The sequence below is a fragment of the Rhizobium sp. 05N49 genome (assembly GCF_056396805.1).
In genome coordinates this window covers 115,344-172,199 of the sequence record NZ_JBFTME010000012.1, presented here as the reverse complement: position 1 = coordinate 172,199, position 56,856 = coordinate 115,344, and the positions used below count along the sequence as shown (strand labels likewise).

The following is a 56,856-nucleotide window of genomic DNA, read 5'->3' as shown; positions in this document are numbered from 1 at the left end:
CTAAGCATAGGAATTCATTGCGAGAAAAATGACGACGAGGCCATGCTCACTGCAAAGTGCAGCTACTGATCTGGAAGATAGGCAACCAGATCGCGTCTACATAATGATCATAATATTGTATACGTGATTGAAAAATTGGCAGCTCAGCCGGCTGCGCGGTTGGAAAATCGCGAGAGAATCGAACCGATGTCAGCTTCCACGGCAAGATCGTCTTCGATCAAGGCGCGGCTTTCGACGGACGACAGATGTTCGTCCATCAGCTGTTCCGCTGCGGGCAGGTCGCCCTTCTTCAATGCGCCGATGAGACCGGAATGTTCACTGATAGCGCATTCGCTGGAATGCGGCCGGCTATACATGGCAAGGATCAGCGAGCAGCGGGAGACGAGCTCGGAGAGGTAGCGCTCGAGCAAGGCATTCCCTGACAACTCGGCAAGCTTCAGATGGAATTCGCCCGCAAGACGGGTCGAAAGCCGCACATCCCCTCTGGCGTGAGCGGCTTCCTCTTCCTGCACATGCTCTCGCAGCAGCTTTTCGATTGCAGGGTTCCAGCGCTTTATAACCGCCTTCATCACCTCCCGCTCGAGCGCGCGTCGGACGGCGAAGGCGTCGCGGGCCTCATCGAGGCTCGGCTGGGCCACAGTGGCAGTGCGCTTGTGGTAGGTGTCGACCAGTCCCTGGGCTTGCAGCTTGGCCAGCACGGCGCGCACCAGCGTGCGGCTCATCGAAAAATGCCGGCCGATCTCGTCTTCAGGAAGCTTGGTGCCTGCTTTCAGCGCCTGCTCGATGATGGCCTGACGAAGGGTGCGATGGGCTGTATCTACCCGATCGGAATTGGAGGACATGTGATTTCAGAGGCTCGTTTGATTTTGTATACGTTAGCGCGCTGCCAAGGATACAACAAGCCGATACTTGTCGTGTAAACGCGGTGATGCCGCATTGAAATAGTCCGGATCGGACGGACGCTTATTCTCTTCTGAAGGTCAAATTTCCCAGCTTATGGAGATCAAATGCGGGTCTTCGGCGCAATCGTCAGCTCCGAACCATAGGCGCCGCGCATTTCCGTCGCCGCGGATGGATCGCGGTCGTCGGCCTTGTGCAGAAGCGTGGAGCGATAGCCTTCCGCATGACTGCCTTCGATCAGTGTCACATCGGCATTGCCCGGATTATCGGAGCGCTCGAACCATTCGACGCTGTGATGCAGAAAATTCATCTCGAAGGCACGATTGGTGACACCGTGGCCGACGATGATCACGGTGTCGTTGCCGCTTCCGATGTCATGCATAACAGTTTGCAGAAACAGCCGCACCCGCTGGGCAACGTCCGCCCGGCTCTCGCCATCCGGCGGACGGGCGTAGAATTTGCCGCTGTTGTTGCGCAGCCGCGCCCATTTCTCAAATTCTTCCGGAAACTTGCGCCGCTGCTCGGCCCGGTCATAAATCTCGGTGAACAAGCCGAAATCCTGTTCCCGCAGCAGGTAGTCCTCATGCACACCGCCGATGGCGCTAGCAGGCGAGGCCTCGATGATTGCGTCCTTCGTCTGGCGCGTCCGCAGATATGGCGAATGCCAGATGGTTGCCTTCCGCGCAGCAACGGGCAGCGCAGCCAGAGAGTCAGCGATCCTGCGCCCCGCTGCCAGCGCCTGCCGATAACCCCATTCCGTCAGCGGAACATTATGATCGCCGAACTGCCGGTAGGCGCTCTCGCTGATGTTGCCAAGAGATTCGCCGTGTCGAACGAGAAAGATGTGCATGGCCGTCCGTTCATGCCGAAGATCATGCATCATGACGGGCGCGCCGGCGCTGCGCAATGGCTACGAATTGGTGGACGAACTCCCCCAACAAAGCCTGCGTTCGTAGCTGCCGTCCGATTGACGGACGGCAGCATCTTCGAGGCAGGTCAGGGCAAAGTGTGTCCTGCGGCCGTAAACAGCCGATACCATTCCTGGCGGGTGAGCGAGACAGAAGAGCCGGCTGCGGCTTCGACGACACGTTCCGGTTTCGTGGTGCCAAGGACGACCTGGATTTTTGCCGGATGGCGGGTGATCCAGGCAACGGCAATACCTGTCGGGGTGACGCCGTAAGCCTTGGCGAGTTCGTCGATGACATCGTTCAGATCGGCAAAGTTTTCGCGGTCGCCGAGGAATACGCCGTCGAAAAAGCCCTTCTGGAATGGCGACCACGCCTGCAGCATCATGCCATTGATGCGGGAATAGTCGAGGAGACCGTTGTCGCGATCGACTGACTGGTCAAGGCCGGCCATGTTGGCTGCGACGCCTGATGCGATCAATGGCGCGTGCGTGATGCTGAGCTGTACCTGGTTGACGATGAGTGGCTGCGTCACCGCAGTTTTAAGAAGTTCGACCTGGCCAGGCGTGTGGTTGGAAACGCCGAAATGGCGTACCTTGCCCGAAGATTTGAGCGTGTCGAAGGCTGCGGCAACTTCCTCGGGCTCGACGAGCGTATCGGGACGATGCAGCAGAAGCACGTCCAGATAGTCGGTCTTCAGCGCCGCGAGCGATTGATCCACGGAGGCCAGAATATGCTCGGCGGAGAAATCGAAAAATCCCTTGCGGATGCCGACCTTGCTCTGGATGACAAGCTTTTCCCGTTCGGCCGCATCAAGTGAAATTGCCTCGCCAAAGCGAGCCTCGCAGCGATGCGGCGTGCCTCCATAGATGTCAGCATGATCGAAAAACGTCACGCCGGCGTCCCGGGCCGCCCCAACGAGCTGCTGAATTTCGCCGTTGCTCATGTTTGGGATCCGCATCATTCCAAGGATGATGCTCGACACGTCGAGGTCGGTTTGCGGAAGCCTGTAGAATTTCATGATGAATACCTCGGAGGTTGGGAAATAACTAAATAGTTATCTGCTTATTATGCGAACGACGGCCGCATGGCCAGCCGAAGCTATTGTTGTCAGCGATCAATGGCATCGAAGATTCGCTGATGCCGGCCTCGGATTCGGTCGCTCCCTTTGGACGAACCTCCCATGATAGGCTAGAGATTGCCATGCTTCCGCAAGGACATCGGCTGTAAACTGGAGGAAATGCGTGGCGGATCAGGCAAAATTGGCGGCGTCCCGTCGGGCTGCGCAGCGGGTGACCCTGCGTACCGTGGCGAAATCGGTGGGCCTCTCCGTCACGACTGTCAGCCGTGCTTTGAAGGACGGGCCCGAGGTCAACCGGGAGACGATCGACCTCGTCAAGAAAGCCGCATCCGATCTCGGTTATCGACCGAACCTCGGCGGCATAAACCTGAAAACGGGCAAGACACATGCCGTCGGTGTCATCATGCCGTTCCAGCGGGAGGGCGAGATGAATATCGTCGTCGCTTCGCTGATCGAGGGTTTTTGCGGCGCGATGAAACGCCTGGGCTACCGCACGACCGTTGTCCCACAGTTTCAGGCAGACGATCCGCTGACAACGGTGCGGGATCTCGTCGAGGAAGGGACGGTCGATGGCGTCATTCTCACCCATACGAGACCCCAGGACGATCGGGTGAAATATCTGCTGGAGGTCGGCATGCCCTTCGTCACCTTCGGGCGCACTGAGTTGCTGAGCAAACATCCAAGTATCGACATAGACCACGAGGAGATCGGCGCGGCGGCTGCGGCGCGTTTGCTCGATGCAGGACACAAGGCACCGCTACTTGTCGCGCCTTCCAGCCAGTTCACCTACAGCCTGCAATTCATCAAGGGCTGGACGGCTGAGTTCAATCGCCGGAACCAAACCGTTCCCGACGAGCGGATGTTCTTCACCGCAACCACCCCTGACAGCGGCAAGAAGATTGCCGTGGATGCGCTTGCCAAATACCCTGATGTCACCAGCGCCTTCGTGGCAAGCGACGAGGCGGCCCTTGGCTTCGTTTCCGGTCTCGCCGATCTCGGGCGAAAGGTCGGCGAGGATTTTTCCATACTGACCTATTCGGGCAGTCGGCTTCACGACTTCTACAACCCGTCGCTCAGTACCTATTATTTCCCGAATTTCCTCATCGGACAGCGCCTGAGCGATCTTCTCTACAGGTCGATGCAGGGCGAGGCTGCATCCGGCCTGATTGAGATCGTCCGTGCCAGTTTTGTCGAACGCCGCAGCGAATTCAACCTTCGCTAAAAATCCCCCGGAAATTCCTCGCAGGTCAAGTCGTTCGTAACGTTACGAATTCGGCTGGCGTTGTCGCAAGGGAAATAGAAATCCAAAGGGAATGCCGTTGACACAATAAGCCACGCCATGCATTCGTAACGTTACGAATTGCCTTTTGAAGCGGAGGAGCGCTCCAGAGGGCGAGAAAATACGCTGCGAAATGATGGGAGGACGGCGTGGGTGCTCAAGCGCTTTTTTTCGGCTCGCCAATTTGGACGTTTAACTGGAACCCGCCTTATGCGGCACCTCTGCGCCGGCTGGCTGCCACCGGCTGCAAAGGTTTCGAGCTGACGGCGTGGTCCGTCGACATGCTCGGTTATTACACCGACGAGACGATCCGCGAGCTCAGGTCGATCGCCGACGGCGAAGGTCTGACGCTGACCAACTTCTTCTACAATCTGCCATTTTCACGCGACGATGGCGCGCCGGCCTCGCGCGCGGACCTGGATGCCTATAAACGCGGCGTCGAGCTGGCGGCAAAGATCGGCACACCGATCATGACAAGCATGACGCCTTATCCTTTCCAATCGGATATCCGGCCGATCCTGCAGCGGCCCACCTCCCAAGAATGGTCCGCCGCCGTCAGGCCCGAATGGGATTGGGCTGAGGAATATGAGGTCGTCGTGGAAGGCTTCGCCGCCGCTTGCGGCCTTGCCGCGGATGCCGGGCTGCGTGTCGCCATCGAACCGCACCCCTATCGCTGGGTAAGCTCGGGTCAGGGAATGCTGCGATTGATCGAGCGCACGGGCGCACCCAATCTCGGACTCAATTTCGATCCAAGCCACCTCTTTCCAGCGGGCGACATGCCGCATTACGTGGTGCTGCAGCTTGGAGACCGGATCTACAACACACATTTCTCCGACAATGAGGGGCACACCAATGCCCATTGGCGCCCCGGTCGCGGCAAGATCGACTGGAAGGCGATTTTCGCGGCCCTGCGCACAATAGGCTATTCGGGACCGATAACCCTGGAGCTCGAGGATGCGCCCGGCGCGTCGCACTGGACCCATTTCCGCGAAGCCACGCCGGAATTCGATTCCGAAATGAAGCGCGGCATCCGCTACCTGCGCGACTGCGCTGCCGAACTCGACATCATCATCGCCTGAGGAACCAAAATGAGCGGGAACAACCCTATGAAAGTCGGCATTGTCGGTGCCGGGAATATTAGCGCCACTTATGTCGCGACGCTGCATATGTTCGATTTCATTCGCGTGAAATCGATCTACGACCTCTACCAGGAACCGGCGCGCAAGCTTGCCGAACAGTTCGGGGTGCAGTCGGTGTCGCTCGATTCAATGCTTGCCGACCCCGAAATCGGCCTCATTATCAACCTCACCACCCCGACCGCGCATTATTCCATCAGCAAGAAGGCGCTGCTTGCCGGCAAACACCTATACTCCGAAAAGCCGCTCGGGGTTTCGATGGAAGAAGCCGAGGAATTGATGGCGCTTGCCCGGGCCGGCGATCTGCGGCTCGGCTGCGCACCCGATACGTTTCTGGGCGGCGGCCATCAGTTGACGCGGCGTCTCTACGACGAAGGCCGCATCGGCACGGCGATTTCCGCAACCGCCATGCTGCTTCTGCCGGGTCACGAGCATTGGCATCCCAATCCGGCATTCTTCTACGGTCGCGGCGGTGGGCCGATGCTCGATGTCGGCCCCTATTATGTCACCAATCTGATCGCCCTTCTCGGACCGGTTCGCGAAGTCTTCGGCGCTGCCAAGGTCACCCGCATTGAGCGGACCGTAAAGACGCAGCCACGTTTCGGCGAGACGATCAAGGTGCTGACGCCGACGCATCTGACCGGTGTCATGGAGTTCCATAGCGGTGCGACGGTGACGATCGCCACGAGCTTTGACGTCATCAAGCACAAGCACAACCAGATCGAGATCTATGGTTCCAAGGGCTCGATGGTAACGCCGGACCCAAACAACTTCACGGGCAAGGTCGAGATCTTCACCGAAGGCGATGAGGCCTGGGAGGAGGTGGCAGTCGATCATCCCTACGTCGAAGGCGTTCCCGGTCATCTCGGCCTGAGAGGACTTGGTGCAGCCGAAATGGTGGATTCACTGCGCTCCGGCAGGCCGCACCGCGTCTCGTCGGAACTCGCTTTTCATGCCCTCGAGGTGATGACCGCCTTTGAACGATCTGCACAGTCCAAACGGCCGGTCGCCATCCGCAGCAGCTGCGGTCGTCCGGATCCAATTCCGAAGCATCTGAAGGAAGGCAGTTTCAGTTAGAACTCTCTCCCGCCGGCCGGGCGATGCGAGAATGCATCGTCCGTCGAGGAGAGGAGAGTTCAGACGGCTGGATGTCTATCGCTGCTTCGGCCTTGTTGCCGTCTTCTGATTTGCGCGCTTTGGTGCTGGCTTCTCGTCGGCCAGTTCTTCCGACGCCATGTGAGGCGTTGCCGAGCGGATGTCGTTGGTGATTGATTGTGCTGCCGCGATCACCGCCTGTCTGATGTCCGCTATGCGCTTTTCGTCGACGCCTGTGACGAAGGGAACGCTGACGGCTGCAATGACCGTATCCTGATGATCCCGGACGGGGGCTGCGATCGCGTGAACGCCGGACATCTGCTCCCCCATGTCCCGCGCCCAGTTCTGCTTCCGGATCAGCGCAAGCTCGTCAAGCATCTGCCTGGGGTCAGTAATCGTCTGGCTGGTGAAGCGCTCGAGCTTGGTCAGGCGACGCTCAATATCCTCCTGCAGTGAAAAGGCGAGCAGGATCTTGCCGGCCGCGCCCGCATGAAACGGCAGACGCTGGCCGGCCGTCGCCGACAGAGCATATTGGCCATGCCCCTGCGCCGAGGCGACGACCAGAATATTGTCGCCGGATGGTACCGTCAGCTTGCTGCCTTCACCCAGGAGTTCCGAGATCTTGTTCAGATGCGGCTGCGCGATCGCCAAGAGATCGTAGCTCGCAACGGTCGGGGCGACATGGGCAGCAAGGGTGAGCAGGCGCCGCCCGAGCGTATAGCTTCCCGCCGGTGAACGGTGCACGAAATCGTAGGCGCTCAGCGTGTTCAGCATGCGGTAGACCGTGGTGCGCGACAGCTTCACGGCCTTCACAACGTCGCGGATCGTAGCACCTTCCGGCGTGCGCTCCAGGAGCGCAAACACCTCCACCATCTGCTCGATGACGGGGATGCGATATTTCTGCGCGGCGTCTTCGCTAATGTCGGTCATGAAAATCCTGCCAGGCCCATCGGGGCAATGCTTAGCCTTCCATAAGCAATGCGTGGAGTTCACGCAATCGCGGCTCCTTTCGATTGACTCCGACACCTGAATGCCGATAAATTCTTAAATGAACTTATATCAGTTCAAATAAGAAACGTCACGTCGATTTATCCTCGGCACGACGTTCCGAGAAATGCCGGATCAGGAGGTTCGGCAGGTGGCTGCGCCAGCGTGCGCTGTGCAACGGAAATACGGAGGAGGATGCAATGAAAAGTGTGAAATCGATCGGACATGTGGCCGTCAGTGTGAAGAACATCGACAGCTCGCTCGACTTCTATGTCAACAAGCTGGGCTTCGACGAAATGTTCCGGCTCGAGCGTGACGGCCGCCTGTGGATCGTCTACCTCAAGATCACCGACACGCAGTTCATCGAACTGTTTCCCGAGGGTGTTGGCGACGGCGCACCGCCATTTGCCAATGTCGGCTATAACCATCTGTGCCTCGAGGTCGAAAATATCGACGAGGCGATCGCCGACATCACCAGCCGTGGCGTTGTGTTGACGGCCGAAAAGAAGCTCGGCGTCGACAACAACTACCAGGCCTGGATCGCCGATCCCGAGGGCAACCGCATCGAACTGATGCAGCTTGGCGCAGACGCCATGCAGACGGCCGCTGTTCGCCGCATCAACGGACGGGCCTGAGCCATGGACCTTTTCAAGCATCTCGGCCATATCGCCTTGCGCGTCAACGACCTGGATAAGTCGCTCGCATTTTACCAGAAACTCGGCTTTCGCGAGATGACGCGTCTGCTGAACGATCAGGGCGAAGCGTGGATCGTGTATCTGCGCATCAACGACGATCAGTATTTGGAGCTTTTCCCAAAGGGCGTAAGGCGGCCGGAAACCGCCCCTGACACTATCGGCATCTTCCATATCTGCCTCACCGTCGAAAATATCGACAAGACGTTCGAAGAGCTTGCAAAAGTCGGTATTCAGCCCAGCCAGCCAAGGCCGACCAAAATCGGTATCGATGGCAATCGCGGTGCCTGGATCGAGGATCCTGATGGCACGCAGATCGAGGTCATGGAAATGGCGCCTGATTGCATTCAGCTGCAGGCCATCAAGAGGCTGCATGCTGAATCAGTCTAAATGGACTGTATTGCCTTAACGGCAAGGATTTAAGAGAACCCGGCAGTCACCTGCCGGGTTCTTTCGTCTGTCGATCTCAGAAAATCTGGTCGTAGGCGTCCTGCATCGCCTGAACGAACTCGTCATCCGTCCGCTTCGGATCGCTCCAGTATTTATCGGCTTCCTGCCAGATGGTGCGATACCAGTCGGCGTCGGCCATATTGAAGGGGTTGGAAACCTGCTTCGTCGGATCTTTCAGCGTTTCCAGAACGAGCTTGTTGCAGGCATCGAGGTTCGTCGTATCGGCGTCGGTACGAACGGGGCTTGCACCCTTCTTCAGCACGAAATCGGCATTGAGCTTCGGATCGACATCGAGCTTGGCAAAGTCTTCCYGGGCTTTTGCGGTGTCGGCATTGTTGGTGTTGAGGAAGCCCCAGGAATCGACGGTGACGACGACAGCCTTGGTTCCCGGAATGTTGATGCAGTCGAAATCCTCGCCGAGCTTCTTTTGCGCGGCCATGAACTCGCCCTTCATCCAGTCGCCATGGATCTGCAGCAGGGCCTTTCCGGTGATGACCAGATTGGTCGTGTCGTTCCATTGGCGATTGGGTGAGCCCGGATCCGTGTGGTCGGCAATCTGGCGGAAACGCTTAAGAGCCGCCCGCATCTCCGGCGTATCGATCACGGTGCGGTCGGGCTTCTCGCCGTAGAAGCGATTGTAGATATCGGGGCCCTCTTCCGAGGCGATCAATGCCTGCAGCAGATAGGCCTTCTGGAACTGGTCGCCGCCCTGGGCGATCGGGATGTAGCCGGCGGCCTTGACCTTGTCGAAGGCTGCAAAGAGATCGTCGAGCGACTTCCAGGATTTCGGGTCGACGCCGGCCGCTTCCGCGACATGTTTGTTGTAGTAAACCATGCCGTCGATATGCACCGTTGCGGGAGCCTTCATGATCTCGCCGTCGACAGTGATGTTCTTGAGAACCGAGGGCGGGAAGTTCTTCGTTGCGCCGATGCTGTCGAACAGCTTGGTGAGCGGCACGCCGAGACCCTGCTTGTTCAGATCCCGATAGATGCCGGGATCGGAGTTCATGAAGATCGCAGGCGGATTGCCGCCCGTGATCATGTTCATCAGGCTTACGTTGGCCCCGGAGTCATGGGCAATGGACAGGTCTTTCCACTGGTGGCCGTCCTTGGCCCACGCCTCCCTGAGAACGGTGAGCGCCGCAATCTCTGAGGGTTTGGACCAGGTGTGATAGACGACGACTTCGTCTGCCCAGGCGCTTGCAGCAAGAGTGGTCGCGGCAAGCAACAGTGATAGTCGTTTCAGCGATTTCCATTTTGTCATGCATCATTCCTCCCTTTTAGATCTGATCAGAGCCGCTGGCCGGTCGGAGCGTCGAAGACGTTCAATTTGGTCAGCGGCAGATAAACGGGCAGAGCCTGCTGGCTGCGATAGCGATTTGCGTCTCGCCCATCGATGCGCACGGCGATGCTCTTTCCCGACATCGTCAGGAAGGCGAAAGCATCTGGTCCGGATTTCTCGAAATATTCGACCGGGCAATCGAAACGGACGGTATTTCCCGCATCCTGGCGCTCCTCGATCAGAAGCTCCTCCGCCCGGAAGCCGATCTTCACAGGCTTGCCTTCGGCCGCCTTCGACTTCCACTTATATTCGCCGAGATCGATGCGGATGCTGTCCTTCTCATCCACGGCAACGAGATCGCCGCCATCACGCCTGAGGGTGCAGTCGAGCAGGTTCATGGCCGGCGACCCGACGAAATCCGCAACGAAAAGGTTGGCCGGCTCATTGTAGATCTCATCCGGCGTGCCGAATTGCTGGATGACGCCCTTGTTCATCACGGCGATCTTGGTGGCCATGGTCATGGCCTCTACCTGATCGTGGGTCACGTAGACGACGGTATTCTTGAGCTGGTTGTGGAGCTTCTTGATCTCCATGCGCATCTCGTTGCGCAGCTTGGCATCGAGGTTGGAGAGCGGCTCGTCGAACAGGCAGACGCCGTACTGTTTGACCAGCGCCCGGCCGATCGCCACACGCTGGCGCTGGCCGCCGGAAAGCTGCGAGGGTTTGCGGTCGAGCAGATGCTCGATCTGCAGGAGCCTGGCTGCCCAGGCGATCCGCTTATCCGCTTCCTCCCGCGAAATGCCGCGGGAAGAAAGCCCGAAATTCATGTTCCCACGCACTGTCTTGGTGGGATAAAGCGCATAGGACTGGAAGACCATGGCGAGGCCGCGATCCTTGGGGTCGAGGTAACTGACATCCCGCTCGTCGATGAGGATTTCTCCGTCGTCAATCTCCAGCAGGCCAGCCAGGAGATTGAGAAGCGTTGTCTTGCCGCAGCCGGAGGGCCCGAGCAGCACAAGAAACTCGCCGTCACCAATGCTGAGGTTCAGGTTCTCGATGACCGTCAGCGCGCCGAACTTCTTGACTATATTGTTGAATGCAATGGAAGGCATGCCTCTATCCCTTGATGGCGCCGGCAGTGATGCCCTGCACGAAGAACCTGCCGAGAACGAAGTAGATGACGAGCGGCGGCAACGCGGTGAGCAGTGCGGAAGCCATATCGACCGCATAGTTCTTGGCGCCTGTCGTCGTGACGGTGATGTTGTTGAGTACGACCGTCATCGGTTGCGTGTCCTGCGCGCCGAATGTTAGGCCGACCAGGAAGTCGTTCCAGATGCCTGTTATCATCAGGATCAGCACGACGATCATGATATTGCCCGACATCGGCAGGACGATCTCGAAGAATATCCGCCAGAAAGAGCCGGAATCGATCATAGCGGCGGCAATGATCTGCGGTGGCATTCCCTTGAAATAATTGCGGAAAATCAATGTGAGGAAAGGCATTGATAACACGCTGTGAATGACGGCTATGCCGAATGTCGTGCCGTAGATATGCAGCGCGCCGGTGATCTTGATCAGCGGATACATGATGATCTGGAACGGCACGAAGGCGCAGATGAAAAGCACGAACAGGAAGCCGTTCGCCCATTTGACGTTCCAGAGTGCCAGACCGTAGCCGGTAATGATCGACAACGAGATCGTCAGAACCAGGCTGGGAGTCAGAATATAGAGTGAATTGACAAAGCCGATGCGCACGCCGTTGCAGTTCATGCCCGAACAGGCCTGCATCCAGGCATAGGACCAGGCATCGGTCGTCCAGGGCGAGGGCAGGGAGAATATCTGTCCCTCGCGAATCTGATCCATCGTCTTGAAGGACGTGACGACGATGACATAGAGCGGCACCGCAAAGAAGGCAGCCGCCATCAAAAGGAACAGGAAGATCACCACCCGGCTCGGCCGGATCAGCGGACGCCGACGCACCCTGGTCTCGCGGCCGGATTGCGATGCGGCTGATATCGCCGTCATGCCTCCCTCCTTTGCCTGATGGCGGTGATGATGACGAGCGGCAGGAACAGAATGAGCGTCGTCAAGAGCATGACGGTGGCACCCGCGGACGCGAAACCGAGGTTCTGCTTCTGCCAATAGGCATCGATGACGAAATAAGCAGGCATGACCGAGGCGCCGCCCGGTCCACCATTGGTCATGGCGACGATGATGTCATAGGCCTTCACCACGCCGATGCAGAGCAGGATGATGCAGGTCAGGAAGGTGAGTTTCATCATGGGAATGATGACCTCGATATAGAGCCGCCAGAAGGGCACGCCATCGAGGCGCGCGGCCTGCCAGATCTCGGTATTGATAGACTTCAGGCCTGCGAGCATGAGCGCCATGAAGAAGCCGGTCGATTGCCAGACCGCCGCCAGAATAACGCCGAACATGACGGTGTCCTGACTTGCAAGCCAGTTGAAGGAGGCGCTCTCCCAGCCCATCGAGTGCAGCACATTCTCTACGCCGAGGCCCGGATTGAAGAGCCAGCGCCAGACGAGGCCGGTGACGATCAGCGAGACGGCGAGGGGATAGAGAAAGACGGTGCGGAAGACGCCCTCGCCATGCACTTCCTTGTCGATCAGCGCTGCCAAGATGAAACCTGTAACGATCGACAGCAGGCTACCCACAGCAAAGATGACGAGGTTCTGCAGCGACAGAATCCAGGACGGATCGTGAAACAGCCGCCAGTACTGCTTCCAGCCGACCAATTCATAGTCGGGAAAGCGTCTGGACGCCGTGAAGGAGAGATAGACGGTCCAGCCTATCGCCCCAACGAAAAAGACAAGCGTCAACAGTGCCGCAGGCGCAACGGCCAGATGCGGGGTGACGCGGCTCCATCGGATTCCCATGAGCCTCCTCCTCAGGTCTTCAGCGCTCTGCTCCTCCAGATCGCTGCGCTCCTGTTTCTTATATGAACAACATCTAGTTCATAATAGATCAACTATAGGAATCAAATAATCGCGATGTCAAATGACAATTGGCTGCGGCCGCAGCTGTTGCTCGCGCTGAAGTTGGATCGAGTGGCGATCTTCGGATCGTCGATCATTCGAAGAATGCACAATAGTCCTCCCCGAGACCCCGTCTCGCCTGTTCGGGCAGAAGATCGATACGTATGCTTGGCCGGTCGATCACATCGACAAAACCATCCTTGACGATCGTCTGCGGCAGCCCTCCGGATCTCCGATCTTGTATTCGAAGGCGATGAAGTCACGGGGCAGGGTGGCGCGGACCTGAATAGTGCCTTGAGGCCGAGCGAACCATTCGCCGTCCCATGGGGCGCCATCATGATCGAATGCAGATCGACATATTCAGCAATCCATTTGAGTTCGGCGATGCCGCCCAAATCGACCGAGTCAACACCGTTCGGCGAGCGGTCATGGCGGCCTCGATGGTGATGGCGCTACCAATCGCTCTCCTGTTTTTCTTCTTCGAGAACCTTTTTCGTCGACGGGCTGACCTCAGGTGCGACCAAAGGCTGGATTGGTCTTCCGGTCAGTGTAGGGACTACGCGCGCTCGACAGGTTCTGCTTCGACCGAAAGCGCTTCGCCAATGGCGTAGAAATGACCACCCGCAACGTGATGCAGACTGCGCCATTCAGGCCCGGCTGTTTCAAAGTGCCAGTGTCCGTCGCGAAACACACGGTCATCCGCCCATGCCGCCGTTACGTCGCCGATAAACAGGTCGTAAGCATCCTGGATATGAGGCTCGTCGATCAACCTGCATGAGAGCCAGGCCGAGCAGCCTTTCACGAAGGGCAGGTCCTGGCCCGGCACATCGAAAATCGATACCCCTGACTTCTGCAGCTTGTCAGGCTCCTCAAACAGGCTGCGGTTTCCAACCTCATGCGTCAGCTGGAGCTGCGCAACCGTCGGCACCTGTATGACGAAACGTCCGCTCGCCTCGATCAGTGTTCGCGTCTGGGCAATCTTGTCGACCACCACGGTCAGCTTCGGTGGATCGATATCGAGCGCGCAGCACCATGCGGCAGCCATGACGTTGTCAATACCGCCGTGGCGGGCCGATACCAGGATCGTTGGTCCGTAGTTGATCAGGCGAAAAGCCTTTTTGAGTTCAACAGCCTTCATATGTTCGTTCATTAGAAGTCCACGGTGAATTGCGGTTCCTGACATTGCTCCAAGTCTTACGATGGAGCGAGACGCTGCGAAAGGACGCAATTCTGCAAGCGCCCCATCCACGGATATCGGCAACGTGAAGGTCTAGTGCGAGAGTTTGGATACCCTGTGCCGCGACCAGCAGCGCGCAATCGCGGTCGCCGCCCGGATCGAGAGCGACATCTGCCGCATCAACGGGCCGTTTGTTCAGGCGCAGATGCAATTACCATTACGACGACCGTCGAAGAGCCTCACCATCATTACCCGTTCTGAAGCACCTGGGAATCGCCGCACGACTAGAGGAGCCTTGCCCGCTCGCACCTTTATATCCGCAGGGTATCGAATCATCGCAACCCGGTCGCAGGAGCTCTCAAATCCCTGACCCGTCGAGTTGCTGGGCGTCGTCGCCTTCCCAGGGTGAGGGCATGGAGGTGATGCCGGAATTGGCCGAGGGCATTGGCATCCAGCACTTCAATTCCGGCTCGGCATATTCCACGAGGCGGCCGGGCGAGGAATCGGAAGCACGCCAGCCTTCTGCACCGAACTGATCGCCATTCGACCAATAGGCAAGGTCAACTTCTGCCGGCCCCTGTTCGGACGGGCGGATCGTAACGAGTATCCGGCTGCCGTCTTTCGGCGCGGTTGTCATCTGGCGCCAGCCGTGTGGCTCATCCATAATTTTTCCTCCTGGCTTGCCGCAGACCGTGAGTGTCGCCTCGCCATTGGAAACGGTCAACTCACACCTTTGCAGAAATCACCCTGAGAGTTCTGGCCACTCGACCGCTAAGTTGGCTGATTCAAGGCCCTGGCGTCCAATTTAATCCAAAGCTGCGCGGCTGTTGTCATCGCTGCGTGGAACGGGCGCGGACCGGGCAAGGCGGTCAGCATGTTCAGTAGAACAAGCCGCGAGTTGGGGGCTGAGCCATTTCCCCGACGGATAGTGACGTTCTGCCGGTTGAATGCCCGCATCACGGCTGAGAGGTCCGGCAGTCCGATCAATCGGTCCGCGATTGTGCTGCTTTCATTGAAAGAAGAGCGTCATGTCCAGTGCTCAGGCCGGCGGCATCTTCTCGAATTTTGGGACGGCCGGATCGAGGTGGTCCCAAGCGTATCCGGCTGCGGTCCAGGATACCAATTGCGGCTGATATCGGCTTGGATCGTCAAGGCTTGCCGGCGTGACGATGTAGACCTCAGGCATATCGGGGAATGTCATGAAAACGGCCGATCCACATGTCGGGCAGAAGCCGCGCTGCTTGACGGTTCCGCCTTCGCCGACGGTCTGATACACGGATGCTTTTCCGTCGACCTTCACTTCGGCTGCAATGAAAGTCAGATGCGATTGATGTCCGGTACCGCTGGAGCGCTGGCATTGTCGGCACTGGCAATCGACCATCACGGCCGGTTCTCCCGATATCTCGTAGCGGATCGCGCCACAGGCGCAGCCGCCGTTATAGGACTTCGTCATATCGCTCTCTCCTTGCCTCAATCCAGCCCCTGCGAAGTCGCCTCTTCAGCAACGACGGTATCCAGCCGTTCGACGACCTTCTTCCAGCCTTCGCTCATGTTGCGATAGGCAATGTCGTTCCTCGGTAGAACGAAGCCGGAATGGACGAGCCGCAGGCGCGTGCCGGTTTCCGCCTGGGCGAGGGTGAAGGTCACCACCGTCTCCAGCTTCGAACCATATCCGTCATCATTGCTCTCATGGCCGCCCTTCCACGCATAGGACAATCGCTCGTTCGCTACGACCTCCAGTACCTCGCAATGAATGGTTCCGTCCCATTTGCCGGCCGGTTTGGTCTGAAAGGTGAAACGATTGCCGGTGACGGGCAAAAATCCATCGGGCGCCATCAGCCAACGGCCGATCAACTCGCCGCTGGTCAGCGCTTTCCAGATGATATCAGGCGCGTGCGGGAAGACTTCGTCCACGACGATGGCCTGCGTGTCGGAGACGTGCCTCCCGGGTTTCATGGCTTGGTTCATGGGTCGATTTCCTTCAGGAGCTTTCTGAGATCGGTGAAGCGTTCACGCCAGAAGATGCCGTAATGGGTCATCCAGTCGGCCAGCGGCTCGAGACCGGCAGGCTCCGCGCGGTAATAGACATTGCGGCCCTCCGGGCGTTCGCTGACAAGGCCAGCCTGCTTCAGTGATTTGAGATGCTGAGAGATCGCGCCCTGCGTGACATTGCTGCCTCGGGTCAGCTCGACCACCGTTATCTCCTCGGCATTGACGATACGCTCGAACACGGACCGCCGCGTCGGATCGGCCAGCGCACGCATGACAGTGGTTATGGTTTCGGCTTCGAACATGAAAACCCAATAGCACCCGCTAATCAATTAGTCAATGCTATTGGATTTTTTGATTGACCTCATCACCGGGGACTTTGGTCGGATAGGGCCTGAGACTGAAGTCCTATATGTGGAACTGCTTAAGAACCGAGCGGTTTAGCGGTTGGAGACGCCAAGAGACAGGAACTGAACTCTGCGATGGCTGCAGTGTCCTAATCTTGATCTCGTGCATTGACGCCAATCTCGCCAGCAGGGCCGGGGCCTTTGGTCCAGATCAAGCAGTCCCGAGGCGCGACCGGGTAACCCGGTCGAGCAGCGTCCTCGCGCGCCGCCGACAAGTATTTGAACCATCCTCAGGAGGAACCATGCGCTTGCTCATCGTCGAAGACGAACCGGGAATTGCTCTCGCAATCGAGGACGTCGCAATCGCCGCCGGCTTCGAGATTGCCGGAATTGCGACAAACATGTCCGAAGCCGTGGAGCTTGGACCGGAGGCGGATGTCGCACTCGTCGATGTTCGGCTTGGCGATGGCCTCACAGGCCCTTCCATCGCTCGTGCGCTTTTTGCTGGGTTCGGACTGGGCGTCGCCTATTTCACGGCCAATCCCGATCTCATCGAGCAGACAGATGGGCGGCCCGTCATCAGTAAACCAGCAAGCCCCGAAAAGATCGGGGAGGCGTTGTCCCTGGCGGCTAGAAACGCTCGCGAACACATGCTTCAGCATCAGTCAGGACAGGCGACATAGGAGGAGACGCGATTTAGGCCGCCTTCCTTCCGCTGCACGCAGCGCAGCTTCCGGTATCGCAAGAGAACATGAGGGGATCGTCGCGAGGTATGGCTGGAACTCATCAGGGTCAAGAACCTCGATACTGATGTTCATTCCGTTCAGAAGTTTCTGCCATTGCGTTTGATGGGGTCACCATTGCGCAAGAACTGCCATTCGATACCGGTGATCCGTGTCGGCTTCACAATGTGCATGCGCGCCTGCAGCAATCGGAGGGTTGGAACAAGCTTTGTAGGGTCCGCGATCTCCGCTGGGACGGGTCTGCCGGCCTCTATATAGTATTGTTCCAACTCACCGCGAAAGTCTCTGATATCGAACGTGTCTATTCCCGCGTTGAACCAGTCCGCCAAGATGACATCGCAGACAATATCAAGGCTATTCGGGTCATCGAAATCGAGCAAGGTTGTCGGCATTGGCGGACCTTCTGATGTTCGTCCTTCAAGCCCCCAACGCAGTCTTTTCTGACGCAGCCTCGCCATGAGTGCGACGAGAATATTGGGGCTCGCCACCCAGCACGAAGACGAGCCCCAGCCCCGGTGCCTGTCTCATCTACGCCCTTCACCGTGACGATCCGATTAGAACCCCGCGCCTTGGCGGCCGCAATTCGATCGATCGGATTAGCTCTGCCGTCTGCCGCATAGAATCCCGCTGGCGCGGGCTTTTTTGGGCAATTATTTCGGAAGCGAAACTGTGGATAAGTTGGCAATGCCTCGATGTGATTAGCCTTTTCCGAATTGCCGTCTGGTGGTCGACCTCCGGTTGTCGAGGGAATGATGTGGCGACCTGACCCGTTGCTGCCACCGGCATCTCATGCCGGTGGCAATTGTAACCACAGCCCAATGGCGACTGTGTCTCTTACCTTGCGCTTTCGGGGAAGACCGGCAGGCGCGAGATATGGGTGGGATCGTGCTGGATGACGAGCGTGGCATTCAGCCCGTCGGCAACCGCCTCGAGGCGTTCCATCGATGCAAGTGTATCTGCCCGGTTTTCATTGAAACCCGGCACGCCATGAGTGGCCAGGTTGTCCGCGAAGTGCACGACATCGCCGGAAAGCAGGACCGGTCCCTTCTTCGCAAGCTTTACCAGGAGGGCGGCTTCCCCTTTGGTATGGCCAGGCATCGACAGCATCATCACGCTACCGTCGCCGAAGACGTCACGGTCGCCGGTCACGAGATCGAGTTTCCCCTTGCCATCGAGCCAGGGTTTGACGAGATCCGGTACAACAGCGAAGGGTAGGGGGTTGTCATGAAAAGTCTGCCAATCGGCAGCCCCGATCATGAGCGTTGCCTTCGAAAAGGTCGCGGCCTGCCCGAGATGGTCGAAATGGTTGTGGCTGATGCCGATGGTGGAGATCTGCTCCGGTTTGATGCCGATCTGTTTCAACTGCGTCGGGATGTCGGTTTTGAGCGAGACGCCGATCGGCGCATCCTGATCGGGTGCCTTGCCGATGAGTCCGGCAGGAAGCCCCGTGTCCCAAAGCAGGTAATCGCCGCCGTGGCGGATCACGTAGCAGCTGTCGGTCAGCACGCCCTTCTTGCCGGCAAAGGCGAACGTGTCCGAAAACATCGACAGATCCTTGACGATGACGTCGCCACAATCGAGACGCCAAAGTTCAAGGTCTGGAGCCGCGCRTGTCGGAGTGGAGGCGAAAGATAGCGATGCGACCGTTGCTCCGATTGCAAGCGCAAATTTGAAGGTCTTCATAAAGGTCTCCTTGTGTTGAAGACCTTTCTTGTGCCGCCCTTCCTCGCAGGCCATGCGCCAGATTTGTGGTCACTTGAGCCCGAAACGCTCACCCGCGGTATTTTTTCTTGCCGCGCCTTCTCATACATTGCGCTTATGAACATGATGATCCGCGACCGACGTTCCGAGCTCTCCCGCCGCCTGCTCGATCGACTCCGCCCCATGGTGGCGGGGAAGCTCGACGTAGGGATGCATCCTTATGGCGAGCAACTGTTCGCCTATTGCTGCTTCGACCGCGAACGGCTGGCCGCTCTTCGACTTGATTGTCCCATGATCTGCATCGTGCTTCACGGCCAAAAGGACGTGTGGCTTGGCGATCGCACCCGGTCCTTCCCAGTCGGCTCGCTCTTCGTGTTGCCCGGCGGTGTAGCGATGGACGTGGTCAACATTCCAGACGACAAGACGGGCGTTTATGCAGCGTTGCGGCTCGACGTGCCGTCCCTGCCGGCGGGCATTCCACCGCTCTCCGTTGCAGAGCGCGCCGGTCGTGCCGCCGATCTCGATGCAGTGCCACTAAGCATCGATCTCGTCGAGACGATTTGCCATGCAGCATCCACGATCGCCGATGTCAGCGTTGGCGAAACGATCAAGCGGCTGAGGCTGACAGAAGTTCTGGCGTTGTTGCGGCCGCTTGCCGAGGCCCGACCGCTCTTCAGACAAAGCCTGTCGGACGATATCGCCTGGCTGATCGCAACTGCTCCTTCAGAGCCCTGGAACGTTTCTGATGTTGCAGAAAAACTTGGAATTGGAGCGTCCACGCTGCGACGTCGATTGGCCACGGATGGCACCTCCTTCCGTGCAATCTTGCGGCGCGAGCGTCTAAGGGCAGCGCAACATGCAATCACGTCCGGCGCGACGGCAATCGCCGCCGCCGAGGCTGCGGGTTACGTGTCGCGTTCACACTTTTCCCGCCGGTTTCGCGAGAGTTTTGGGACCAGTCCGACAGGGCGGTCATAACATCGAAAGTCTGTGAACCAGTTTCGCTTTCGTTCGAAACGCTTTGACGCGTCACGATCGGAGCGACTGGCATATCAAAGACCCCATACGACCGCCTCCTCGTGGCGTTTGATGAGGTGCCTCAGACTTTCGAAGCCGGAGCGGACAAATGTGGCAAACTGGTCGACGGCGGGCGAACGGGGCGCATCGACACGGCTGAGGATCGCCAACGCTCGTTCGGGATGCGGAATGGTGATGGGCAGTGCCGTGATCGATTTGTCCCTGCGCTGCGCAAAGACGACGCTATGGGGCATGATCGTCAACGCATCGGCCATTTTCAGATAGTTGATCACTGCCATCAGCGAACCGCCCGAATAGCGGATCTTGAGCTCGGTTGCCCCGAATGAGAGAAGCAGCGCGCGCAGATCCGTGAGCAAGGGGCTGCCCGGTGGCGGTGCGACCCACGGATATTCGAGAAGATGGCTCGGCTGTGGCCGCCTCTTCAAGAGCAGGGGGTGCGTGATCCGACAGGCGACAACGTTGCGGCCGGGAAGAATCTGCTGAAACTCGAGCCCCGACCCTTCGTCGAGAATATCGATCGGACAGATAGCAAGGTCGATCTGGTCGGCCTTCAGCGCCGCCCTGAGATCCGGGAAGTAACCGTAGCTCTGGTCAATGCGTACATCGGGGTGGCTCGACTGAAACTCCGCACAGATGCCGGCAATCAGTCCGTCCATGAAAAAGGGCGTGCCGCCTACGCGCACGACGCCGCTCTTTCCGACCCTGAAACTCTCGACGAGATCGGAGGCCTTGCGTGAGGACGCCAGCATGACGAAACCGTGCTCGGCGAGAGCGAGACCAAAAGCTGTCGGCTGCAGCGGGCGACGGCCCTTGACGAACAGCGGCTCGCCCAGGCGTTTCTCCAGCATCGACAAGGTGCGCGAGACGGCAGGTTGCGCGAGCCCCAGCAAAGCCGCGCCTTCGGTAACGCCGCCGGTCTTGACTACGGCCGCGAGCTGGATCAGGTGACGCTCATCGATCTTCATAACGATCTGTTATATTATCTTCCAACAAAATCATCAATCGATGTGTCTCCACCTGCTATTCTCCCGATACTGTCGCAGAGCAAGTCGGGAGGATTGGCATGGCGGGGCGCTCTCAACCGCTGACATTCAGCGAGGCTACTTCGTCCGAAGCCTTCGCCGAGCGCTTTTCTTCCGGCCGGGACGACAGGCTGGTCGAACTGCTCGCCGCCGCCGTGACCCATGTGCACGACCTCATCAAACAATTTCGGCCGACCCAGGACGAGTGGCGAAGGTTCATCGCCTTCCTGACGGAGGTCGGTCATGCCTCGGACGAGCGCCGGCAGGAATGGGTCCTCCTGTCCGATCTGGTCGGCGCTTCGGCACTCGTAGAAGATATCAATTCGCGCCGGCCCAAGGGGGCGACGCCCAATACCATCCGCGGGCCGTTCTTCCGCGCCGATGCGCCGGAACGTGCTTCGGCTTCGTCGATCTCGCTCGATGGCATCGGCGAACCGCTGTTGGTCTCGGTTTGTGTCCAGGATCTCGACGGCCTCCCGGTCGCAGATGCTGAGGTGGTGACCTGGCAGGCCAATGCAGAGGGCTTCTACGAGAACCAGCAGCCGGATCTCCAGCCGGAACATAATCTGCGCGGCCTGTTCAGAACCGATGCGCAGGGGTGTTTTTCCTATCGCTCCGTTGTTCCGTCCGGCTACGGCGTGCCGGCCGACGGTCCTGTCGGCGGGCTGCTGTCTGCGGCCGGTTATCCGCTGCGCCGGCCGGCGCATCTGCATTTCGTTGTGCGTGCAAAAGGCTTCGAGACGATTACGACGCATGTTTACGACGCGAGTGATCCGCATCTGCACGAAGACGCGCTGTTTGGCGTGCGGCCCGAACTTGTCACCTCTTTCGATCCCCTCGAGGTCGACGGTCGCAGCGCAAAGGCGGTCAAACTTACCTTCGTCATGGTCCGGGCAAAACCGGGGAGGGTGGCATGATCGGCCCATTTTCCTATGCGGGCAGTCCTGCGCAGATCGTCTTCGGTACGGGCAGTAAAAGCAAACTGGCTGAATGGATTACCAATGCCGGCTGCAAGCGGGCACTGGTGCTTTCGACGCCGCATCAGAGAGCCGATGCCGAAGCACTGGCCCGCGACATTGGCCCGCTTGCCTGTGGCGTCTTTGCCGGCGCGGTCATGCACACGCCCGTCGACGTGACCGAGGCCGCGATGAAGGTCGTGGCCGAAACCAGGGCGGATTGTGTGGTCTCGCTCGGCGGCGGATCCACGACGGGGCTCGGCAAGGCGATTGCCTATCGCACCGACCTTCCGCAGATCGTCGTGCCAACCACCTATGCCGGCTCGGAAGTCACCCCCATTCTTGGCCAGACGGAAGGCGGTCGCAAGACGACTGTTCGCGACGCACGGATCCTGCCGGAAATCGTCATCTACGATCCGGCGTTGACCCTGGGACTGCCCGTTTCGATGAGCGTGACGAGCGGGCTCAATGCCATGGCGCATGCCGTCGAGGGTCTCTATGCGCGCGATCGCAATCCGATTTCGACCCTGATGGCCCTTGAGGGCCTACGCGCCTTTTCCCGCAGCCTGCCCGTAATCGTCGAAAGGCCCGATGACGCGGGCGCCCGAAATGAAGCGCTCTATGGCGCCTGGCTCTGCGGCACGGTGCTCGGCACTGTCGGCATGGCGTTGCATCACAAAATTTGCCACACGCTGGGCGGTTCTTTTGAAACCCCGCATGCTGAAACCCATGCGGTGATGCTACCGCATACGGCCGCGTTCAACGCCAAGGCGGCAGCATCGGAACTTGCCACGGCAGCCGACATCTTTGGCGGTTCGATCGGCGGCGGGCTTTGGGATTTTGCCAAAGCGATCGGCGCACCTTTGTCGCTCAAGGAATTCGGATTGTCACAGGCCGATCTCGACCGCGCTGCATCGATCGCCGTCGAAAATCCTTACTGGAACCCGCGCCCCATCGATCGGGATTCGATCCGGGCGCTCTTGCAGGAGGCCTGGGAAGGCCGCCGGCCGGTAGATTGAAAATCTGCCGGATCACGCGCTCTTTGGGAGGAGAGGAAAATGGGAGGATACATGTTTACGAGACGCGATTTTCTGAAGACGACGGCCGCCGGCGGAGCCGCGCTTGCTGCGTCCGGCCTGGCTGCGCCGGCAATCGGCCAGACGGCAGCTATCAAACTTGGTTACGTCAGTCCGCAGACCGGTCCGCTTGCCGCTTTCGGCGAAGCTGACAAGTTCGTCATCGATTCCTTCCTGGCAACGACCAAGAGGCTCGGCCTCAGCTATGAAGTCGTGGTCAAGGACAGCCAGTCCAACCCCAACCGCGCCGCCGAAGTTGCCAAGGAACTGATCGTCGACGACCAGATCAACCTCATGCTGGTATCCTCAACGCCGGAGACGACCAATCCGGTTTCCACGACCTGCGAAGGCGAGGGCATGCCCTGCATTTCGACGGTCGCGCCCTGGCAGCCCTGGTTTATCGGCCAGCAGGGTAATCCGGGCGACCCTGCCTCATGGAAGCCCTTCGACTATGCCTACCATTTCTTCTGGGGGCTGGAGGATATCATTGCCGTCTTCACCGGCATGTGGGGCCAGATCGAAACCAACAAGAAGATCGGCGGGCTGTTTCCGAACGACGGAGATGGCAATGCCTGGGGCGACAAGGTCGTCGGCTTTCCGCCCGTGCTCGAAAAGCTCGGTTATGGTTTGACCGATACCGGCCGCTACCAGAACCTGACGGATGATTTCTCCGCACAGATCAACGCCTTCAAGCAGGCGCAAACCGAAATCCTGACAGGCGTGATGATCCCGCCCGACCTCACCACCTTCTGGAACCAGGCCAAGCAGCAGGGTCTGAAGCCGAAGATTGCCTCGATCGGCAAGGCGCTTCTTTTCCCGCAGACCGTCGAGGCGCTTGGCAATGCCGGCCACAATCTGTCGACGGAAGTCTGGTGGACACCGAGCCATCCGTTCAAATCCTCGCTGACCGGTGAGACGACGGCTGCCGTTGCTGACGCCTTTACGAAATCCACCGGTCGTCCCTGGACGCAGCCGATCGGCTTTGCCCATGCCCTGTTCGAACTCGCCGTCGACGTCATGAAGCGCGCCGGCGATGTCAGCGATGGTGATGCGGTGGCGAAGGCGATCGGGGAAACCAAGCTCGATACGCTGGTCGGACCGATTGCCTGGGGCAATGAGAAGCTTCCGCCTTTCGCTCAGAAAAACGTCGCCAAGACGCCGCTGGTCGGCGGTCAGTGGCGGCTGAAATCGGGCGGCGGCTACGATCTCGTCGTCGTCGAAAATGGCCTTGCACCCAACGTGCCGCTCGGCGGCAAGCTCGAAGCCCTTGCGTAGGGCGCACGTCCGCCCGGCTCTGCGGCCGGGCGGATACTCGCGGAGATTGACCGATGCCCATCCTGGAACTTAATGATGTCTCGAAGTCCTTCGGCGCGCTCGTCGTTGCAGAGGATATCAGCTTTTCGGTCGAGCCTGGCGAGGCGCTCGGGGTCATCGGACCGAATGGCGCCGGCAAATCCACGCTCTTCAATCTGATCAACGGCAATCTGTCCGTTGCGGGCGGAGCCATCAGCTTCGACGGCCGCGACGTTACCCGTGCGCCGCCGATGCAGCGCTGCCTTGCCGGCATGGGCCGCACCTTCCAGATCCCGCAACCTTTCGAGCGCCTGACTGTCTATGAAAACCTTCTGGTCGCAGGCGCTTTTGGTACCCGGGCGAGGGAAGCCGATGTCGCAGGCTCCTGCGCCGATATTCTGGTCGAGACCGGTCTGATTGCCAAAGCCAACAGGCCGGCGGCATCGCTCACCCTTTTGGAGCGTAAACGGCTGGAACTCGCCCGCGCGCTTGCTACCAAGCCGAAGCTTCTGCTCCTCGACGAAATCGCTGGCGGCCTGACGGAGGGGGAGTGCCGGCAGCTGGTCGCGACGATCAGGCGCGTTCATCAGCGCGGCATGACCATCATCTGGATCGAGCACGTGCTGCATGCGCTGACGGCGGTTGCCGAGCGCATCCTGGTCCTCAATTTCGGACGGGTCGTCGGCATCGGTGCGCCGGAGGCGATCATGGCTTCGGACGAGGTGCGCACCATCTATCTCGGCATGGAGGTCTGATGGCAAGCCTTCTTGAGATCCGCGGCCTGACGGCTTTTTACGGCGACTTCCAGGCTATTTTCGGCATCGACATTGATCTCGATGCCGGTGAGACGATTGCCGTCATCGGCGCCAACGGAGCGGGAAAGTCGACGCTGATGCGCTCGATCGCTGGCGTGATTGCGAACCGGGCGGACATGGTCCTGCATCGGGGCGAGGCGATCGGTGCAGTGCCTGCCTTTGATGTCGTGCGTCGCGGCATCGCTCTCGTGCCGGAAGGGCGCAAGCTCTTCGCTTCGCTGACGGTGGAAGAAAACCTGCAGATCGGCGGCTATGGCTGCAAGCGCTCCGGACCGTGGTCGTTGGAAAGCGTCTACGCTCTGTTTCCTGTCCTGAAAGAGCGACGCGGCAGTCCGGCGACAGCGCTTTCCGGCGGCCAACAGCAGATGGTGGCAATCGGCCGGGCCCTGATGTCGAACCCGGAAATCCTTCTCTGCGATGAGCTCAGTCTCGGCCTGGCGCCTGTCGTCATCAAGGACATCTACGCCGCCTTCGCTCGTATTCGTGCATCCGGGATGGCGATCGTCGTCGTCGAGCAGGACATCGCCCAGGCCCTGAAGGTCGCCGATCGTGTCTATTGCATGATGGAGGGACGGATCACACTCACCGGGCGCCCTGCCGATCTCGACCGGGCCGAAATCCATGCAGCCTATTTTGGAGCGGAGAGCGATGAACTGGCTTGATACACTTCTTCAGGGAGCACTGCTTGGCGGGCTCTATGCGCTGTTTGCGGCGGGCCTCAGTCTTGTCTTCGGGATCATGCGGCTTGTCAATCTCGCCCACGGCGACCTCATCGTGCTGGCAGCATTCTTGATCCTGCTGCTCGTCTCGTCGCTTGGCCTTGATCCATTCATCGCGGCGCTGATTGCCGCACCCATGATGTTTGCGATCGGCTGGCTGCTGCAATACCACCTTCTCAACCGCACGCTCGGCAAGGATGTCCTGCCGCCACTGCTCGTGACCTTTGGCCTCTCCATCGTCATCCAGAACGGCCTTCTGGAGGCCTTCACGGCCGACAGCAGAAGGATCTCCGCCGGCTCGCTGGAGACGGCGTCGCTGCAACTGGGGAGCATCAATGCCGGTCTGATGCCGCTCCTAACCTTCGGCTCGGCAGTCGTGGTCATTGTCGCCTTGAACCAGCTCATCTATCGCACGGCCCTTGGGCGCGCCTTCCGCGCGACGTCGGATGATGTGGTCACCGCCGGCCTGATGGGCATTCGCCCGAATTCGATCTTCGCCATCGCCACGGGCCTGGCGATGATGATCGTGACCATCGCCGCACTCTATCTCGGCATGCGGGCGAATTTCGATCCGACAGCCGGGCCGGCGCGGCTGATCTATGCTTTCGAAGCGGTGATCATCGGCGGTCTCGGATCGCTCTGGGGCACACTTGCCGGCGGAATCATCCTCGGGCTGGCGCAGACGATCGGCGCCGCCGTCAATCCGGAATGGCAGATCCTTGCCGGGCATCTCGCCTTCCTGATCGTCCTGCTCCTGCGTCCGCGCGGCCTCTTTCCGCGCGCTGTCGATTGAGGCCGCGCCATGACCACGGGTTTGGAAACGATGACGAGCGATGGCCAGGCATATCAGGACTGGCGGATCGAAACAGGCACACGGCTGTCCCGGGCCTTTTCATTCGTCTGCCTGGTTGCGTTCGCCGCCCTTGCGGTCGCACCGCTTTTGCTGTCGCGCGGCGTAGTGCAGGATCTGTTCTTCATCCTGACGATGCTGACGCTGGCGCAGAGCTGGAACCTGCTTGCCGGTTATGCGGGGCTGATTTCGGTCGGTCAGCAGCTCTTTGTCGGTTGCGGCGCCTATGCTCTCTTCGGCCTTGTCATTCTTGCCGGCCTCGACCCGATACTCGCCATTCCGCTTGCCGGCGTTTCGGCCATGCTCATCGCCGTGCCGACCGCGTTCTTCGCCTTTCGCCTCTATGGTCCCTATTTTGCGATCGGAACGTGGGTGATCGCCGAAGTCGGGCGGCTGCTGCTTGCCCAATGGAAGGCGCTCGGTGGTGGTACCGGCACATCGCTGCCGCGCGATGCGACCCGTGACATGCTCGGCATTTCCCTGCTTGAAGACTGGTTTGGCATGCGCGCGGCCGCGGCAGCCGATGCCCTGTCCTTCTGGCTTGCGCTGATCGTAGCGGCCGTGACGATTGCGATTGTCTACAAGCTGTTGCGCAGCCGCCAGGGTCTCGGGCTTGCAGCGGTACGCGACAACGAGACCGCTGCGCGCGCGCTGGGCGTCGATGCACGCCGGTTGAAGACGATGATCTATCTGCTCACGGCCTTCATTACCGGCATCATCGGCGCGCTCATCTATCTCCAGAAGGCGCGGATATCGCCCGACGCCGCCTTCTCGCTGACCGACTGGACGGCCTATGTCATCTTCATCACGGTCATCGGCGGCATCGGCACGATCGAAGGGCCGATCCTTGGCGTGCTGGTCTTCTTCTTCCTGCAGAACGCCTTTTCGGCCTACGGCTCCTGGTACCTTCTGGCACTTGGAGCACTCGCCGTCGTCACCATGCTGTTTGCACCCCGGGGGCTCTGGGGGCTGATATCCGACCGTACCGGCTTCGAACTCTTTCCGGTTCGTCGCCTGCTCAGGGGCGGACCTGTTGTACCAAATGAAAAGGGAGGGCCGAATGGCTGACATCACCACCGACGTCTTGATCATAGGCACGGGGCCTGCGGGTTCGGCGACCGCCGCATTGCTTGCGAGCTACGGTCTGGAGCCGCTTATCATCAATCGCTATCGCTGGCTCGCCAATACGCCACGCGCGCACATCACCAACCAGCGCACGATGGAGGTCCTGCGCGATCTCGGCCGGGACGTTGAAGATGAGGCATATCTCTTTGCGACGGAACAGGACCTGATGGGCCAGAACGTCTTCTGTACGGCGGTGGCCGGCGAGGAAATCGGCCGCATGCAGAGCTGGGGCAATCATCCACTGTCACGTGCCGAGCATCTCCTGTCCTCGCCAGGGCGGATGAACGACCTGCCGCAGACCTATATGGAGCCGCTGCTCTTCAAGACGGCCTGCTCGCGCGGCGCCCAGTCGCGCATGTCGACCGAATATTTGAGCCACGTCCAGGACGCGGGTGGAGTCACGACGACCTGCCTTGACCGCCTGACGGGCAAGGAAGTGGCGATCCGCTCGAAATTCCTCGTCGGCGCAGACGGCGGCAATTCGAAGGTCGCCGAACATGCCGGCCTGTCCTTCGAGGGCCGCATGGGCGTTGCCGGTTCCATGAATATCCTCTTCGAGGCTGATCTGTCGCGTTATGTCGCCCATCGTCCTTCGGTGCTCTACTGGGTGTTGCAGCCGGGCGCGGATGTCGGCGGTATCGGCATGGGCCTCGTGCGCATGGTGCGGCCCTGGAATGAGTGGTTGATCGTCTGGGGCTATGACATTAACCAGCCGGCACCTGCCGTCGACAACGCCTTTGCAACCAAGGTTGTGCGTGAACTGGTCGGCGTTCCCGACCTTGAACCAAAGATCAAGTCGGTCTCCACCTGGACGGTCAACAACATGTATGCGACGACCCTGTCGAGCGGCCGGGTCTTCTGCATGGGCGACGCAGTGCACCGTCATCCGCCATCGAATGGCTTGGGCTCCAACACCTCGATCCAGGATGGGTTCAACCTCGCCTGGAAGCTTGCCATGGTGATCCGAGGACAGGCCGGAATGGGCCTCCTCGACAGCTATCAGGCCGAGCGCGCGCCGATCGCCAAACAGATCGTCACTCGCGCCAACAAGTCGATCGAGGAATTCGGTCCGATCTTCAAGGCGCTTGGCCTCCTGGATTCCGTCGATCCCGTCAAGATGCAGCAGAACATGGACGCACGTTGTGATGACGGCGAGGCTGCAGAACACCAGCGCGCGGCAATCCGCGATGCCATTGCCTATAAGGTCTATGAATTTGACGCTCATGGCGTCGAAATGAACCATCGCTATGCATCAAAGGCGGTCGTCAAGGACGGGCAGGCGGAGCCCGCCTTCGAAAAGGATGCCGAACTTCATAGCCAGCCGACGACCTGGCCAGGTGCACGGCTTCCGCATGTCTGGTTGTTCGGGGCGCAGGGAGAAAAGGTCTCCAGTCTCGATCTCACCGGTCACGGGCTCTTCACGATCCTGACCGGGATCGGTGGCGACGGCTGGATTTCCGCGGCAAAGGCGCTTTCAAAGGAATTCGCGGTGCCGATCACTGTGCACAAGATCGGTCCCCGCCAGATTTGGCAGGACCTGACGGGAGACTGGGCACGCGCCCGCGAGATCAGCGATTCCGGCGCCCTGTTCGTTCGTCCCGACCACCATGTCGCTTGGCGTTCACATGTAGCGGCCTCCGATCCGGAAGCAGAGCTGCGCCGCGTGCTGAAAACAATCCTGGATCGGTGAGGTCGTTATGGGTGCTGAAGAAAACGGTTATTTCACCGAGGAGAATTCCGTCGATGTCGTCATAAGCCGCAATGCGGGGGCAAAGAGCGAACGGCTGAAGCAGATCATGGAGGTCGTCACCCGCAAGCTCCATGAGGCGGTGAAGGAACTCGAGCCGACGCAGGAGGAGTGGATGGATGCGATCCTCTTCCTCACGCGCACCGGCCATACGTGCACCGATTGGCGGCAGGAATTCATTCTGTTGTCGGACGTGCTCGGTGTTTCGATGCTGGTCGACGCGATCAACAATCGCAAGCCCACCGGCGCCTCGGAAAGCACCGTGCTCGGACCGTTCCACGTCGCCGACGCGCCGGAATTGCCTATGGGCGCCAATATCTGCCTCGACCACAAGGGCGAGGACATGGTCATCAGCGGCCGCATACTGGATACCGACGGCAAGCCGATCGCCGGCGCCGTTCTCGATGTCTGGCAGGCCAATGATGAAGGTTTCTATGACGTGCAGCAGCAGGGCATTCAGCCGGATTTCAATCTGCGCGGCGTCTTCCGAACGGGTGAGGACGGGCGCTACTGGTTCCGCGCGGTCAAGCCCAAATATTATCCGATTCCCGATGACGGACCGGTTGGGCAGATGCTGGGCGCGCTCGGCCGTCACCCCTACAGGCCGGCGCATCTGCATTACATCATCAAGGCGGAAGGGTTCGAGACGCTCGTCACACACATCTTTGATCCCGACGATCCCTATATCCGTTCGGACGCGGTGTTTGGCGTCAAGGAGAGCCTTCTCGCCGACTTCAGATTGACTGAGGATCCCGCGCACGCAAGGGAACTCGGCTTCGAGGGGAAATTCTGGCAGGTCGAGCACGATTTCGTGCTGGCGCCAGTTAAGTCTTAGTCGGGACAGATGGTCGCCGCTTCGACCAAGGTGTCTCGTCGTCGCAAAGGGCGTCACTGGCACGCGGCTGTCGGTTGGCGCTGAGAGACTGATATTCCACGGAACATGCTGGAAAAGTTCAGGCTTCTTTCGACGCATTCCGAAGCCGTTTATGCCGGCCTCGTTGAGGGGCGGTGGCGCTGGATGCATCGTCCGTGTCCGCCGTCTCTTTGGCCATCCGCGAGGCGCGCCATTGGGCCGGGGTCAATCCCAGATGCTGCTTGAAGGCGCGCTGGAAGGCAGCTTCAGATCGATAACCGGCCAGATCGGCTGCTGCAGCGGTCGATGTCGTCTGCACCCGCAGCGCATTCGCAGCGAGCGTGATGCGAACGTCCTGGAGAAGGTCGGTAGCGGAACGGCCTAAACTGCTCTGGAAGTAGCGCGCCAAACTTGCACGAGACAAGTTGCAGAGGCTTGCCAGTTTCGAAAGCGTCCATGGGCGGGCGGGTTCGAAGAATATCGCGTTGATCGCAGGAGCGAGCCTGACATGGCTTGCGAGGGCGACCAGCCCGAGTGGTGCATCATGGGATTGACTTGCCAGCCGGAGCGCCAGCGTGAACAGCGCTGCTGAAAACGCATTCAGCATCGCCTGACCGCCAATCCCCTCGACGTTCGCCTCGGCCCGCATGAGCGCCACCAGGGCCTCCATCTGTCGGCGCGTCACGGATTGTGGTGACGTCGCTGAGTTAGACGTTCCCCGTACGACCATCCGGGAACGCAGGTAAGTCCCCAGCAGTCGGTCATGCGGTGAGGCAAGCACGAAGCGGCCACAAAGCATGTCCAGCCGTTCGCCTTGGCCGGCATTCTCGCTGATCACCACATTCAGCCCTTGCCTCTGCGTCGCCTTCCCCGGCTCGGCGCCGCTGCCATCTGTCAGAACGTGAGGCGCTCCAGCGGGAACCAGCAGAATGTCGCCGGGCGTGAGACGTTGTTCTCTGTTGCCGTCACTATCATTCAGCCATGCCTCGCCGCTCAATATCACGTGATAAACGATGTCCTGGACGGGGCCTTGTTCATAGGCAACCCGCCAAGGTGCACCGTAAAGGCAGTGAAGCTCCAGCTTGCCGGTGACCGGCATCATTTCGAGCAGACGACTGAGCCAATCGATGCCTTGTGACATGTCGATCCCTTCAAGATGAGTTGATCGAGCATGAATATGAGCTAAATCGGCATTAATCAAATCACGCCGCCATTATAACCTGCTCCTATCGTCATTGCAGAAGCAGATCGCCTTCGAAGCGCTCGGCTGCTGCCAGCTCACGGAGAGTCCCATGCCTGATATTGAGAATTTCGACACTCTGATCCTTGGCAGCGGCCAGGGCGGTAAATTGCTCGCTTGGCACCTGGCTCGTTCCGGTCAGAAAGTTGCGGTTGTTGAAAGAAGGTGGGTCGGCGGTTCCTGCCCGGCGGTTGCCTGTCTGCCCAGCAAAAACGAGATCTGGAGTGCACGCGTTGCTCATCTGGTTCAGCACGCGGCCGAATTCGGTACCGCGACCGGACCAGTCAGCGTCGATATGGCGGCCGTCCGCCGGCGCAAGCAAGCGATGGTCGATCGGGAGATCGCGTTTCACCTTGATGCCTATAAGGCAAGCGGTGCCGAACTCATCATGGGGGAGGGAAAGTTCGTCGGGCCGAAGACCATCGAAGTCAGCTTGAACGATGGCGGTCAGCGCAGGCTTTCCGGCAATCAGGTGGTGGTGAATGTCGGCAGTCATGCTGCGATACCGGATATCCCTGGCCTGCCGGCAGCGCGCGCAATGACACATATCGAGGCTCTCGAGCTCGACTATCTGCCGTCTCATCTGATCGTGCTCGGAGGAGGCTATGTGGGTATTGAAATGGCGCAGGCATACCGCCGCTTCGGTAGCCGGGTGACCATTATCGAACCATCGCAGCGGTTGATGGCTCGGGAGGATGCCGACGTCGCCGAGGAGATACAGCGCATACTTGCCTCAGAAGGTATCGAAGTCGTCCTGGGCGCCAGGCCGACACAGGTGCGGGGCTTGTCTGGGGATGCTGTTGTTGTCGAAATTCAAACCGACGCCGGGAACCGGACCGTCGAAGGCAGCGACTTGCTGGTGGCTGCCGGTCGGGTTCCAAACACGGCCGACATCGGACTTGAGAAGACCGGTGTCGAACTGGATACTCGCGGATTCATTCGCGTCAATGAACGGCTGGAAGCTACGAAAGACGGCGTCTGGGCGATCGGCGAGTGCGCCGGCAGTCCGCAGTTTACGCATGTGTCCGTGGATGATTTCCGGATCGTTCGTGACAACATGGCGGGAGGCAACCGTCGCACCGACGCTCGCCAGATCCCCTATGTGATGTTTACGGATCCTCCGCTTGCCCGTGTCGGCATGAGCGAAAGCGAAGCCCAGCGCCTGGGCATTGCCTATCGGGTCGCGACACTGCCCATGGGAAATGTGCTGCGCACCGAAGCAACCGAGGAGACGCAAGGCTTCATGAAAGCTCTTGTAGGCGCGAATGATGATCGCATCCTGGGTTTTACGATGATCGGCTCCGAAGCCGGAGAGGTCATGGCCGTGGTTCAAACGGCAATGATGGGCGGACTGCCCTATACTCAGCTTCGCGAAGCGGTAATCGTGCACCTGACGATAGCGGAAGGCCTCGGCCCGCTTTTTGCTGGAATTCGCTCGCTGAAATAGTTGATCAGGGCGTTCTTGGCGCAGGAGAATGCATCACACCATCATCGGTCTTGCGCTCTCACCGGTCGGCCAGTCCGACCGGTCGGGTGAGCCTCGGGCCGATGCATTTGCGCTTATCACGAGGTCACGCGTCGAGGCGCGGGTATGCAGGAAAACTGGATTGGCTTGATGGATCTGAGATATGTGCCCAGCCTTGGGAGAAGTTCACTTCACGATCTGATAGCAAAACCCCGAAATTCATTTCCAGGTATTCACCAAATAGCCTTCCGTCGATGCGCTGCGCACCTATCGCTCGTTTTCTGTCGTCATGCCTTTCCGCCGATAGCAGCAAACTTTACGCCAGGCGCAAATCAACCAGTGGATGCAGCTTTTTCAAATTCGGAAGCGATTTTGCTTGCCAGGGATATTGGTTGGTGCCTTTCACAACAAGCTGAAGCTCGTCCATTTTCCTGGCCTCGATTGTCAGTTTGGCAAGCAGGTTTATGCCGGAAGAGTTGAGGAACTCGAGGCCAGTCAAGTTGAATATTACCTGTTTGTGACCTCCATGGAGCAGCCCCAGTATCATCGAATGAATAGGCGCGTAGGCGTCGGGTCCTGCCAGCCGAAATACACCATCTAGATATACTTCGTTGTTTTCAGCCCATACACGGAAGTTTTCGTCCCTGATTTCCATTTTTCGCTCACAGATTGGAGGAGGGCGGTAAAGCCACCAAGGCTGTCGTCGTCAGTTTGAATTCGTCCTCGTCGGCCTCTTCGAATGCCCACGCCATTTTTGCATCATAATCGCTTAAGAGGGTGAGCAAACCCAAACCGGAGCCACTCCCTTCGGATATGGCATTGCTTTCGATTCGTTCCAGAAGGAGTTCCCCAGGTTCCGTCGAGCGAAGTCGGTGCAGCAGTTGCTGCAGACGAGATGACGATGCGCCATCGATGTTGTTCGTTATCCTCATGAAAAAGCATCCGTCGGATATTCCGGCTTCGATGAGGATTTCTCCTGGCCGTCGAAATTTTACGGCATTTTCGATCAGCTCGTTGCTGAGATAGCCGATGTCGTGATGGGCTTGCGTGTAGTCTCTCTTCGAGTGGGAATAGGGCAGCGCCATAACTTCTGCGATAAAGTCCGAAGTCATGCCCGAATGTTTCCACCCGAGTTGAAGCGGTCCGTCGTGCAAGGTCAGACGCGTGCTTGCATCCAGGTTCTCACCTGCAAGAGTTTCGATCCCATATAACGTCGGTGTCATGCATCACCTGTGTCGTACTGCGAGAAGTGTGATGTCGTCATGGATCTTATGTGACCCGATAAAGTGCATTAATGCCGCCACGATTCCGGAGACGACTTTGTCGGCACTTTCGTTCTTGACGCGAAGTGCCTCGTGGCACAGACGTTCAATGCCAAACAGTTCTCCAGCATCGTTCTCGGCCTCCGTCACGCCGTCTGTGTGGAGAAGAATGAGGTCGCCCTTCTCGAACGTTATCCTGCGCGTCTTGATGAACTCGGAAATGTCGGCCTGCAGCCCGATCGGTATTCCCAGATCCATCGTATCAATACGCTCGATCTCACCGTTCGTCCGTATAACGATCACCTCTTCGTGCTGGCCGGACAGGATCATTTCTTTTCCATCGTAATCAAGGAACGCCAAAGTGAGGTGCTTGTCGATCTTGGTTCTCACGATATTCTTGAAGAGCGCACTATTAAGGTCGGTGAGAAATTTGACTGCATCGGCATTGCCTGCCTCCTGCAGCGCGCGAGCGACCGACTGAACCATCAACATCAAGACTCCGCTTTCGAGCCCGTGCCCGGYGACGTCGCCAATGCCGATTTTCAGGCGATGGCCGCTTTTCAAAACATCGTAATAGTCGCCACCGACCTCCTCGGCGGGTCTCATATATGCCGCTATTTCCAGCGCCTGCACTTCGTCGAGCTCCTGATGCAACGGCAGCACCATCAGCTGGATTCTCTCGGCGACGGCCAGTTCCGTCCCAAGCCGTCGATTTTCTCGCTGAAGCTGAGCGTTCAACGTGGAAATCTCTTCCTTTGCATCCTCGATCTGCGCCGTTCGCTCCTCGACGAGTTGCTCGAGATTTTCAGTGTGAAAGCTGATCTCTTCGGCCATCCTGTTGAATGCTTCCCCGGCCTCGCCAACCTCGTCTCTGCTGGCGATGGCAACCCGTACCGAGTAATCCTTCGTCTGGATCCTTCTTGCGGCATCGGCGAGAGCACTGATACCGCTCGTTATTCGCTTTGATGCTGCAAGCACCGCGATGGTGACGATCGCCAGCGACATCGCGATTGCCAGGATCTGATAAAGCACGATGCGGTTCGTGGCCTCGGAAATCTTGGCTTGCGCCGCATACAGGGAAGCGTCGATTTCCCGCTCGGGGACGACCAGGACGAGGGACATCGCTTCTTGGCGGACCGGGCCGCTGGACCAGAGATTGGTCGCAGGGAGTTTCTTCACGATCACGATGTAGGGAACTTTTTGCCCGTTTCGTTCCAACAACAGGTGCTGAATGCCCTGTTCGCGGTCCAGGGCCATTTTCGCAATTTCGGGCTGTGAACTTCCCTTCAATGACCGCTCCAGCCCAGTCACGCCTGTTCCGCTCGCATCGCTCGCGGATCGCAGGCCTAGAGTTTCCTCGCCTGTATGGTTGATCGCGACGACGTTTCCGTCGGACATTGCGAGAAGACCAAACCCGGATTGGGCCACTTTAACGTTTTCAACGGTCTGCGCGAGTTGGTCGAGCGTGATGTCCGCGCCAGCGGCGCCGGCGACGTCCTTCCTGTCGGCTGTCCATAGGGGATGAAAGAAACTCACGATGAGCTTCCCGGTAATCGCATCGGTATATGGCGCTGTCTGCGTGATATCCTCTGCGACCGGCCGCGAATTCATATTGGCGGCCCAGCCCTGCCAAGACTCGTAGAGCCCGGGAAAAAAGAAGTGCCAGAAATTTTCATTGTTGTGACCGGGATAGAGACGATCGAAAGTCTGGGCTTGGTCCGTATATGGTGCGGTTCTGAAAATCGGCCTTTCCTTCGGGCCAATGTAATACATCTGGAGCTTGGAAGAACCGTGCTGCAGCAAACTCGGCGCTACGATGTCGAGAACCGCACTCGTCTGGATGTCGGCTTCGACATCAGGTCTGGGACTGTGGTCGGGCCTCAGCAGGTAGCCCCAGACACTCACAACGGAGACCGAGCCCGGAGCGTTTTGAGACCAGTTGCCCTTCTGGTCATAAGCGAGGTTCACGGCGCCGGGAGAGGTTCGGGCGATTGCCGCGCCGACGTCGGAATTGCGCTGCGGATCGTCGATTTGTGCCTGAAGCACGCCAGCCAGCTCGCCAACATCGCTGTGGACCTGCCGAAACAACAAGCTGACCTGGGCGGCGGTGGAGTCGGCATATGTCACGATATATTCCTGGCTTGCTGCCTCGAGGCCTTGCCCGACCTCCAGCGTTGCGTCGCGTGACAGCCGTTGCACATTCCAGAGTGCCAATCCTCCGCTCACCAGCAGATCGAACAGGACTGCTCCGCCGACGAYCAATATGAACTTTGCGCGGAACGAGCCCAGCTTTATCGGTCTTTTCGAAAATCTTCCGCCCATCATGCTGGCTTTCGGCCTGACGCCGCCCAGATCGGCCAGCCCGCATAGCCCTTCGGATGAAGGGCCGCGAAAACGTGGTCTTTAAACCCCTGCCTGAACCTGCGAATGAACTCCGGCGTATCCCCCCGCCGGACAGCCATCTGGCCTGCATAGACGTTTTCCCAGGCTTCGATGATGTCGGCGAAGTCCTGGGGATCGCCGTCGAGGTTCGTTACCATAAAAGCATCGACCTTGATCGCRTCAAAGCCGGCGTCGGCAAGCAGGTGGCGGCTTTTCGGCCCCATCTCGACATCCATGTCGAAGTAGCTGAACAATTTGGCGACTTCTTCATATGTCCACCTGATCGTTTCCGCATGCGGCTCACCCAGGCAATGAGAGTTTTTCTCGTTGGTAATATAGACGCGACCGCCGGGCTTGCAGATGCGATAGAGCTCGCGCAGCAGCATCTCCGGACGATCGAAAATCTGGAGGGAATGCCGGCACGTCACAAAGTCGAATTGATTGTCCCGAAGCAGCATCTGGGACGCGTCGCCATAAGTGTATTCGATTTCTTTCAAATCGAAGTCCGCAGCCACTCTCCGGGCGTATTCCAGGCTGCGCACCGAGTGATCGAGCGCAACAAGGCGGGACGGCTTGAATTCCCGTTGAACCAAGGCTGCGAAATCACCAATCCCGCAGCAGATGTCCGCAACAGCGAGACCGCTACGCAGACCGTGACGAGGCAATAGTTCCTTCTCATGCCTCCATGTCATTTTGGTCTGAGTACGGAGAATGGGAATGAACCCCTCGTCCTCCACGAAGCTCTGACCCGGATAAAATGCCGAGTCATAAACCGCCACTGTCAAGTTGGGGTGGTGTTTTGCCAGCTTTTCAAAAACCGGGGTCGACCATTCCATCACGCTTGAGGTTACAATGACGATTTTCCGCTCCGGCCTCGTCCGGCAGCTTTCCGCAAGGATATCTGCCAGGGCCGAAAAGGCGGTCATATTGATATGCGTCAGACGTTTGACATTGAGGTAGACGACCCCGCTGTACCTCTCCAGACTTTGCTGCACCAGCGACAGGGCATCGGCAATTTCTGCAGCACGTTCTGGCCGTATCTTGCCGGACAGGACCACCTCCTGGTTTGTCGGATCAAAAAGAACCGAGAAGGGTGCTGCGTGGTTCATCGAAAATCCTCGGCCAAGGGAAAATCCGCGACGATCTTCGTGCTCCGCACACCGTCCGTCTCGATCCGGATCGCTGTGCGAAATATTGTAGCCAAATCTTCTAGCAGCGCCGTCGTGCCGGCCGTGGACACCTTGCCGTCTCCTGCTTCAACGACGAGGTCAGGCCGGGCCTCGATCAATCTCGTCTCTGTGTGACGGCCACCGGACATATCCTGATACGGGAGTTCAATTGTCAGGCGATTTGTCGTTGCGTTTCGATGGAGGCTGAAACTCATCAAACCTGATTGACCCGACCAGCGGAAAGCAAGCTCAACAAGTTCGTTCGCCGCGACCGAAAGAAAATTCGAATATCGGGCGGGATCGCTCTGGCCCTGGCCAAGGATATCAGAGAGATATTCGGTAATTCTGTCGCAAAATCTCCATTCGGATTTCACCAGCGCGACGTCCATTTCCAGCGACAGCATGAGGGCGAATGGATGGTGATCGATGCTTGATGCTATCTCTTCCAATACATCCTCCGTTGTACCTGGATGGCGCTTGCCGTCCTTGAAACGCGCTGCAACGCTCGCACTCACGATGTTGCGCGGCTTTGAGATGTTGTCGTCCGATGGATAAATTCGCTGATCGCCGCGATTGGCAGCGGTCTGCTGACCAAATAGCCTTGCAGCCTGTCGCATCCCGCTTTGCGCAACCATTCCGCCTGCTGTTCCGTCTCAACCCCCTCGGCGGTCACGCGCATGTGGAGGCCATGAGCAAGCTCAACGACACAGCGGACGATTGCCTGGCTTTTGAAATCGCTCTCGAGATCCGTAATGAAATACCGATCGATCTTTATCGTGTCGAAAGGGAAGGTCTTTAGATAACTGAGGGATGAATACTCTGTCCCGAAGTCGTCGAGGGCGATTCTGATGCCGAGCACATTGAGAGTATTGAGGGTGTCGATGTTGTTGACGGTTCGCTCGAGCAGAACGCTTTCGGTTATTTCGAGCTCAAGGCGATCCGACGGAAATCCGACAAGATCCAGCGTTTGAGAAATCCGATCGGTAAGGCCATTTGTCAGGAATTCAGCCGCCGATACATTGACGGCGACGATGTAGTTCTGAGGCCAGTTCATCGCTTCCCGGCAGGCCTGTTCCAAAACCCATGCACCTATTTCCGGCATCAAGCCATCTGCTTCGGCCATCGGAATGAAGGTGCTTGGAGGAATACTTCCGAGCAAGGGGTGGTGCCACCTCAGAAGCGCTTCGAAACCGACGATGGTACTGGCCTCCACGATCGGTTGGTATTCCATCGAGAATTGGTGTTTTGCCAAGGCCATTCGAAGGCTGCGGCGCAGCAGTTCGCGCTGCTCCAGCAATTCAAGCATTGAAGGATCAAACGATTTTGCGCGACCGCGACCTTCTTTCTTCGCCGCGTAGAGTGCGACGTCGGATGCCTTCATAAGTTGCTCGGGACTGGCGCCATCCGGTGGGGCGGTCGAGACACCAACGCTGCTACCGACAAACACCGCGATGCCATCGATAGTGAAGGGTTTTTGAAATTCCGAAACAATGGCTTCCGCCAGTTGGTGACCCTTGAGCGGATGTCCCGGGCCCATGGAGATGACCATGAATTCGTCACCCGCGAGGCGATAGGCCCTGTCGTCTTCCGCAAGGCATCCTTGAATACGGCTGGCAGCAAGTTGAAGAAGCTTGTCCCCGGCCGGATGCCCCAGCGTGTCGTTCACGGGCTTGAAGTCGTCGAGGTCAAGCTGCATCAGAGACAAGGTCTCGCCGGAGGCAATTATTTCCGTCAACGACGTTGCGAGATCCTCGCCAAACTGGCGTCGATTGGGCAGGCCCGTCAACGGATCATGGGTGGCCAGATGCAGTAGGGTTGCCCGTTCGTCATCAAGGCGATCGCCGGATCGAACAACGGCATACATATTGCCGATCTGAAAGATGGTCAGTCGTTGCGAACCAGGTTTGCTGACATTGACCGATAATCGCAGGGACTGGACACCTTCGCCCATTGACTGGAGTGCCAGAGTGGTTGCCGATTTGTCCAGCTCCGGAAAATGCTCCCACAGCGACATCGCGGGTGTAAGCGCGGCGGGCAGTTCATCGCCCGGCAAATTTCCAATCGGATTGAAATCGCTGTCAAAGAACAAAAGCCTATCGATCGGACTCGAGGCATGTTCCTGTCTATTTTCAGGAGCCGTGCCTGCGGCACGAGCTTTACGCATGTCTGAGCTCTCCATGGTCGAATTTCCCTGAGAACGATCACCGCAACTGAACGCCGCCACAATATATGTATGAATTTTCTAATTTAGGTAGCGATGATTAAAAATGTTCAAATCTCCTTCCACGCGAGCAACACAACCTTCGGCAGGCGTGTCAATCGCCGTGCCGTCCTCAATATATATCTAAAAGTGTAGCTGTGCGAGAGAGCTAAGTGCGTAGTCTCAGAATATGGAGTGGCGTCATCGACGCTGAGCCGTAGGAAAGGGGATGTAGTGGTCTCGTTCTGGTCCGCCGCCGTCCCGAGGAGGAGATTGAAACGGGATTTCCGCTAGCATAGATCGGCTGGCAAGCGGGATCTTGGACCGCACCAATAGGGCAAGCAAGGCCTCTGTCTAGAAGTTAACTTCAACTTCTCGAGGTCTTGGCCAGCATCTCGCTCAGCGTTGCTGCCGAGAGCATGGCTTCCGCCAAAAGCTTCTTGAGCTTCTGGTTCTCTTCCTCCAGCGCTCGCATTTTTTTGGCGTAGAGACTGACATTACCGAATTGCAGGGACTGCCACCGATAGAAGGTCGGCTCGCTGATACCATACCTGTGGCAGACATCCGCTACCGTAACCCCGGCCTGGTGTTCCTTCAGAATGCCCGTAATCTGGTCGTCATCGAATTTTCTCTTGCCCATCACCGGTCAGTCCTCGCGAAATGCTCTGTTGAAACTGTCGAGGAGTGGTCTGACGGCATAGAGCGCCACGCTGCTTTGGCCCGTTTCTATCAGTGTCTGTGCGGGCATGCCGGCGACCAGTTCGACATTTCTCATTTTCGCCAGCCGCTCGTCCGTTACACGGATCGTTGCGGCAAAATAGGGCTGGCCGCTCTGCTGATCGATGAGACGGTCGGCCGATACATATTCGACACGACCTTTCAGGAGCGGGACGCGCCGCTGATTGTAGGGAAGGAGGTGAACCTGTGCCTCGAGCCCTGCACGGACGAGGTTCATGTCTTCCGGTCTGACGTGGACGGACACGATGAGGCGATCGGAGCGCGGCAGGAGATCGACGAGCGGTTCGCCCGCGCCGACCACGCCACCGGCCGTGTGGATGCGCAGGTTCATGATCGTTCCATCTTCTGGAGCCCGGATATCTGTTCTTGCAAGCTGGTCGTCGATCGCCCGCAAGCGCTCGCGCAATTGCATGATCCGGCTTTCCGTATCGCGCATGCCCTGGGCGACTTCGCTCAACCGGTCGCTCTCAAGCTTTGCGATATCGGCCTGGGACTCGCTGATCACCTGGTATGCGCGAGAGATCTGCGCCTCGACCTGCCCCTCCTGGCCATCGAGATCTGCCTTTTCCCGCTGGAGGTTGAGAAGCCTGCTCTTTTTTTCCAGCCCCTTGGCGTTGAGGGTCGTAACCTGATCCATCTCCTCGCTCGAGATTGCGGTTCTGCCGGCCAGCGCCGCCTTCTGCGCGCCAAGTCCGGCGATTTCCTGCCGCACCTGCGCGATCTTTTCATTGGCGATCTGGATTTCCGCCTGCATGACCCGGCGGCGGGCTTCGAAGATTTTCTGCTGCCCGGTCAGGATCGCGCCGACCGAGGGATATCTCTCCATTGCTGCCCTGAGATCCCCGGGATAGGTGACATGGTCGGCCCCCGTCTGCTCCGCGAGAAGGCGCGCACGGCTTCCTTCGGCGTCCCAGAGCTGCCCTTGAATGCTGTCGCGCTCCGAGCGGAACTTGGTGTCGTCGAGCTCTATCACGATCTGCCCGCCCATGACCGCATCGCCGTTTTTCACGAGGATCCGACGCACGATCCCGCCTTCCAAATGCTGAATGGTCTTGCGGCTGGTTTCCGGTTCGATAACCCCCGATGCGACCGCAGCACTTTTCAGCGGCGCCAGAACCGACCAGATACCCAATCCGACGATGAAGACCAGGATCAAAAGGTTGCCCGTCCAGACAACGCCTCTGAGCCCGGGCATGGGCGAGGGCGGCGCGGGCCCGCGCTGTTTCGGATCGATGACCGGGAAAGAGCCTGCCTGTCGTCTGGCTGGCGCTGTCGATCGGTGAGCCAACCGCAAACCCGTCTTCGACAGGTCTGAAAATCTCGCCAGCGCTGCGTCCAACTGAACAAAGGTCACGGCGGCATCCTTCCCTATGTTCCTGTTCGAGATGGTGGCTGAAGATAGGTATCGTAGATACGGTCGCTGTCGCCGAAGGCCGCCACCGTCCCGTTGCGCATGATGGCAATCTTGTTGGTAACCGGCAGGATCCCCATCCGGTGCGTTATGATGATGACGGTCATCCCCCGGGATTTCATGCGCTCGATCGCCGTGAACAGCATGCGTTCGCCTTCATAATCCAGGCTCGAATTCGGATCGTCGAGAATGATGAGAGATGGATTTCCATAGGCTGCGCGCGCCAGTCCCAGCTGTTGGCGCTGAGCCCGAAGGAGCAGGTTTCCCCCTTCGCCGATATCGGTCTCGTAGCCCCGGGGAAGCCGCATGATAGCTTCGTGCAATCCGACCAGCTTTGCGGCGTCGATCGCCTTGCCGGGATCTCCTCCGTCCAGCCGGCCGATCACATCCTTGATCGCTCCGCCGAAGAGTTCGATGTCTTGGGGCAGGTATCCGACATGGCGGGTTCCCCCGCAAAGGCGCAGGGTCGAGATATCCACGCCGCCGAGAAGAACACATCCGCTCGTGGCCGGCACGACGCCGGCTATGACGCGACCGAGCGTTGATTTTCCCGATCCCGACGGACCGATCAGCGCTACGCAATCGCCAGGTGCCAGGCGCAGGGTGATACCGGTCAATATCGGTCGATCGGCGAATGGCCTGACATAGCTGACATTATCGAGAACGAGGCCGTTAGGCTCCGGAACCGGCACTATTCTCCCGTCGTGTTCCGACGCAACTGTTATCAGCATTCTGTTCAAGCGATTGAAGGCATTGCGCGCAAACGTGAAGGAGCGCCATGCCCCGATTGCGCCCTCGATTGGTGCGAGCCCGCGCCCGAGCAGCAGGCTCGCAACGAAGATGATGCCGGGACTGCCGCTGTTTACGAGCACCAGCCATGTCGCCGATCCCATCATGAGGATCTGCGCGAGCGTGCGGATCGATTTGGAGAAACCAAGAATGATTTCTGTCCGATGCATCGCGACGTCCAGCGCCTTTCTTCCCATTTCTGCATCGCGATAGACGATCTGTGCAGCGCCATCCTGCATGCCCATCGCCCTGATCACCTCGATGTTCTTGAGGGCGGTCGCAAATCGGATATAGCTGCTCGAAAGCGCAAAATTGGCCTGGGTAAGCGGCTCTTTCGTCGCCACTTCCGTCAGGAACGCAAACAGCAGAAGTGCAACTGCGCTCAGAAGACCGATGGTCCCGAGCAGCGGATGAACGAGAAAGAGCAGCAGCAGGAATACTGGCGCCCAGGGAACGTCAAAAAAGAGGGAACTGGCCGGTGAATCGAGAAACTGGCGCAATGCGGCCAGATCCCGGTAGCACTCCGTGGCGGCTCCCGTATCGGCAAGAGTGGCATATTCGAATGATGCGGTGAGCACCATGGGCCGCAGCCTATGGTCCAGCCAGCTGCCGATGCGCGAAAGAGCTGCCCTGCGCACGATATCCAGCATCGACCCGACCAGGACCGCAACGGCGATGATCAGGGTCAGCATCAGCAGCGTGTCGGCGCTCCGGCTCGACAAGACCCTGTCATAGATCTGCAAGAGATAGATGGAAGGCGCAAGAAGAAAGAGATTGTATCCGCAGCTATAGAGGAAGACCAACCCGAAGGCGCCGGCGCAAGCTCGGAGCGCAACAACGAGGTGGGTCTGCGGGCGCAATGGTTTTATGGAAATCGTTGCCATTATCAGATCTCGCTGCATTTGATACTGACACGAAGAGGCTGCTTGCCGGTTCAGCAATACAGGAGGGTCGCCAGCCGAAGCCGGCGACCCTCAGAGCATTGAGTTCACGAGCCGAGATGGCTGACGTCGATATGGCCGAAGGCGYTTATGAAATGATCGAGAGCATTGTTCACCGTCGTCGTTTCGGGATTTGTGTGAACCACTGCTGACGAGATGTCCCCGCCGAGAGCGTTGTTACCGTTGCCGCCGTTGCCGCCGACGCCTGCCAGGATGGTGGCATGCTGATCGGCCACGAGCTGGGTATACTGTGTTGCAGTCGTAGCCGCATTCACCGTAGCCGTATCGCCGCCGCTCGTGTTTCCTTGGCTGCCGTTGGAGGTAGCCGCTCCCCCTGCGCCGCCGGCGCCGCTGGTGAGCGATGCCAGGAAGCCGTTCTGGGCCTGGCTGAAACCGCCGGGTCCACCGCCGCCAGCGTCCCAATCTGCCCCCTGCCAAACGTGATCGCCGTTGTGCAGATGGGTATCTGCCCCGTAGACCGTTTGAACGGGATCTACATAAGCAACCGGGTTGTAGTCGATATTGCCATGGTTGATGCCATCGCCGCCGTTGCCGGCATTTGCGTCACCCGCATCAGGGTTGTGGAGATAGATCGTGTCAGACAATTGTGGAATAGGCATTGATATCACTCCTTCTACTTCGTTTCGTCCGAGTTCCTTCTACGGCTTTTCCCTACGGTGTGGGTATTCAGGAAGCCACCGCCAGCCAATACAACCGCGTGCAAATATTGCCTGCGATTTAAACTTTAAACTATCTAGATATTCGGAGACGTTCTTTTGGATGTATACTTCGATTCTGCTCGACGTTATTTGGTGTGAACTTGGTCACATGGCGGGAGATGGTATTGTTATGATCATGTCTGTGTGCTCCCGCTTTTCGAGGCACAGGCCATCAGAAGGAGCCGGCTCTGTTGCAGGGTTCTCATCAGGCTGCGCCCCGCAAATGCGCCCTTTTCCCGCGCTGAGAGACTCTCATGAGCGGCGGCGCGAGCGGAGTGCAGGATGCCGGGCCTCCAACCGGAAGGCGGATCTGACGCTGGCAAACTCGCTTAACGAGCGCCGCCTCCATCACAGCCAAATGGCTACAGAACCAGCCGATGGGATGTAGCCGAATTGCAGGCTCCGCTTTTCGTCCGTTCAGATGCACAATACCTGAGCAATCCAGGGCCTGAACAATTCAGCCTGCATCCGCTGCACGCCCGGTTGCCGTGCGGTTGTCCGCGGAATGGAGACGGTAATGACGGAAACTCGTCCCTTATCGGAAGACCTGCCCAAGTCAGGCTCCGATCAAAACCTCGCCCCCAACGTGGCCGCGGGGCATCTGGCATTGGTGCCGACATGGCTTCCATTGGATGTCGCCTCCGGTCCAGGCTACAGCTCAGCCGGCAGCGGCGGTGATGGAATAAGCGACGGCGTGATCAGCAGCAACGCATTGGCCGTCTTCATGCCGTCCAATGCCGCTATTACAGGACCGCATTCGAGTGCCGACGCCTTCCAGGGCAATGATGCGCTCATCAATCAGCATCCCACCGAAATGGCCGGGATAGGCGGGAATGGCGGAAGCGGCAATGTTGCCATCGGCAGCGGCGAGGGCGCCAGTCATGCCGGCAGCGGCGGCATGGGGCTCTTCTACGGCGGACTCGTCAGCACCGAAACCGCGCTCTTTGTTCCCGTCAATACGGCCGTGGCGACGGGCCCCGGCGGGGAGGCTCACGCCCTGCAAACGAACAACGCACTCTTCCTGCAGGGCGCAACCCAGATCGGCGGCATGGGCGGCTCGGGCGGAGACCATAACGCTGCGGGCCATGACTCGCTCAGCCCGGGAACGTCGCTGACATTGAACGGCGACTTTTATGCGGGCCACGGCGGCAATGGATATTTCGTCGGCAGCATGGTCGACATAAGTATTGCCATATTCTCACCGATCAACATCGCCATCGGCGCGGCAGGCGGATCAGCTGAGGCTCATCAGACAAACAATGTCATTTTCGATCAGGGCGCCATGCAGATCGCCGGCATCGGCGGCAATGGCGGTGGCTTCAACCTGTCGTCTGACACGATCTTCACCGGCAACCATGCGGGCGGAGGCGGCGGGGCCGGATCGTCGACCGGCAGCATGGTCGACGTCAATTTCGGCTATTTCCATCCCATCAACATTGCCGTTCCCGCCGGCGGGACGGCGGATGCGCAACAGGTCGATCATGTTCTCTATGACCAGCATGCGCTCCAGATGGCTGGCATCGGGGGGCATAGCGGAGAGGGCAACCTCACGGACGCCCATTCGGCTCTCGTAGACGACATTCTGGGCTTCATGCACAGCTAGAGCATTTCCGGCGAAAACAGATTCGCCTTCAATGTTCTAGCTTATTGTTTTCTCAGCAATTCCGGACGCAAAACCGGTTCCCACTTTTGCTGGAATTGCTCTAGCGCATTTTCACTTGCATCGCGGAAGCTCAGCCGCACGAGGCTGTTCCTCGTGGCATTTTTCAAGCCATTGTTGAATTGCTTCCTCCGCCGGGCTTTCGCCTCCTGGGCCGATATGACACGGAACGGCCGGCTCACTGAGATACCGAACGTCCCACCATGATCCTATCCCCATTGTCCTCGATTTCGCCCCAGAGGCCGCTGCCTCGGGCCGGCATCCGGCAGTGCCGGCGCTGTGCTGCCAGAGTGAAAAGGATGCCAATCGGTATCTATGCGTCGTTAACACCCTAGTTTTTCAGTAATCATAAAGGGTTACCGGCGATCTCAGGCTTTTGTCGCCTTTCGCGTCGGTCGTCTTGCCGTCGAGATCCGCCACTGATTTGAACTGAGATATGGACACAAGGCCGAGCCGATCGGCAACTCACTATATCCAACGGCTCTTTCCTGAACGGATCTATAGCAGATCACCTGCCTTTTCAGTGCCTTTGAAAGCTTTGTTGACCCGCTTGCCATACGTGAATTCGACGAAGACTGGTAAGTCTGCAGCGGCAAGTCGCTTCAATAGCTCCTTATAGATAAGCTTTCGAAAGTGCTCTACGGCCCCAGTTGTCTCTCATCGGATTCTTATAGACTATAAGAATTATCATGAGAGTTCAGACTATTGATTCCCGTAATACACTCATTTTTTCTCATGACATGAAGCGAGAACAGGAATAATGTGAGCGGCTGTTGGGTTGCAAATCTTCTGGGGAGCACGAAAGTGTCCGACAGTGCTAAAACTAAGCGCCGTATGGGGCGCAATGCACCAACTGTGATCATAATCGAACATTCTACACTGGCACGCACCACCGTGGTGAAGCTGCTTGAGCATGAGCTCGCCGGGTGGAACTTTATCGATTTGATCTCGACTGAGAGTCTCGACAGGGCTCTTGGAGCTGAGGTGCGTTTGATTGCATTGGATTTGGCCGGCAGAAGCATTGAGAGCACCAGCCTGCGTGACGACCTTGCGGCAATTGCCGCACGTTTTCCCGAGGCTCCTGTCACGTTGCTCTCAAGTACGGATGACGTCTTCATAGCCCGTCAGGCGCTCACGATGGGTATCCGTGGCCTCTTCTCGACTTCACTCGGTATTGACATCGCTCTTGCCGGTCTCCGTCTTGTACTGGCAGGAGGAACATTTTTCCCGCAGCTGCTGGGAGCCGTTACGAATGGCCCGCAGCAGTATATTCCGGCCAGGAACGAGGCCGAGAAAAGCCTGGATGACAGGATGCAGTATCTGGCGATTGCCGACTTCACCCCCCGCGAGGCGGATGTGCTGGCAGAGTTGCAAAGTGGCTGCTCGAACAAGGTCATTGCGGGAAAGCTCAATTTGTCGGGGCATACGGTGAAGATGCATCTGCAGCACATCATGCGCAAGCTGCAGGCGCAGAACCGCACCGAGGTGGTTGCTCGCCTGGTTCAAAGAGCCGCCGGCGGGCATGACGTCGCCCCGAGTTAGGCGATATTCCCGTAGCGGGGATATTCAGCTGCCTGTCCAGACATTGGTTCCAAGGGCGGGAACTCTGTCATCGCTGCTTGCACCAACAGCGCGGTGCCAATGGGTTCCAGCCTTCAGCCTGAGCATCGGCGGCGGTCGAGGAACAGCAGCCAGGCCGTCCCGGCAAGCCCAGAGAAAGCGCCGACGACAGCCGTGCCGGAATAGCTGGTGATAGCGGTTCCGGCCGCAAAGAGCACGGCGCTCAGTCCGGCGCTGAGGAAGATGTTGACCGAGATCAGCGCGCTGCCAAGACCTGGCCGCTCAGCTATCAGATCCTGAAGATAGGTGATCGGGACCGAGATCAGCGAGGCTGCGCCTATGCCGCTGATGAGGGTGAGGGCGTAGACGTGCCAGGGTTGATCGGCAAAGGCCAGGAGCATCAGATAGATCGCATAGATCAATGCTCCAACGGCAAGAGCTGTGAGCTGGCTGACAATGCGCAGCATGCGTGACCATACGATAATGAAGACCACTTCCAGGAGTGCGACGATCCCCACGAGAATGCCGATATCGGCGACCGTGCCGTGGGCGGCACCGGTGACGACGAGGGGAAATATTGCGTCGTTGACATGCAGCGTGCTGCTGATCAGCGCGATCGCCATCACCCGACTGAATATCTTCGGAGAGATCACCTGGCCGAGAGCGGCGAGATAGGAGAGATGGTGCGTGGCAGCTCGGTCGGTGCCGCTTTGGCGCGGCAGCAGGATCCCGATGAGGCCGACACAGACCAGACAGGATATGCAGGCAAACAGATAGGCCGGCAACATGGACGGCGAGGAGGAGAGCAGAACGCCCGTAAATCCCGGAACGAGCACCCAGGAAAGCGAAATCATCGCCCGTGTCCCGGAATTGACGGTCGCAATCTCGCCAGGCGCCATTCCTCTGGCCGCCGCGCGCACATTGGCAAAGAGCAACGAGTTCAGCGATCCATAGACCGGCAGCAGCAGGAGAGCGCTGAGAACAAAGATTTCCCGCGTCGGGAAAAAATAGACCGCACCATAGCCGAGAATGCCGAATGTCGCGGCAACGAGCATCATCGTGCGGTATTCGCCGAGCCGGTCGGCAAGATTGCCGAAAAGAATGCTGACGATCACGTTGACGGCCGCTGCGGCAAAAATCAGCGCGGAGTAGACCCCGTTCGACAGGCCGAGTTCAACGATACCGACCACGGATCGATAAGGGTTTGTCGTCGCGCCGGCAAAACCGAACGTGAAAATGGCAATCATGCTCACCCGGATTGCAGGATTGCGGAAGACATCGGGGATCAGGCGGTTCATCGTCATCATCAGCAATGGTTTGGAGCGCATCTGCGAGGACGAGCAAAATTCCCGTCCTTGCAAGGATCGCCGTGGATCAATGTCAGGCGCGCCAGCGGGGAGGGGCGCATTGGCCGTTTAGCCGAATTTCCAATTGAATGGAAAGGTCGGGCTGGTCGCGCCCGACATTTGCCAGGGGCAGGGGCGTCCACTGCCGGATCAATGACCGTGGCGCCGACCGACTCTCGATTACCATGTTAAAGCGTTGGGCTTAGCGGCACGATCGCAGCAAACCGATCCCAATCCTTCGATGCCCTAGGCGTCCAGGCGGCTTCGGCAATGGCAGGAAGGCGGGGGAACACCAGCCGGTTGAAATAGCCGCGCGACAGGAAGTGCTCCGACCAGATGCAGGCCTGGACGCCTTTCAGCTTGTGCTTCAATTTCTCGGGGAATTCGCCCGCAGCTTCATAGGCATATGTGTGAGCCGGCGGCACGGTGCCTGCCCAGCTCGCACCCGGTTCCTGGAAGGCTTCCGCCTGTACCATGTCGAGATAATAGGCCTGGCCCGGCGTCATGACGACATCATAACCCTGTTCGGCAAGCTCGATACCGACCTGCGGATTTTCCCAGGCCATCAGCAGGCTGTCCTTCGCGGCAACTCCGCCGCCATGAGCGACCTCGTTCCAGCCCGCAAGCTTGCGACCGCGCTTGTCAAGCATCGTCTTGATCTGCTTCAGGAAATAGGACTGAAGACCGAACGTGCCGGAAATACCTTGTTCCGCCATCAGCTTCCTGGCAAGCGGCGAGGCGAGCCAGGAGCCGTTCGCCACTTCGTCGCCACCGATATGGATGTAAGTCGAGGGAAAGAGTTCGACCATCTCGTCGAAGACCTTTTCCAGGAACTCGTAGGTCAGCGGCACTGCCGGGTTCAGCGCATTGTTCGGGTAGCCTTGGACGGAATGGTAGCTTTCCGGCGCCTCCTGTCCATCAGTCAGATCGGGCAAGGCAATCAGCGTTGCCGCATTGTGGCCGGGAATGTCGATCTCCGGTACCACCTCGACGTTGAGGGAGCTCGCATGCGCGACGATGTCTCTGACATCGTCCTGCGAATAGAAGCCGCCGACCGGCTCGGCTCCATTGCCGAGTTGTGGCAGCAGTGGCTCATCCGGACCTCGCAACACGCCTGACGTCGTCAGCTGCGGATAGGCCTTGATCTCCAGCCGCCAGGCCTCGTCATCTGTCAGATGCCAGTGGAAGATGTTGAGCTTGAACCAGGCAAGAATGTCGATCAGCCGCTTGACGTCATCAACGGGATAAAACTGCCTGGAAACGTCGAGATGGCAGCCGCGCCAGCTATAGCGGGGGTGATCGGAAATCGTCCCCGAAACAGGGAAGCGGAATTTGCCCTTGGTGACGCGCGCGCCGTTCAGCATCTGCGCGAGCGAGGTCAATCCGTACTGGCGCCCGGCGGAACCGGAATAGGAAAGTGTCACGCGATCGGCCGCGAACGTCAGCCGATAGGCTTCGGCGTCGAGCAAGGCGTCCTTGTTGAAGGTGAGAGCGCGGCCTTGCTGCGAGGCAACCAGATTGAAAACCGAATGATCGCTTTCGAAAAGTCGGCGCGTCAGGGAAATGCATGTTGATATCGCCAACAATTCGTCTGCGCTGGCGCCCTCTGGATAAAGGATGACCGGAAAACTATCGCCCGGCTTCGCATCGATCTCGGCCGGCCATGGCTGCAAGGCAAAGGGCAGGTCGAGCCGGCCTTCAGGCAGGAGCGCAGGCGGAGGCTCGCTCACTCGGCCTTCGAGAAGTAGATCGGAAACTGCAACCGGCACATGCTTTCCGGATGACAGCGTCAGATAGGCGGACTTGGCGCCGTCAGTGCAATGGCGCGCTGGGCGATGCAAGCCGGCGACGGTGAAGGTCCAGCTTTCACCGGCGGCGAGGGCCAACCCGGCCGGCGGCTCGAATTCGTGAAAATTGGCGTTGCGTCTCAGAAACGTGGCGTTGCCGCACGCCGAAGCATCGATGACCCGGGTGAGGGAGGTGTAGACAAGCTTGAAACCGGAAAGTGCCGCGCCGGAGAGATTGAAAAGCGTGAAGGTGAACGCACCATGCGGCCCGCCACCAGGGTTCCAGCTGCTTTCCAGGCGATAGTCGGCCGGCTTCATATCTCGTTCCTCTTGTTGTCTATTTCGATTTCAATAGTGCTCGGACTGGGAAAACGTGCGGGCAAGCTCGGCCTGGCCGGCTGTCAGGCCGCAGTCGACCGGCAGGCAGACGCCAGTGATCGCTGCAGCCTGCGGCCCAGCCAGGAAGGCGACGGCATTGGCGACGTCCTTCGGATCGACCACGCGCTGCAGCGGATACCAGCGGCGGGCATCCTCGAAGACATTAGGGTTGGCAGCGGCACGGACTTCCCAGGCCTGCGTCTTTACCGTTCCGGGAGCAACGGCGTTCGCGCGGATGCCGAATTTTCCGTATTCGACGGCGACCAGCCGGGTGAAATGCAGAAGTCCGGCTTTGGCCGCGCTGTAAGCCGGATGGCCAAACACATTCATGCCGTTGACCGAGGCAATGTTGACCATCGAGCCTCGCGACGCCTTCAACTGGTCTTCGACAGCCCGAAAGCAGAGAAATGCCGCTTCGAGGTTGAGCGCATTGTCGGCACGCCAGATCTCCGGCGTCGTATCATGCAGGCTGACGGCGCGGGCTGCACCCGCATTGTTGACGAGGGTACGAAGACTGCCGAGCTCCGCCGCACGCCCGGCGAGAGACGCAACGCTTGTCTCGCTGGTCACGTCGCATTCGATGGGGACGAAGCGGTCGGATGGTCCAAGTTTGCCGGCAACGGCTGCTGCACTGACGAGATCGATATCCGCAAGCAGGATGACATCATGATCGACGGCCAGTCGATCGGCAATCGCCGTGCCGATATCACCTGCTGCTCCCGTCACGATGGCCACCGATTGCGTCATTGTCGCTCCCTCTTGTTGATCAGTCCCCGAGCAGCTGCTTGTCGTCGCCATCGCGGTGTGCAACCAGCTGCTGCTTGATGCGTCTCAGCGTCGTCATCGCCCTCGGTTGGATGGCATAGGCGACAAGGCTCGCCAGGATATCGACGGTTGCGATATAGGCGATACGCGTCGATGTCGGACGGAAGATGTTGGTCCCTTCCGGAAGATCGATCGGCACGACGATCTCGGCGGCTCTGGCGACCGGGCTGTCGGTTTGCGTCAGCGCAATGGTCCTGACCTTGGCCTCGCGTGCCAGAGCAAAAGCCCGCACCAGCTCGGCATTGCGGCCGGAAAAGGACGAGCCGATGATCACGTCGCCGGCCTTCGCTGCCGCCGCCATCATCAGCTGCATACTGTGGTCGGAACTGGCGGTGATCCTGAGGCCAAGCCGAAAGAGCCGATTCTGCAGCTCGTCGGCAATCATCGAGGAGTTGCCGCCCGATCCGAAGGCATAGATCATCTCCGCCTTGGCGATTTGCGCGACCGCAGCTTCGATCGCGTTGAGGTCCAGTGAGCGATGCAACAGGAAAAGGGCGTTCTGCGCCTTGGTAATGATATCCTGAGCGACATCGGCGGGATCGCTGCTCTTCGACTCCGGCTTCAGATAACGCACGCCGACATGGGCGGTGCGGGCAAGCTGCACCTTGAAATCGGAAAAGCTGTCGCAGCCGAGGCGGCGGCAGAAACGCGTCACCGTCGGTGGCGAGACTTCCGCGCGTTCGGCAAGCTCGATGATCGAGGCATTCACCGCAAATTCGAAATCGTTCACGATGATGTCGGCGATACGGGCCTCGGAGGCGGAGAGCCGGCTCTTGTCTTCCTGCAATGTGGAAAAGATATCCAAGCCGGTCCTCCCGCCGATCCGTCAGTCAACTCTTTTTCTTGTACGCAATGCAATCGATCTCGACCTTGCAATCCACCATCATGGACGATTGGACGCAGGCGCGGGCCGGCGGATGTGCGCCGAAATAATCCTGATAGATCTTGTTGAAGGTCCAGAAGTCGCGCGGATCGTCCAGCCAGACGCCGACGCGCACAACATCTTCCACGCCGTATCCGGCTTCATCGAGAATGGCGAGCACGTTGGCGATCGTCTTGTGCGTCTGGGCAATGATATTGCCGTCGATGATCTCGCCGTTTTCCATCGCCACCTGGCCGGAAACATAGAGCCAGCCATCGGCTTCGACCGCGCGCGCAAAAGGCAGCGGCTTGCCGCCAGCGCCGGTCTGGACAGTGCCATATCGCTTGATGGACATGCTGGGATCCCTGCAAATTATTTTCTTGATAAGTTGACAAGGGACCATAGAAAGCAGATTTTGACCAGTGAAAAACGCCATTTATGAAAAGAATTTAAATCGGGGGCGAACATGCGTGATCCTTTCAAGAATCCTTTCCCGTCCTCCGACGCCGCACGGCACGCCATCTGGGAGATGCTCGTGCCCCGCGACATCGATGCCTTTCTGACTGCCGACTGGTCGATGGTCCAAGACGATTTCGTCGAGGAAGGCTTCATCGGCATCGATGGCCGCAAAGAGGTCAGCCCTGACAAATGGCGCCTGGCATTCCCCACACTCAATGCCTATCGCGATGAGTGGCTGAGGCAGGCAAAGGATTTTGCGACGCAGAGCTTTGCCGAGGATACGCGTACGGCGATCTTCACCACCACGACGCTCGAAGACATCGAGATCGAGGGCGACATGGCGCTTGTCCGCAAGAAGTTCGATGGGGGCCTGACGAAGAGTGATGGCACTCGCGATATCATGCAGTGGCAGACGCTCTATTATTGCAGGCTCCACGAGGGACGGTGGAAGATCTGCGGATTTACCGGCTACCTGCCGAACCCGATGGGTTGAAGCAGGGCCGCAAAACAAGGCCAAATCACTTGCGCATTTTCACGGCAGCACTGGCGACCGAAACCAATACGTTTTCCCCGATCTGCGTGGATCGCCGCGCTTTCGAAGCCTCTCTCTATGCGCCGCCCGGCCAGCATCCGGAGACGCCCACGCTCTGCACTGCGCCGATCACCGTCGGCCGCCGTGTCACCGCTGAAAAGGGCTGGGAGCTGATCGAAGGCACGGCAGCATGGGCCGATCCGGCCGGCCTCGTCAATCGCCAGGCCTATGAGGGGTTGCGCGACGAAATCCTCGACCAGCTCCGTGCCGCAATGCCCGTCGATGCCGTTGTGATGGGCCTGCATGGGGCAATGGTGGCTGCGGGATACGAGGATACGGAAGGCGACCTCCTGACCCGCATGCGCGACATCGTCGGGCCTGATGTCCTGATCTGCGCTGAACTCGACCCACATAGCCATCTGACCCGGAAGCGCATCGACGCGCTGAATTTCGCCGTCTATTTCAAGGAATTCCCGCATACGGATTTTGTTGATCGCGCCGAGGATCTCTGGCGTATCGCCGTCGATGCGCTTGAAGGCAGGGTCAAGCCGGTCAATTCCGTTTTCGATTGCCGGATGATCGATGTCTTTCCGACCTCGCGCGATCCGATGCGCTCCTTCGTCGACAAGATCATGCGGATCGAGAAGGAAGATCCTGAAATCCTGTCGATCTCCGTGGTCCACGGCTTCATGGTCGGCGATGTGCCGGAGATGGGGACCAAGCTGCTTGTCGTCACCGACAACAATCCGCAAAAGGGTGCGGCTCTGGCCCGCGAGCTCGGCATGGAGCTGTTTTCCAAGCGCGGCACCTTCATGGTGCCGCAGATCGACGAAAAGGAAGCCGTCTCCCGGGCGATGGCTGCCAAAGCCTGGCCGGTCGTCATTGCCGATGTCTGGGACAATCCGGGCGGTGGGACGGCCGGCGATGCCACCGTCATTCTCGAGGAGCTTCTGGCCCGCGGTGTAGCAAGTGCTGCTGTTGGCACGATCTGGGATCCGGTCGCCGTTCAGATCTGTTTTGCCGCAGGCGAGGGGGCCGAAATCCCGCTGCGCTTAGGCGCGAAATCGGCACCCGGAACCGGCAATCCTGTCGACGGCATGGTGCGGGTCGTCAAACTGGTGAAGAACGCCGAGATGCAGTTCGGCGAGAGCCTGGCACCCTTCGGCGATGCGGCGCATATCGTGCTTGATGGTATCGACATCATCCTGAACTCGACGCGGGCGCAGAGCTTCGATCCGAGCCTGTTTTCAGTGATGGGCATCGATCCGACCGAGCAGAAGATTTTGGTGATCAAGTCCACCAACCATTTCTTCGCATCCTTCTCGAAGATCGCCGCCGAAATCCTGTACTGTTCTGCAGGAACCCCTTATCCCAACAATCCGGCGACAACCAACTATCGCCGGGCACCGAAGACCATTTGGCCGATCGTGGCCGATCCTCATGGAACCGAACGCGGAGCTGCCTGAGATGCATGACAACCGGTTTGCCGTCGTCGCGAAGGCTGGAGACAGGATCGCTGATCTTTCCACGCCGCGCCCGATCATCGACGAAGACAGGCTGGCTGCCAACATATCAAGGGTTCAGTCCTATATGGACGAGCATGGGCTGAATTTCCGCCCGCACATCAAGACACATAAGATACCTGCACTTGCCACCGCCCAGGTCGCGGCCGGGGCCAAGGGCATCAACTGCCAGAAAGTGACGGAAGCCGAGGTCTTTGCCGACGCCGGTTTCGAAGACATCCTGATCACCTTCAATATTATAGGAGTCCCGAAGCTCGAACGGCTCGCCGCCCTGAACGATCGTATTTCCGGTCTCAAGGTCGTCGCCGACAGCCAAGTCACGGTCGACGGCCTGTGTGCACATTTTGCCGGCCGCAAACCGCTCACCGTCCTCGTTGAATGCGACACCGGCGGCGCGCGCTGCGGTGTGCAGACGCCGGAGCAGGCGGCCTCGCTGGCAAGATATATCGCTGCAGCTGACGGGCTGGCATTTGGTGGCATTCTCACCTATCCGAAGCCGCAGTCGGCCGATGCCGTCGAAGCTTTCATCCAGTCCACTCTGAAACAGCTTGCGGAAGAGGGCATCGCCTGTCTGATCGTCAGCAATGGGGGCACGCCCAGTCTCTTTCAGGCGCATTTGGTCAAGTCGGCGACGGAGCATCGGGCCGGGACCTATATCTATAATGACCGTCAGATGATCCGGGTGGGACATTGCACGCAGGACGATTGTGCAATGCATGTGCTGGCGACTGTCGTGTCGCGGCCGAACGTGGACCGCGCCATCATCGACGCAGGCTCGAAGGCGCTCACCTCCGATCTTCAGGGTTTTGTCGATTTCGGCCTCGTCGTCGGATATCCCGAGGCGAGGATAACCAGCCTGTCGGAAGAACACGGCGTCATCGACCTTTCGGCCTGCACCGGTCAACGGCCGCAGATCGGCGAAAAGCTCTTCATCATCCCGAACCATACATGCGTGGTTTCGAACCTGTTCGATACCATGGTCTTCCATCGCAACGGGATCGTCACGCGCGTCGAGGACGTCGCCGCGCGGGGACTCGTCTGGTAAGCCAATCGGCCGTTCAGGCTGTTGTCGGAGCCAACAGGTTCATATCGATATCGGTGAGTTCGACACGACGTTCGAACGCGACCCCTTCCGCATCGAAGAGATGGCAATCGGTCGCATTGATGCCAACGGCGACCGGCACGTCCGCGCGGATGCCGACACTGCCGGGCAGCATGGCGCAGAAGTTTTCCGTTTCGCTGCCGAGTGCCGCATAGGCCACGGTATTGGCCCCAAGCCGTTCAATAACGCTGGGTGTAACGGTCAGCGAAATTTCACCGGAACCAAGCTGGATATGCTCGGGCCGGATACCGA

The 56,856-nt window shown here is 58.8% G+C and carries 55 protein-coding genes (1 of these 55 cut by a window edge); 22 read left to right on the top strand and 33 right to left on the bottom strand.

Annotated elements, in window-relative coordinates:
- Positions 1-143 precede the first annotated feature (143 nt).
- From AC1DF8_RS23395 to AC1DF8_RS23385, 3 genes are all read right to left on the bottom strand, one after another.
- Positions 144-842: a GntR family transcriptional regulator gene (locus AC1DF8_RS23395; RefSeq protein WP_478155261.1), complete on the bottom strand. Its 699-nt coding sequence runs from the start codon at positions 840-842 to the stop codon at positions 144-146.
- Positions 843-1,003: 161 nt separating this feature from the next.
- Positions 1,004-1,750, bottom strand: coding sequence for a phosphoglycerate mutase family protein (locus AC1DF8_RS23390; RefSeq protein ID WP_113117004.1), 747 nt, complete (start codon positions 1,748-1,750; stop codon positions 1,004-1,006).
- Positions 1,751-1,896: 146 nt separating this feature from the next.
- Positions 1,897-2,826 carry an aldo/keto reductase gene (locus AC1DF8_RS23385; protein ID WP_112545447.1) on the bottom strand — a complete coding sequence of 310 codons (930 nt, stop codon included), beginning with the start codon at positions 2,824-2,826 and terminating at the stop codon, positions 1,897-1,899.
- Between the two features lie 223 nt (positions 2,827-3,049).
- On the opposite strand from AC1DF8_RS23385, the gene AC1DF8_RS23380 reads away from it, so the two are divergent.
- From AC1DF8_RS23380 to AC1DF8_RS23370, 3 genes are all read left to right on the top strand, one after another.
- A complete protein-coding gene (locus AC1DF8_RS23380; RefSeq protein WP_112545446.1) occupies positions 3,050-4,108 on the top strand; it encodes a substrate-binding domain-containing protein in 1,059 nt (352 codons plus the stop codon).
- A 206-nt stretch (positions 4,109-4,314) separates the two neighbouring features.
- Positions 4,315-5,244, top strand: a complete 930-nt coding sequence (locus AC1DF8_RS23375; RefSeq protein ID WP_478155258.1) for a sugar phosphate isomerase/epimerase family protein — start codon at positions 4,315-4,317, stop codon at positions 5,242-5,244.
- Between the two features lie 9 nt (positions 5,245-5,253).
- Positions 5,254-6,378: a Gfo/Idh/MocA family protein gene (locus AC1DF8_RS23370; protein ID WP_478155256.1), complete on the top strand. Its 1,125-nt coding sequence runs from the start codon at positions 5,254-5,256 to the stop codon at positions 6,376-6,378.
- Between the two features lie 75 nt (positions 6,379-6,453).
- Here AC1DF8_RS23370 and AC1DF8_RS23365 read toward each other — a convergent pair whose 3' ends face one another.
- On the bottom strand, positions 6,454-7,326 hold the full coding sequence (locus tag AC1DF8_RS23365) for an IclR family transcriptional regulator (RefSeq protein WP_113014160.1): 873 nt from the start codon (positions 7,324-7,326) through the stop codon (positions 6,454-6,456).
- Between the two features lie 257 nt (positions 7,327-7,583).
- On the opposite strand from AC1DF8_RS23365, the gene AC1DF8_RS23360 reads away from it, so the two are divergent.
- Entirely contained in the window at positions 7,584-8,018 is a 435-nt protein-coding gene (locus AC1DF8_RS23360) for a VOC family protein (protein WP_113014161.1), read from the top strand.
- 3 nt (positions 8,019-8,021) lie between these two features.
- Complete coding sequence (locus AC1DF8_RS23355) at positions 8,022-8,465, top strand: VOC family protein (RefSeq protein ID WP_113201806.1); 444 nt, start codon at positions 8,022-8,024, stop codon at positions 8,463-8,465.
- A gap of 76 nt (positions 8,466-8,541) precedes the next feature.
- Here AC1DF8_RS23355 and AC1DF8_RS23350 read toward each other — a convergent pair whose 3' ends face one another.
- From AC1DF8_RS23350 to AC1DF8_RS23310, 9 genes are all read right to left on the bottom strand, one after another.
- Complete coding sequence (locus tag AC1DF8_RS23350; protein WP_478155253.1) at positions 8,542-9,789, bottom strand: ABC transporter substrate-binding protein; 1,248 nt, start codon at positions 9,787-9,789, stop codon at positions 8,542-8,544.
- A gap of 26 nt (positions 9,790-9,815) precedes the next feature.
- Positions 9,816-10,919 (bottom strand): ABC transporter ATP-binding protein, encoded by a 1,104-nt coding sequence (locus AC1DF8_RS23345; RefSeq protein WP_478155251.1) that lies wholly within the window; start codon positions 10,917-10,919, stop codon positions 9,816-9,818.
- Positions 10,920-10,923: 4 nt separating this feature from the next.
- Positions 10,924-11,832 (bottom strand): carbohydrate ABC transporter permease, encoded by a 909-nt coding sequence (locus AC1DF8_RS23340; protein ID WP_112545439.1) that lies wholly within the window; start codon positions 11,830-11,832, stop codon positions 10,924-10,926.
- On the bottom strand, positions 11,829-12,704 hold the full coding sequence (locus AC1DF8_RS23335) for a carbohydrate ABC transporter permease (protein ID WP_112545438.1): 876 nt from the start codon (positions 12,702-12,704) through the stop codon (positions 11,829-11,831). The genes AC1DF8_RS23340 and AC1DF8_RS23335 overlap by 4 nt, the downstream gene beginning before the upstream one ends.
- Before the next feature lie 655 nt (positions 12,705-13,359).
- Complete coding sequence (locus tag AC1DF8_RS23330) at positions 13,360-13,953, bottom strand: flavin reductase family protein (protein WP_478155248.1); 594 nt, start codon at positions 13,951-13,953, stop codon at positions 13,360-13,362.
- Positions 13,954-14,338: 385 nt separating this feature from the next.
- Positions 14,339-14,644, bottom strand: coding sequence for a hypothetical protein (locus tag AC1DF8_RS23325; protein WP_112545436.1), 306 nt, complete (start codon positions 14,642-14,644; stop codon positions 14,339-14,341).
- Between the two features lie 375 nt (positions 14,645-15,019).
- The gene (locus AC1DF8_RS23320; RefSeq protein WP_112970398.1) at positions 15,020-15,433 is read right to left on the bottom strand and encodes a GFA family protein; all 414 of its coding nucleotides are present in this window, start codon (positions 15,431-15,433) and stop codon (positions 15,020-15,022) included.
- Between the two features lie 17 nt (positions 15,434-15,450).
- Positions 15,451-15,948: an SRPBCC family protein gene (locus AC1DF8_RS23315; RefSeq protein ID WP_112545434.1), complete on the bottom strand. Its 498-nt coding sequence runs from the start codon at positions 15,946-15,948 to the stop codon at positions 15,451-15,453.
- Positions 15,945-16,274, bottom strand: coding sequence for an ArsR/SmtB family transcription factor (locus AC1DF8_RS23310; RefSeq protein WP_112970396.1), 330 nt, complete (start codon positions 16,272-16,274; stop codon positions 15,945-15,947). Before AC1DF8_RS23310 ends, AC1DF8_RS23315 begins: the two co-directional genes overlap by 4 nt.
- A 344-nt stretch (positions 16,275-16,618) precedes the next feature.
- Between AC1DF8_RS23310 and AC1DF8_RS23305 the strand changes: the two genes are divergently transcribed.
- Positions 16,619-16,999 (top strand): response regulator, encoded by a 381-nt coding sequence (locus tag AC1DF8_RS23305; RefSeq protein WP_478155245.1) that lies wholly within the window; start codon positions 16,619-16,621, stop codon positions 16,997-16,999.
- A 140-nt stretch (positions 17,000-17,139) separates the two neighbouring features.
- Here the strand turns inward: AC1DF8_RS23305 and AC1DF8_RS23300 are convergent, their stop codons facing one another.
- Both AC1DF8_RS23300 and AC1DF8_RS23295 read right to left on the bottom strand, forming a co-directional pair.
- Positions 17,140-17,451 (bottom strand): hypothetical protein, encoded by a 312-nt coding sequence (locus tag AC1DF8_RS23300; RefSeq protein ID WP_113014173.1) that lies wholly within the window; start codon positions 17,449-17,451, stop codon positions 17,140-17,142.
- A gap of 442 nt (positions 17,452-17,893) precedes the next feature.
- Entirely contained in the window at positions 17,894-18,742 is an 849-nt protein-coding gene (locus tag AC1DF8_RS23295) for an N-acyl homoserine lactonase family protein (protein WP_478155243.1), read from the bottom strand.
- Positions 18,743-18,877: 135 nt separating this feature from the next.
- Between AC1DF8_RS23295 and AC1DF8_RS23290 the strand changes: the two genes are divergently transcribed.
- Positions 18,878-19,738 (top strand): helix-turn-helix transcriptional regulator, encoded by an 861-nt coding sequence (locus AC1DF8_RS23290; RefSeq protein WP_478155241.1) that lies wholly within the window; start codon positions 18,878-18,880, stop codon positions 19,736-19,738.
- 74 nt (positions 19,739-19,812) lie between these two features.
- Here the strand turns inward: AC1DF8_RS23290 and AC1DF8_RS23285 are convergent, their stop codons facing one another.
- Complete coding sequence (locus tag AC1DF8_RS23285) at positions 19,813-20,763, bottom strand: LysR family transcriptional regulator (protein ID WP_113201801.1); 951 nt, start codon at positions 20,761-20,763, stop codon at positions 19,813-19,815.
- A 98-nt stretch (positions 20,764-20,861) separates the two neighbouring features.
- Here AC1DF8_RS23285 and AC1DF8_RS23280 point away from each other — a divergent pair, with 98 nt between their 5' ends.
- The 9 genes from AC1DF8_RS23280 to AC1DF8_RS23240 are packed head-to-tail and all read left to right on the top strand — an operon-like array spanning position 20,862 to position 30,236.
- Positions 20,862-21,737, top strand: a complete 876-nt coding sequence (locus AC1DF8_RS23280; RefSeq protein ID WP_478155238.1) for a dioxygenase family protein — start codon at positions 20,862-20,864, stop codon at positions 21,735-21,737.
- A complete protein-coding gene (locus tag AC1DF8_RS23275; RefSeq protein WP_478155236.1) occupies positions 21,734-22,795 on the top strand; it encodes a maleylacetate reductase in 1,062 nt (353 codons plus the stop codon). Before AC1DF8_RS23280 ends, AC1DF8_RS23275 begins: the two co-directional genes overlap by 4 nt.
- A gap of 51 nt (positions 22,796-22,846) precedes the next feature.
- A complete protein-coding gene (locus AC1DF8_RS23270; protein ID WP_478155234.1) occupies positions 22,847-24,127 on the top strand; it encodes an ABC transporter substrate-binding protein in 1,281 nt (426 codons plus the stop codon).
- A gap of 53 nt (positions 24,128-24,180) precedes the next feature.
- The gene (locus AC1DF8_RS23265; RefSeq protein WP_478155232.1) at positions 24,181-24,900 is read left to right on the top strand and encodes an ABC transporter ATP-binding protein; all 720 of its coding nucleotides are present in this window, start codon (positions 24,181-24,183) and stop codon (positions 24,898-24,900) included.
- Complete coding sequence (locus AC1DF8_RS23260) at positions 24,900-25,622, top strand: ABC transporter ATP-binding protein (RefSeq protein ID WP_478155230.1); 723 nt, start codon at positions 24,900-24,902, stop codon at positions 25,620-25,622. Before AC1DF8_RS23265 ends, AC1DF8_RS23260 begins: the two co-directional genes overlap by 1 nt.
- Complete coding sequence (locus tag AC1DF8_RS23255) at positions 25,609-26,472, top strand: branched-chain amino acid ABC transporter permease (RefSeq protein ID WP_478155228.1); 864 nt, start codon at positions 25,609-25,611, stop codon at positions 26,470-26,472. The genes AC1DF8_RS23260 and AC1DF8_RS23255 overlap by 14 nt, the downstream gene beginning before the upstream one ends.
- Before the next feature lie 9 nt (positions 26,473-26,481).
- Positions 26,482-27,597 carry a branched-chain amino acid ABC transporter permease gene (locus tag AC1DF8_RS23250; RefSeq protein ID WP_478155226.1) on the top strand — a complete coding sequence of 372 codons (1,116 nt, stop codon included), beginning with the start codon at positions 26,482-26,484 and terminating at the stop codon, positions 27,595-27,597.
- On the top strand, positions 27,590-29,344 hold the full coding sequence (locus AC1DF8_RS23245; RefSeq protein ID WP_478155224.1) for an FAD-dependent oxidoreductase: 1,755 nt from the start codon (positions 27,590-27,592) through the stop codon (positions 29,342-29,344). Before AC1DF8_RS23250 ends, AC1DF8_RS23245 begins: the two co-directional genes overlap by 8 nt.
- 7 nt (positions 29,345-29,351) lie before the next feature.
- Complete coding sequence (locus AC1DF8_RS23240; protein ID WP_112970384.1) at positions 29,352-30,236, top strand: intradiol ring-cleavage dioxygenase; 885 nt, start codon at positions 29,352-29,354, stop codon at positions 30,234-30,236.
- A gap of 118 nt (positions 30,237-30,354) precedes the next feature.
- Here AC1DF8_RS23240 and AC1DF8_RS23235 read toward each other — a convergent pair whose 3' ends face one another.
- The gene (locus AC1DF8_RS23235) at positions 30,355-31,455 is read right to left on the bottom strand and encodes an AraC family transcriptional regulator (RefSeq protein ID WP_478155223.1); all 1,101 of its coding nucleotides are present in this window, start codon (positions 31,453-31,455) and stop codon (positions 30,355-30,357) included.
- Positions 31,456-31,546: 91 nt separating this feature from the next.
- Here AC1DF8_RS23235 and AC1DF8_RS23230 point away from each other — a divergent pair, with 91 nt between their 5' ends.
- Positions 31,547-32,941 carry an FAD-dependent oxidoreductase gene (locus AC1DF8_RS23230; RefSeq protein WP_478155221.1) on the top strand — a complete coding sequence of 465 codons (1,395 nt, stop codon included), beginning with the start codon at positions 31,547-31,549 and terminating at the stop codon, positions 32,939-32,941.
- A 334-nt stretch (positions 32,942-33,275) separates the two neighbouring features.
- Here the strand turns inward: AC1DF8_RS23230 and AC1DF8_RS23225 are convergent, their stop codons facing one another.
- The 10 genes from AC1DF8_RS23225 to AC1DF8_RS23180 all read right to left on the bottom strand — a co-directional run bounded on the left by AC1DF8_RS23225 (position 33,276) and on the right by AC1DF8_RS23180 (position 44,471).
- Positions 33,276-33,614: a slr1659 superfamily regulator gene (locus AC1DF8_RS23225; protein WP_112545418.1), complete on the bottom strand. Its 339-nt coding sequence runs from the start codon at positions 33,612-33,614 to the stop codon at positions 33,276-33,278.
- A 7-nt stretch (positions 33,615-33,621) separates the two neighbouring features.
- Positions 33,622-34,182 carry a slr1658 superfamily regulator gene (locus AC1DF8_RS23220; RefSeq protein ID WP_112545417.1) on the bottom strand — a complete coding sequence of 187 codons (561 nt, stop codon included), beginning with the start codon at positions 34,180-34,182 and terminating at the stop codon, positions 33,622-33,624.
- Positions 34,183-34,185: 3 nt separating this feature from the next.
- Entirely contained in the window at positions 34,186-36,546 is a 2,361-nt protein-coding gene (locus AC1DF8_RS23215) for a SpoIIE family protein phosphatase (protein WP_478155219.1), read from the bottom strand.
- On the bottom strand, positions 36,543-37,712 hold the full coding sequence (locus AC1DF8_RS23210; RefSeq protein ID WP_478155218.1) for a methyltransferase domain-containing protein: 1,170 nt from the start codon (positions 37,710-37,712) through the stop codon (positions 36,543-36,545). Before AC1DF8_RS23210 ends, AC1DF8_RS23215 begins: the two co-directional genes overlap by 4 nt.
- Positions 37,709-38,221, bottom strand: coding sequence for a hypothetical protein (locus AC1DF8_RS23205; protein WP_112970438.1), 513 nt, complete (start codon positions 38,219-38,221; stop codon positions 37,709-37,711). The genes AC1DF8_RS23210 and AC1DF8_RS23205 overlap by 4 nt, the downstream gene beginning before the upstream one ends.
- 62 nt (positions 38,222-38,283) lie before the next feature.
- Positions 38,284-39,936 (bottom strand): putative bifunctional diguanylate cyclase/phosphodiesterase, encoded by a 1,653-nt coding sequence (locus AC1DF8_RS23200; RefSeq protein WP_478155216.1) that lies wholly within the window; start codon positions 39,934-39,936, stop codon positions 38,284-38,286.
- A gap of 403 nt (positions 39,937-40,339) precedes the next feature.
- On the bottom strand, positions 40,340-40,612 hold the full coding sequence (locus AC1DF8_RS23195) for a transposase (RefSeq protein WP_112545414.1): 273 nt from the start codon (positions 40,610-40,612) through the stop codon (positions 40,340-40,342).
- 6 nt (positions 40,613-40,618) lie between these two features.
- Positions 40,619-42,064: an HlyD family type I secretion periplasmic adaptor subunit gene (locus AC1DF8_RS23190; protein ID WP_113146465.1), complete on the bottom strand. Its 1,446-nt coding sequence runs from the start codon at positions 42,062-42,064 to the stop codon at positions 40,619-40,621.
- Between the two features lie 14 nt (positions 42,065-42,078).
- A complete protein-coding gene (locus AC1DF8_RS23185) occupies positions 42,079-43,794 on the bottom strand; it encodes a type I secretion system permease/ATPase (RefSeq protein ID WP_183850256.1) in 1,716 nt (571 codons plus the stop codon).
- Positions 43,795-43,898: 104 nt separating this feature from the next.
- A complete protein-coding gene (locus AC1DF8_RS23180) occupies positions 43,899-44,471 on the bottom strand; it encodes a PE-PGRS family protein (protein ID WP_478155214.1) in 573 nt (190 codons plus the stop codon).
- 616 nt (positions 44,472-45,087) lie between these two features.
- Here AC1DF8_RS23180 and AC1DF8_RS23175 point away from each other — a divergent pair.
- Both AC1DF8_RS23175 and AC1DF8_RS23170 read left to right on the top strand, forming a co-directional pair.
- On the top strand, positions 45,088-46,173 hold the full coding sequence (locus AC1DF8_RS23175; protein WP_478155212.1) for a hypothetical protein: 1,086 nt from the start codon (positions 45,088-45,090) through the stop codon (positions 46,171-46,173).
- Between the two features lie 891 nt (positions 46,174-47,064).
- A complete protein-coding gene (locus AC1DF8_RS23170) occupies positions 47,065-47,772 on the top strand; it encodes a helix-turn-helix transcriptional regulator (RefSeq protein ID WP_478155292.1) in 708 nt (235 codons plus the stop codon).
- A 113-nt stretch (positions 47,773-47,885) separates the two neighbouring features.
- Here the strand turns inward: AC1DF8_RS23170 and AC1DF8_RS23165 are convergent, their stop codons facing one another.
- The 5 genes from AC1DF8_RS23165 to AC1DF8_RS23145 form a co-directional block, all read right to left on the bottom strand.
- Entirely contained in the window at positions 47,886-49,088 is a 1,203-nt protein-coding gene (locus AC1DF8_RS23165) for an MFS transporter (protein ID WP_113014649.1), read from the bottom strand.
- Positions 49,089-49,324: 236 nt separating this feature from the next.
- Positions 49,325-51,241, bottom strand: a complete 1,917-nt coding sequence (locus AC1DF8_RS23160) for a beta-N-acetylhexosaminidase (protein ID WP_478155210.1) — start codon at positions 51,239-51,241, stop codon at positions 49,325-49,327.
- Positions 51,242-51,271: 30 nt separating this feature from the next.
- Positions 51,272-52,048, bottom strand: coding sequence for an SDR family oxidoreductase (locus AC1DF8_RS23155; protein ID WP_478155208.1), 777 nt, complete (start codon positions 52,046-52,048; stop codon positions 51,272-51,274).
- Positions 52,049-52,067: 19 nt separating this feature from the next.
- Positions 52,068-52,931 (bottom strand): MurR/RpiR family transcriptional regulator, encoded by an 864-nt coding sequence (locus tag AC1DF8_RS23150; RefSeq protein WP_478155207.1) that lies wholly within the window; start codon positions 52,929-52,931, stop codon positions 52,068-52,070.
- Positions 52,932-52,956: 25 nt separating this feature from the next.
- Positions 52,957-53,343 (bottom strand): RidA family protein, encoded by a 387-nt coding sequence (locus AC1DF8_RS23145; protein WP_478155205.1) that lies wholly within the window; start codon positions 53,341-53,343, stop codon positions 52,957-52,959.
- Between the two features lie 111 nt (positions 53,344-53,454).
- Here AC1DF8_RS23145 and AC1DF8_RS23140 point away from each other — a divergent pair, with 111 nt between their 5' ends.
- From AC1DF8_RS23140 to AC1DF8_RS23130, 3 genes are read left to right on the top strand one after another with little or no spacing between them, the layout of a single operon-like run.
- Positions 53,455-53,940 (top strand): hypothetical protein, encoded by a 486-nt coding sequence (locus AC1DF8_RS23140; RefSeq protein ID WP_112545405.1) that lies wholly within the window; start codon positions 53,455-53,457, stop codon positions 53,938-53,940.
- A gap of 29 nt (positions 53,941-53,969) precedes the next feature.
- Complete coding sequence (locus tag AC1DF8_RS23135; protein ID WP_478155203.1) at positions 53,970-55,445, top strand: M81 family metallopeptidase; 1,476 nt, start codon at positions 53,970-53,972, stop codon at positions 55,443-55,445.
- Between the two features lies 1 nt (position 55,446).
- Positions 55,447-56,547, top strand: coding sequence for a D-TA family PLP-dependent enzyme (locus AC1DF8_RS23130; protein ID WP_478155201.1), 1,101 nt, complete (start codon positions 55,447-55,449; stop codon positions 56,545-56,547).
- Between the two features lie 13 nt (positions 56,548-56,560).
- On the opposite strand, the gene AC1DF8_RS23125 is transcribed toward AC1DF8_RS23130, so the two are convergent.
- Positions 56,561-56,856 carry the end of an ABC transporter ATP-binding protein gene (locus AC1DF8_RS23125; protein WP_478155198.1) on the bottom strand. The gene runs 838 nt beyond the window's last position, so 296 of the gene's 1,134 nt are visible here — the last part of the coding sequence; the start codon falls outside the window, past its right edge; its stop codon occupies positions 56,561-56,563.

What these genes read in the sequence shown, in the direction of transcription:
- AC1DF8_RS23395 (WP_478155261.1), bottom strand. Translation starts at nt 842, where the DNA reads ATGTCCTCCAATTCCGATCGGGTAGATACAGCCCATCGCACCCTTCGT.
- AC1DF8_RS23390 (WP_113117004.1), bottom strand. Translation starts at nt 1,750, where the DNA reads ATGCACATCTTTCTCGTTCGACACGGCGAATCTCTTGGCAACATCAGC.
- AC1DF8_RS23385 (WP_112545447.1), bottom strand. Translation starts at nt 2,826, where the DNA reads ATGAAATTCTACAGGCTTCCGCAAACCGACCTCGACGTGTCGAGCATC.
- AC1DF8_RS23370 (WP_478155256.1), top strand. Translation starts at nt 5,254, where the DNA reads ATGAGCGGGAACAACCCTATGAAAGTCGGCATTGTCGGTGCCGGGAAT.
- AC1DF8_RS23365 (WP_113014160.1), bottom strand. Translation starts at nt 7,326, where the DNA reads ATGACCGACATTAGCGAAGACGCCGCGCAGAAATATCGCATCCCCGTC.
- AC1DF8_RS23360 (WP_113014161.1), top strand. Translation starts at nt 7,584, where the DNA reads ATGAAAAGTGTGAAATCGATCGGACATGTGGCCGTCAGTGTGAAGAAC.
- AC1DF8_RS23355 (WP_113201806.1), top strand. Translation starts at nt 8,022, where the DNA reads ATGGACCTTTTCAAGCATCTCGGCCATATCGCCTTGCGCGTCAACGAC.
- AC1DF8_RS23345 (WP_478155251.1), bottom strand. Translation starts at nt 10,919, where the DNA reads ATGCCTTCCATTGCATTCAACAATATAGTCAAGAAGTTCGGCGCGCTG.
- AC1DF8_RS23340 (WP_112545439.1), bottom strand. Translation starts at nt 11,832, where the DNA reads ATGACGGCGATATCAGCCGCATCGCAATCCGGCCGCGAGACCAGGGTG.
- AC1DF8_RS23335 (WP_112545438.1), bottom strand. Translation starts at nt 12,704, where the DNA reads ATGGGAATCCGATGGAGCCGCGTCACCCCGCATCTGGCCGTTGCGCCT.
- AC1DF8_RS23330 (WP_478155248.1), bottom strand. Translation starts at nt 13,953, where the DNA reads ATGAACGAACATATGAAGGCTGTTGAACTCAAAAAGGCTTTTCGCCTG.
- AC1DF8_RS23325 (WP_112545436.1), bottom strand. Translation starts at nt 14,644, where the DNA reads ATGGATGAGCCACACGGCTGGCGCCAGATGACAACCGCGCCGAAAGAC.
- AC1DF8_RS23320 (WP_112970398.1), bottom strand. Translation starts at nt 15,433, where the DNA reads ATGACGAAGTCCTATAACGGCGGCTGCGCCTGTGGCGCGATCCGCTAC.
- AC1DF8_RS23315 (WP_112545434.1), bottom strand. Translation starts at nt 15,948, where the DNA reads ATGAACCAAGCCATGAAACCCGGGAGGCACGTCTCCGACACGCAGGCC.
- AC1DF8_RS23310 (WP_112970396.1), bottom strand. Translation starts at nt 16,274, where the DNA reads ATGTTCGAAGCCGAAACCATAACCACTGTCATGCGTGCGCTGGCCGAT.
- AC1DF8_RS23305 (WP_478155245.1), top strand. Translation starts at nt 16,619, where the DNA reads ATGCGCTTGCTCATCGTCGAAGACGAACCGGGAATTGCTCTCGCAATC.
- AC1DF8_RS23300 (WP_113014173.1), bottom strand. Translation starts at nt 17,451, where the DNA reads ATGCCGACAACCTTGCTCGATTTCGATGACCCGAATAGCCTTGATATT.
- AC1DF8_RS23290 (WP_478155241.1), top strand. Translation starts at nt 18,878, where the DNA reads ATGAACATGATGATCCGCGACCGACGTTCCGAGCTCTCCCGCCGCCTG.
- AC1DF8_RS23285 (WP_113201801.1), bottom strand. Translation starts at nt 20,763, where the DNA reads ATGAAGATCGATGAGCGTCACCTGATCCAGCTCGCGGCCGTAGTCAAG.
- AC1DF8_RS23280 (WP_478155238.1), top strand. Translation starts at nt 20,862, where the DNA reads ATGGCGGGGCGCTCTCAACCGCTGACATTCAGCGAGGCTACTTCGTCC.
- AC1DF8_RS23275 (WP_478155236.1), top strand. Translation starts at nt 21,734, where the DNA reads ATGATCGGCCCATTTTCCTATGCGGGCAGTCCTGCGCAGATCGTCTTC.
- AC1DF8_RS23270 (WP_478155234.1), top strand. Translation starts at nt 22,847, where the DNA reads ATGTTTACGAGACGCGATTTTCTGAAGACGACGGCCGCCGGCGGAGCC.
- AC1DF8_RS23265 (WP_478155232.1), top strand. Translation starts at nt 24,181, where the DNA reads ATGCCCATCCTGGAACTTAATGATGTCTCGAAGTCCTTCGGCGCGCTC.
- AC1DF8_RS23260 (WP_478155230.1), top strand. Translation starts at nt 24,900, where the DNA reads ATGGCAAGCCTTCTTGAGATCCGCGGCCTGACGGCTTTTTACGGCGAC.
- AC1DF8_RS23255 (WP_478155228.1), top strand. Translation starts at nt 25,609, where the DNA reads ATGAACTGGCTTGATACACTTCTTCAGGGAGCACTGCTTGGCGGGCTC.
- AC1DF8_RS23250 (WP_478155226.1), top strand. Translation starts at nt 26,482, where the DNA reads ATGACCACGGGTTTGGAAACGATGACGAGCGATGGCCAGGCATATCAG.
- AC1DF8_RS23245 (WP_478155224.1), top strand. Translation starts at nt 27,590, where the DNA reads ATGGCTGACATCACCACCGACGTCTTGATCATAGGCACGGGGCCTGCG.
- AC1DF8_RS23240 (WP_112970384.1), top strand. Translation starts at nt 29,352, where the DNA reads ATGGGTGCTGAAGAAAACGGTTATTTCACCGAGGAGAATTCCGTCGAT.
- AC1DF8_RS23230 (WP_478155221.1), top strand. Translation starts at nt 31,547, where the DNA reads ATGCCTGATATTGAGAATTTCGACACTCTGATCCTTGGCAGCGGCCAG.
- AC1DF8_RS23225 (WP_112545418.1), bottom strand. Translation starts at nt 33,614, where the DNA reads ATGGAAATCAGGGACGAAAACTTCCGTGTATGGGCTGAAAACAACGAA.
- AC1DF8_RS23220 (WP_112545417.1), bottom strand. Translation starts at nt 34,182, where the DNA reads ATGACACCGACGTTATATGGGATCGAAACTCTTGCAGGTGAGAACCTG.
- AC1DF8_RS23200 (WP_478155216.1), bottom strand. Translation starts at nt 39,936, where the DNA reads ATGCGTAAAGCTCGTGCCGCAGGCACGGCTCCTGAAAATAGACAGGAA.
- AC1DF8_RS23195 (WP_112545414.1), bottom strand. Translation starts at nt 40,612, where the DNA reads ATGGGCAAGAGAAAATTCGATGACGACCAGATTACGGGCATTCTGAAG.
- AC1DF8_RS23185 (WP_183850256.1), bottom strand. Translation starts at nt 43,794, where the DNA reads ATGGCAACGATTTCCATAAAACCATTGCGCCCGCAGACCCACCTCGTT.
- AC1DF8_RS23175 (WP_478155212.1), top strand. Translation starts at nt 45,088, where the DNA reads ATGACGGAAACTCGTCCCTTATCGGAAGACCTGCCCAAGTCAGGCTCC.
- AC1DF8_RS23170 (WP_478155292.1), top strand. Translation starts at nt 47,065, where the DNA reads ATGGGGCGCAATGCACCAACTGTGATCATAATCGAACATTCTACACTG.
- AC1DF8_RS23165 (WP_113014649.1), bottom strand. Translation starts at nt 49,088, where the DNA reads ATGAACCGCCTGATCCCCGATGTCTTCCGCAATCCTGCAATCCGGGTG.
- AC1DF8_RS23160 (WP_478155210.1), bottom strand. Translation starts at nt 51,241, where the DNA reads ATGAAGCCGGCCGACTATCGCCTGGAAAGCAGCTGGAACCCTGGTGGC.
- AC1DF8_RS23155 (WP_478155208.1), bottom strand. Translation starts at nt 52,048, where the DNA reads ATGACGCAATCGGTGGCCATCGTGACGGGAGCAGCAGGTGATATCGGC.
- AC1DF8_RS23145 (WP_478155205.1), bottom strand. Translation starts at nt 53,343, where the DNA reads ATGTCCATCAAGCGATATGGCACTGTCCAGACCGGCGCTGGCGGCAAG.
- AC1DF8_RS23140 (WP_112545405.1), top strand. Translation starts at nt 53,455, where the DNA reads ATGCGTGATCCTTTCAAGAATCCTTTCCCGTCCTCCGACGCCGCACGG.
- AC1DF8_RS23130 (WP_478155201.1), top strand. Translation starts at nt 55,447, where the DNA reads ATGCATGACAACCGGTTTGCCGTCGTCGCGAAGGCTGGAGACAGGATC.